This is a genomic window from Paenibacillus thalictri (assembly GCF_004307995.1).
In the GTDB taxonomy this organism is placed as follows: domain Bacteria; phylum Bacillota; class Bacilli; order Paenibacillales; family NBRC-103111; genus Paenibacillus_AF; species Paenibacillus_AF thalictri.
In genome coordinates, this window is record NZ_SIRE01000035.1 from 1 (window position 1) to 57,671 (window position 57,671).

A 57,671-nucleotide genomic window follows, 5' to 3' on the forward strand; every position below is an offset into this window, starting at 1 on the left:
GCGAGAGCTTCCGACTCAAACAAGCGATGGAACGAATTCCGCAATAACTCATGTTAACTGGCAAGTGACCTCGGCATTTTTCGCAGCAAAACTCAGCATTTTTCATTTGCAAAAAACAATCGTCGCCAGCGGGGGCATGTGGGGGATATTTACATCCAGAGAACAGCGGAAGACCAGAGCATTTCGATTATCCAGATACCTCGTATAATAACTTCATATCACTCAGCGGACGAGCGAAGCGAAGTCCTCCGAGCGATAGCGAGGAGCAGACACATCTATTCCTTGGATTTCCATAGTCCAGAAAGCAGTCCAGGCTTCTATGGGCATGGGCTGCCCACGGATATTCAGGCGGGCTTTCACGTTCAGGCTCGTTCCTGCCTGTGACCTCCTCGCTTCGCTCGGAAGACTCCGCTTCGCTCCGTCCCTTCTCTTCCCTTCTCTTCAGGGTAGAGCCAGATGTTCAGGTGTGACTTCAGCTTCACTTCTGAATATCGTACCCCCTTTTATTTAAAGCGTTAACGTAATAAAGAATACAATGAACGTTCGGGGACTTTCGCACGGTAAAGTGTCCGACAGCATAACGATTCTCACACGATCACATGGAAAATCCCTGTATTCCCCACATAGGAGCGCATGTCACGTTTTTCTTAAAATCCATCCATAGCTCTCAAGCATTCGACCGTATATCGTTCATCCCGTACCTATCGCTTGTCGAATCCGGTTGAGGCGCGTGGTTACAGATGATTTAAACCGGGCAAATTCCCAATTCGACCCTCGAACAGGCGAACGATCACGGCAGGACAGCAGCGCCCACCTACGGCGATTTCTGGGCGTTTTACGCCCAACTCTTCGCCATGTGGTGGATTACGAAGAGGGCTATTACGAATCCGTCCCCCCATCACGCTTCATTTTGGTTCACGTGAAAGCGTATAACAGCCCTCGGGAAGCGGGATGACAGCCACCCGTCCGCCGAGAGAACTGGCTATGTATTATTAAATTCAGAAAGTAGTGAAGCGCTGTTGCGCCGCGGCGCATGCATTGAGCTAATTTCATTTTGTGGATGCAGCTCGGCAGGCAAAAGAAAACCACAACGCGGTTAGTCGCATTGTGGGTCCTTGTAACGTTATATGAAAGTCCTAATCCCCTGAATCGTTATGAAAATTGCTTTAAAAAATCATTTACCCAGTCAATGTTGGAATTATACTCTCTTTGATTATGCTCCCAGTACTCAATAAATCTTTGTTTGCAGGTAATACATTGGGGATATAAATTCTTAACCTGCTCTATCAAATCTGTACTACCGCCCAAAACTGCATGCCCTTCGTGAGAAATAATTACTCCCCAATTGCCATAAGTCGAATAAATTGCGTTTTCAATTACAATTGGGATATCTGTATAATCCTCGAATGTTGATGAAGTCACACCCACCCAGTGACTATGTTCGTAAGACCCACTGGATAATGACTTGGAAAAGCAGTCACCTTCAATTTCGGAAATAAAGAAATCATCTTCCCCAAAGTGACTGATTGCTTGACGAAGAACATTAAACGGCTCTTCTTGAAGGTAATACCCATCAGTAGGAAACAAAAGTAACTTAGCTTGGATATTATCAGTAAAGCAATTATCAAAGGGGTCTTTATTCTTGAATACCTTAACAAAATTAAGTTCAAGATTTTTTATGGCTTCAATTTCAGTAATCTTTTTCATATCAATCCTCCAAAAACTTGATTTTCCGAACTCCACTTATTCCGTTCACGTCGATTGTCGAAGGGCCGGATTTAGAAGATGCGCGATAGGTAAAAGTAACCCCATTTGCATCCTTCCCGACAAAAACTCCCGGTGAAACTTCTTTATAGCCACTGACCTGCTCTTTAAAGAAACCAAAAGCATCATTAGCATTTCCAGTAATTCTCTTAATATCTTTTTGGTCGGCCTGTCCTAATTTCTTTAAGTCATCCGCACTAAACTTGCCCCAACAATTAGTATTGTGAACCCAAATACCAAGGTCACTCACGAAATAAGTATGGAAGCCGTCAACCCTCAAGTTATAAACTGCTGCTTGCCTATGCTCCAATTTAATGCTGTCAACCTTGAGTGTATTCCCATCACTCTGAGCAAGCAAGTCACCAACTTTCAAGTCCTTGACGAACGTCCACCCTTTGCCTTGCACATAGAACGGATGGTTAAAGGTTGACTCAATGGTTTGGCCGCCCACGTGGATGTTGTAAATCTCATCCGACTCATGGTTGAACGTAGCCGTGACCTCTTTGTATCCTACCTCACCAGTCGCTTCATCCTTAGAGAGAACCTTATCGCCGACTTGAACGTCTTCGATATTTTTCTCCCCTTCCTCTGTAAGGATTTTCGTCCCAGCAACAAAGCAATTACAATCACTAGTTGATACTGTTTCTTTGCCGCTGCTACCTTTCTTTGTTTTTACACTATTACCTAAATATGATGAAATTAATTCTTGAGGCAAATTTCTTGCTAAATACATAAATACTACTGTACTACCTACTTCTTTGAGACTTTCATTTTCTTTTGCCGCTTTATGAAAACCAATTGTATCAATTGTAAACCAAGATAAATACCATTCATAATCAATTTCGTTGGTATCATTCAATCTCAATATGCCATTCTCATCAGCGTGATTGCTTGAAGAATAACTAAAATCACAACTTTCGTCTCCAGAGACACAGTGACCCGTAGGGTCAACATTTGTCAACGGATTATTATGCACATACGTATACAAATTCAAACTCAGCGGATTCGTAATATCCCCTTCATACGTATCCTTGTTGATAAACCTCCCTATACTCGGATCGTAGTACCGAGCTCGTAAGTAATAAAGCCCTGTCTCCGTATCGAACTGCTCACCTGCATACTTGAACGAATTCCTTATATTCTCTTGTGGTGTCCCGACGATATTACCCCATTCGTTATATTGATATGAATTCTGGACATTTCCATTAGTATCGACTATTTGTACTACATCACCATGACCATTATACAAATAATAATAATTTGTATTACTTACCTTGTCATTTTTTACAAGAAGTTGATCAGGACCCCATATATATTCAGCCTTCACTACATTATTTGCATCAGACTCAGCAATGACTTTTCCCGAAGAATTATAAGAATAATAAAAGGTTTCTGTCGGTGAAAACTTCCTTGATCTTAGATCATCAGGGGTGTACTCGAAATTTACCATCTTTCCATTTTCCGTAGATGAAGCTAATTGGTTCCATGTATTATACGTATAGCTTGCATCGTTGAAGTTTAACTGAACTGAACTTACCTGCAATGAAGTACGATTACCGCGCATATCATAAGTATAATAATCCTTTGAACCATCGGGACGGTGTACTTCAACTAATCTGTCTAATTTATCATATGCATAACTAGTGGTACCGGACGCATCCGTCACAGTCTGAATGTTTCCATTATTATCGTATGTGTAACTATACTGTGAAATCTGCTGCGTATCCTTTGTATTGGTTATCTTTTTTAAGCGGTTAATTTTGTCATATTCATAAGTCGTCTTAAGATAACTATAGTCATTTAATCTTGGATAAGTAACGGATCTCAGCATACCATTTCCGTAATAGTCATATTCTGCATATTGCGAATCATCAGTTACGTTACTGTTTGAGTTACCATTTGTTTGTACCTTGGTTATGCGCATCTTGTCATAATAATACTTGGTATAAAAATTATCTGGATGTTTTACTTGAGTTAACATATTGGTTAAATTATATTCATAATTAACCGTATTAAATACACCTACAACATGATTTTGTGTTGTGACAGATGCTACCTGACCATTTGAGTCATACGTATACCCAATGGAATTATCCAATACGTTATCAACATATTCTTCTACTTTTGTCGGACCAAATGTCTCGATTCCATAGTAGATTTTTTTCATTCGTTCAGCCGCAGTTTGTGTTTTCATCCGATTGAGTTGATCAAACTCATTTGTAAACCAGACCTGTTTTAAGTCCCTCGAACGGCTAACTTGTCCCAGCTCATTGGGAACGAATTGCTCAACTTGCCCTGCTGGATCTATTTTTGCAATTAGGCGGCCGAGCTCGTCATATTGCTTACTTGTTATCCATGTCTGCACTCCATCCTTCTGTTGAGTATTTTTCAAATTACCTAATCGGGTGTAATCATACGACGTTACTTGGGAAAGTGCGTCGATAACCCGAACAAGCCGATCGAGTTTGTCATAATTATAGGTTGTAACGTCGTTGTTGGGATTCGTATACGTTAATAAATTACCGGCAATATCATAATCGTAGGCCTCTGTAATTATTTCCGCTTGAGATGGCCAACTTGGATAAGCCGTACGGCTTATTGCCCGTCCCCATTGATCTTTTAACACAACGAGTACATTTTCACGATAAGAAAGATTGTTTGGATCTGTTCGATAGGTTGCCACGCTCGCCTGTGGAATCATATAACTGGTAACCTTACGTTGAACAAAATCCATATCCGTTACGTATAAATTACCAAAAGCATCCGTTATTTGTGGTACACCCCAAGCATTATACGTAACCTTCTTTTCAACACTTATTACGTCATTATTACTAGACGGTTGCCCCATATAACTAGGGCGCCCTACTCCATCATAGTGATATTGCGCTTCATTTTTCCATATATTGTTCTGATAGTCATACAGTTGTTGCAACAATAGATTTCCGAAACCATCATAAAATCCGATCCGATAGTTATATGTACCTTGCGCACCCGTTGTTAAATTAGTAATGGTTGTAGAACTTGAGACTTTCGTTGTTAGTTTGTTTTGATTTGTTAAATCAAAAGTGGTAGATGTTTGATACTGAGCATACTCCGTTGTTTGCACTGTTGAGTATGTGTTCCCATCAGAACCTATGAAACTCGGAAGAGTAGCCGTTCGCTCTCTCCCCAAATTATCATAAGTATAAGTGGTTGTTTGTCCCTTTGCATCCGTGACACTTAATACTTGTCCAGTGAGGTAATCATACGTTTTAGTCGTCGTGGCTTCCGTAACAATCCCATTTTCATTCGTGTAATAATTCTTCACTTTTGTTGGATACGCACGGTGGTATAGCGGACCATAAACAGTTTGTGTTCGCGCTGTTTTTCCTGTTTCAAGCGATATAATTGTCTCGGTAATGTCGCCCTCATCGCTACTGGTATAGTTATAGGTTGTGACTTCCCCATTTGAATTAGTAGATGATTGGATTCTTCCGTATCCATCGTAACTTACACTTTCGGTCAATGTCACTGTTGGTGATTGTTTCCATTGTTTCTGCCTAATCAATTTGAACGTCGGATCATACTCAAATGTCGTCGTATAATTTTGTCTTGTCGTTGAATTATTGAGTTGTGAGCTAGTCAATGGTTTAGTACTACTTAAAAGAAACAATCTATAATCATACGTTTTATCGACGTAAAGCGTTTCCGCGGCCGTACCATCCGCCGCTGTCTTTGTAATTTCAGTATGCGTAGGCAACCATATGCCCTCTTTAGAAGCAAAGGTTAAGTTCCGTTCTAGCGTAACTTCGCCATTTTTTGCTATAGTTTTAACCTCTGTCGGCTGAGTCTGTTGATTGTAAGTATGAGTAGTCTTCAGCCCCCTTGTCATATCAGTGACTTCCGAAGAGTAAGTATATGCCGATGGTGCATCATAAAGACTGTTATACTTTGGGCTAGCTGTAAAATCGCCGATGTAGTTATAGTTGTAATAATCTTGCAACGATTCATCTCCAAATACTTCAAATTCACCCAATGCATACCACGACGGACTGTAACCTACATCCCATCTTTTAGAATGAATAGCAACTCCATTCATCTTAATGTACCGTGCATTTACGTCCGTAAATATAGCATCTATGTAAGAATTCACATCATTGGTTACACGTTTGATTGTCGTCCAATTTACAGCATCATTGGAATATTGCAAGTCGTATGTTGGCGCGAATGGCCCTACCCACGTTAGTCTAACTGATTTTACAGATTTTACAGCTCCTAGATCTACATAAATCGACGCTGCTGCAACACCAGGCACGCTTGCCCAATTAGTAATTGGAATTCCATCAACTGCATACCCAGGCCCCCAATAGCCTCCATCTTCATCTTGATATACTGATGATGCAAAAACCGGTTTGTTTAAAGCTAGATTATAATTATTACTATTATTTAGAGCCTCTCCTGCTTTAGCATGTTTATCGAATCTTTCTTTCACTCGGTAGGCGTCGGTTTTTCCACTGCCTCCAAGATTTCTAGTGATGAAATCATATGAATAAAATGTCCCTGAATGAGGATAGATAATGGATGTAATTAATTTAGCTGGAATCACACATATGTTACCGTTTTTTGTAAAACTAAAAGTATTCATACTCGTACTATAATTATAAAAGACTGTAGTAGAGTCCATTGTCCCTTCAGCCTGAGTTACTGAATATAAATACGGCTCATATCTACCATCTACAGAGTCTCTCCACTTTGTGTACTTAATTGTAAACGATCTAGTATTACTCGGTTCCGTTACATTGACAAAAATATTCTCTCCATTAAAAGAACTCGAGTTAATTGTGTTATCATATGTAAACGTTATGGTCCTGCCTACGGAGTCAACAACTTGCTGGATGAAAGGGTACGTGACGCCGTTGATAGTTCTATTTGTGTATGAAAACTTGATTTCATTATTGAGCAGGTCCTTAATGCCCAATACTCGACCATCTTCCGCAAAAAACGTTTTTCGCTTACTATTCTTAATGAATACATACTTTGATGTATTTTGTCCGTTGGAATATGAGGTATCCTCTCTAAATTCAACATCATCGGGTTGATGTCCATTTACGCTATAGGAGTTTGAATTAGGGTAATAATTCATGCCATACACAGCACCCCCTTCTTCGTGCAAAAAGTAATTTTTCGCTCCTGACAATTCATCATCATACATTTCAACGGAGGGAAGAGCAAAAGACCATCCTGCACCAAGATCGTATCTAGATCTATCATACGTCGTGGGATTAATGATATTTGTGATATTCTTACAATAAAAATTACCACCAAGACCTATGGAGCTATAAGCCATTAAAGGGAACATATTCCTAAACTGCTGCGTTTGTTGAAATGCATCTGCAGCGGCAAAAGTTTGAAATGATCCGTAATTCCCCCCACTGCCATTTGTATTTGTTACAGTGATAGTGTAAGTCCATACCTTATAAGGGCAACCCCAGAGATCATCTACATACTTGATTTTCTTCTGGCCATATTCCGATGCGGAAGAACGATATGAACGCGTCAATGTAAAATCAAGACCATTTTTTCCGGGGAGTGACAGATCGGTTATTTTTAAGTTTAGTGAACCGCTCTGAGGATCAATGGACTCCGCTAAATTTTGCTGATCCTTGTATTGGGGTTTGTTTGTCTCATTAACGGCTGACGGACCGACAAGCCCGTTTAATACACCTTGTAGATCGTTAACATTGACTTCAGCATATGCTGATTGTGAAGAAATCATAAATATGAATACAAATAATAACCATGTTTTAACAATTGTCCACCATCGTACACTCATGGTTTCACCTCTTTGTTCTTAAGTCTTTTTTCATTGGTTCTGATATTTTTTATCAACTCTTTAAGCTCCACATTGTTATCCTTTGAAACTTTCTCCAACTTGTCTAGATCTTCTTCAGAGAACCCTTGAATCTCAGCTTCTGAAAGTTTATGCTTGTTCATGAATTGCTGAGGTTTAGAGTGATTTTCATATATTTTATTCTCTTGAATATACTTTCCAATAATTTGAGCTCCATCTTTTTTATACTGTTGAATTATCTGCTCTACGGGAGGAGCAATCCTTTTTTCCAATAAGCTAAGCAATGCAATTTGATCTTGTAATGGAACATCGGCTTCGTCCAATTGTTTGATCTCGTGAGCATGCTTATTTTTATATTTTTGTATAGTTTCAGATAACTTTTCTTTTTGAATGTTTTCATCAACTTGCTTCCAGTCCAATCCTTTTTCTCTCTTATCTTTTAGTATTTTCTTTGGATCAATATCCCAATCATTTGCCAATGCATCAGCTCTTATAAGATCATCAATAGAGTAGCCTTGTTTAAATAACTCTTGAATATCATTACTTTTAAAGTTATATTTATCTGCTTCCGTTTGTCCTATTCTTTGCCTAAGGAAACTTTCATTTTTTGCAGGAGGATCCGATGAAATCTGGGTTGAAATAGCCTCTTCTGTTGGTGATGCCACGGAAGAAACATGTGATACAATACTTGAATCACTTGCAGGTTTTCCACCAAATGTTTTTTGGACTTTTTGAGCCATTTCACTTGCGAATCCTGTCGTGATTGGAGAAAATGCAGATATAACTAACCCTGAACATAGTGCAATAATAATTGCCTTTTTGTACTTCTTCATTTTTAATCCTCCCTATTTAGTTAATAACCTTTCGGCATTCGCTGAGGCAGATGGAACAATAGTCACTTTAATCTGTCTTTATTGCCCATGCCAATTACCAACATGCGGCCCACAAACTACTGTGCAAGTATTACACAAACAATTAGGGTTTTATGCAATGAGAAAAACTCTTTATTTTAACATTCGAACGGGTTTCGATAGAGCTGGATACTTATAAAAAGTTAGAAAGCGCATTGTAGATCATTGTGGCGATGATCGTGTTCATCCATGTCAATTCACAATACCGTTACAGACCCTGCCGACTCTAATTTTGCTGTTTGCCACTCACTGTTTGAATAGTTATTACCGAATGTAGTTCTCTAGGATGTGGAATTTGATAGGCATCAATCTTGTAACATCTTTAATTCTATTCTTTCTAATAGGGCTAGGAATCAGCAGAACCTGAAATTAATTAGGGTTTAATCTGAATATTCACTGGTAAACTTGATGAAGAAAGATTTCCAGAAGCATCTTTAGCGCGAACATTAAAGGAATAGTTTCCATTAGGGAGACCTGTTAAAGAAATAGAATTTGCAGTTGTCGACCTTAAAAAGATATTATCGTTGTTATAAATATCGTAACCTACTACCTCAACATTATCCGTGGACCTAGTCCAAGAAAGATTTACAGTTGAAGTATCTTGAATTAATGTAACTTGTAAGTTCCATGGTTCACTAGGTCTAACTGGATCAATATTAGACTTCATAATACGTTTTACTAGATTACCATTCTCATCGTATTGGAATTCAGTCATTATTTTATTTAAGCTAAGCTTTATGTAAACTAGTTTCCCTGAGAGATCATACATATATGTGAAATTCGTCGGAAAGTCTGTCAGTGTCAGCACTTCACTAGTTGCCGATATGTTTCCTGATGTATCACGAGCTCTTACAGTAAAATGATAGGCGGTACCAGGAAATAATGTAAATGAAAACGTAGTGACATTACCTGAAACACTTGTTATTAATTCAGTTCCATTGTATATATCGTAACTCTCCACCCACATATTATCCGATGAAGCTGACCAACTTAAACTAATTACGGAAGATGTCAAAGATAATCTTAAATTCGTAGGTGTAGTTGGAGCTTGAATATCTTTAGTCATTACAGATAAAGTGCTAAAAGCTGACTTATGAATTGCATAGTCGACAGCTCGAATAGCAAAATTGTAAATTCTTGTTTCTTTATTATGATAGGTAAAGCTCGTGCTTGTCGTTTCACCAACTTTTAGATCATCAACAAAGATTTCATAGCAACTTACTCCGACATCATCACTAGACTCTGTCCACGTTAGGGTCATTTGCGTCCCCGTATTCTCAGCTATCGATAAATTAGTTGGAATACTAGGAGGTGCAGAATCATTATCGATTCGATTAAGAGACACTTTCAACTTATTGAATTCCCCTATCGTTTCGTCTTTAAATGGTGAGTTTGCATACACGGCAAAGTAGTAAGTGACATCCTGTTGTAAGTAATGTAAAAGTTTATTGCCCATAGATACTGATAAACTATTTAAAAGCAACTTGTTATTTAACTCGAACGGTCTAAATAATTCAGTTATAGCCCTTGGATAATTATAATCATCAGAGCTGTAAATTGGATCAAAGCTGTATAGACCAGTTGCTATTGGCGTGAAGGAAAGTAATGTTGTTGGATTAGAATATAAATTATTGAACAAAATATTAAACTCATTACTTCCCTCTTCTATAGTATTTATTAAAACTTCATTTGGATCCATTGACTCTACAATAGAAAATCTTATTTTTGAGTCAGCTGTCGGATAGACTCCTACAAAAACAGGTGTATCTTTCCCGATAAAAAGTGTTTTATTCTTTATTTCCCCACTAGATATATATGATCCTTCCGGACAAACAGCAGCATAGGCATCATTACAAAATGATACATATGACGCATAGGAATAACTCATATCATCGGTACGATCAAATATAAATTTATACTCTCCGCTTCTAGGAGCAGTGAATTTATAATATTTACTCCATCCATTAGGTGCGTAATCAATTATCCAACTGTAATTTATGGGCGAATTAATAAATGCCTCTTGAGCCACCCCAAGTCTTAAGTGTACATTCGAACCATTACGCGGGATAACCTTTAGATAATATGTATGATTACTTATTGCTTCAAAATCTGCTATAAATATATTAACTTTGTTACTTTCATCACTTTTAATATCACTAAAATAATTTGCTGGTTCAATCTTTTTTGTAAGCTCCGCATCTTCAAATAAATACATTTCTACATCTGTTAATGGACCATAACCGCCATATCTATCTGTATAAAATGTGACAGGAGTGGAAGTATCAAAACTATATGTAACCACTACAGGCCCCGCACTATCAATGTCTAGTGGTTGATTAGTCTTCAGATTGAGTGAAGAGTTATGAATCAAGTCTAGTTGTCTAACGTAAAATGAATATTTAACAGGATTATCACTGTATATTTCAAGGTAGTACTTCTGTCCAGCGTTTACTCTTATTTGAGATCTGGAATCATTTGTAATCTCATAATCTTCAATATACCCAACTATTTCCCTATTGGAGTTGTACATTGCAGCGAAAGGTGAAACTCCATCTGCATATAGTTTTATCTCCATAACTCCATCCATTGGAGCAATAAACTCATAAAAATCTTCATCATATTTGTCCCATATCCAAGCAGGGTAACTAGCTCCTACTTCAATGGACTTAGCCTGATCAAATGTTTCATTAGGTTCAAAAATAGTATCCAGATCAGCTTTAATTTCAAGTGACAACACATAGTCAGTTGAGTTGTAGCCATTAACTTGGACATAAAAGAAATCATTTGCCGTATTAATAGATAAGTCTCTTCCCGCCCTTAAATCGTTGCAACGCATTGATTTATTGTCTTGTGGATTAATTACTTTACATGACAATGATCCTCCCGGAGAAGGTGTAACTGTAACATTAATTCCTATATTTCTCCATCCATTATCATTTGTAATTTTAAAATACTTTGCTTCTCCTGCTATAATTGACGTTGAGAATGAGTTTGAATTTAATGCAATTTGGAATGCAGTTTGAATACTATTATTATTCAAACTCCCAGGTATAGTATAACCTGCAGCTTGTATTAGTGATTTTTGCACGGATGACATTGTTGAATACACCGCGGAATAAACTGAATCACTTACACTCGTTTTGCCTTTTACATGGGGCTTGTATCTACTTGCTACTTCCAATGCTCTAGCAGCATTAACAAGGCCTTTCCCATATTTTTGAGGTTCCCCTAACCTAGTGGCTGTTTTTTTTATTATGGATGTTAAATCCTCATTTGAAAATTGTGTGTGTTCTTTTTTTATTAATGCTGCAACTCCCGCTACATGAGGAACAGCCATAGAAGTACCACTTAGGGAAGTGAACTCATTATTTAAATACAGGCTTTTCACGTTTACTCCAGGTGCAACTAAATCAATTTCTCTTCCTGTATTGGAGAAATAAGCTAATTTATTGTTTTGATCCACCGCTCCTACTGCTAAAACTGTTGGGAAAGCAGCTGGGTACAACACCTCTCCCCTGCCCTCATTTCCGCTTGGCGCTATCAAAAGAATCCCCTTTTCACTAGCCCTTTCCATCACTTCTTTTAAAGCAGGAGAATATTCATCCCCTGTAAAACTCATGGATATAATATCCATTTTTTGATCGATCGCCCAGTCAACTGCCTGAATTACCCCGCTATAAGTCCCTTTCCCATTCCTATCCATTACTTTTTCTGAGAAAAGTTCAACCCAAGATTGTCCCCCTCCAGTAATACCGCTTATGGTTGAGAATATTCCAGCGACATGTGTTCCGTGCCCATTATAATCTGAATAAGATGGTTCAGTCGGTATAAAAGAAATACCGCCTGCGATTTGAAGTTGGCTGTTGTTCACATCAATTCCCGTATCAAGTATTGCAACTCTTACACCCGGGCCGTAGGGTTCTTCTTTTTTGAATGTTCCTAATGTTTCTAGTGCATTAAATTCTTTAAGATTTTGAGGTATATTTGATGTTTTTGTTATGTAATGATCCTCCTCTATAAATGCCACATTATTATCAAGTTTAATTTCTTCCTTATCTTTTTGACTAAGTTTAGCAGTCACCATAGGAATATTTTTGTACGAGTGACTGAACACTCTTTTCTTTTCTCTGAATGAAGTTATCCCTTTTTCATAATCAAAAAACTTAATTATGAACAATTTTTCTTGAGATGGTATATCGTAAGTTGCCTGAGAGACTCTCGTGCTATATACATCTCCAGTTACAGCTTCATTCTTCAGTACAGATGTTACCGCTTTCATATTTGGTTGCACATCGGCTGCATTTGTTAATGACAAGTAGCTAAAATTAGTTATTTGAAGTAATAGTATTGCTAAAATAAGCTTTATTATTTTTATTTTCAAAATTAATCTCTCCCTATACATAAATTGAATATATTTAAGTCTGTTAAAATAGATTGTGTATACTCCCAAATCTATTGAAATGAAAGAATACGAGAGGATTGGGGAGAACTCGCAGGACTCTGGAGTAAACAGCTACTACTTGCATTCATTGCTAAAAACAAACTGGTTACTGCTCAAGATGCATAAAGTACCTTAAAAGAGCTGATCGCTGAAACACTGTTGAAGATGCTGGAATCTGAAAGGACTCTAATTAGGGCTATGGATAAGATAATGTGAAGTCGAAAAGCATGCCGAGTAGGGAATTGCAGTTCTCGTGATCGTTTAGGTGAATTTGAACCGCTCATGGTGAAAAAGCACCAGTCTAATAAATCGGGATGGCCTTAAACGCCAAGGACATGAGCATGTGGGGAATCTAGGGACATCTGCAAAATGTGTATGGCATTGAGTTTTCCCCAACGTTCATCTCCAATGTAACTAACAAAATCGTTCACTGATCAAAGAGTGGCAGAATCGGCGGCTGCAAGGGGTACATTTTCATTGGTATCGACTTAGACGGCAACAAAGACATACTCGGTATGTGAATCAGCGAAAACGAATCGACTAAATTTTGGATCAGTGTTTTAAATGAGCTGTAAACCGTTGCGTTAAGGACACTCGCGGATAATTTGGCTGGCTTCACCCAGGATATCACCTCTTGCTATTCCCAGACCGAAGTTTAAAAATGTATCATTCACCAGATTCGCACTTCCACGCGCTATGTAACCTACAAAGGATTTAAAGCCGATCACAATGCAGTGACTGAAGAAGCTGCTTTGGTGGAGTTGGATCGATTTGAATAAATCTGGGAGCGAAGCAGCCACTTGTTTTACAATCATGGTGCAGAAACCGGGATGAGCTTTCCACATTCTTTTAATGCCCACCACAAATTGAATAATTGGTTTAGACCACGAACATTATTGATAGCTACCGTTGGCAGCTTCATAAAGTAACAAGGGGCAAAGAGCCTCTTTCAAGTGACGAAGCACTGCTTTAGATGCTTTATCTAACTAAGGAGGATACCACCCTCAAATGGACAAACCATGTCCAATACTGGAGGGATGTTGCTACAACTCTCCGTCTTTTGGTAGGTCGCTTTTACGCTGAATTTTTGAAATTCCTCCGAGAGGGAATTCTCTTTAAATAAGTTTACGCAAAAACAGACCTTATAAATTCGTGAATAATTAATATTTTGAAAATAAGTAATTCTTTGTATAAATAATCAGAAGTGATTGTGAAATTTAATAATCATTATTAGCTGGATGTTAGGATAATTTAATCGCTAAAGATTTATCAATAGGAGAATACCATACCCATTCAACCTAGAAATACTCGAATTCCATCTACTTTACATAATGTCTTGAAATTAATTAATTAAAAATCCAAAAGAATTTAAAATTTGCATAAACTAAACAATCATATTTGTAACAATTTATAGACAGTAATGTAGAGCTCCGGCACCAAGAAAGCGGCACTGAGAATAAATTTGAAACTTAAAGATATCTACATTGCATAACCAAAACTTCAAGGAGCCTATTTATCCATATTAGACGGCAGTAAGAAATAAGGAAATAAATATAAATAAAGGAAAAATATTTATTGAAACCAGATTTCTATTATCTCACGCGGGTCTTGTTCTCTACCTACTCACCCCCATCGAATAATATGCACGTGGATAGTATTTTCGTTCATGCCTTAATTCACATTTCTATTTTTCTTAAACACTATGAGGAAATAAGTTTATTTTTACTCATCCAATTCACAAAGGGCCTAACCCATTTTGAATTTACATTTTCTTATATTTTACCTCAATACAAAGGGATTATTTGGGATATACAGCCTCATATTACCATACAACATGATTCTGTACAAGAATTTGACTTCTTTTGTCAGTATGTGTCGTTTCCCAATTATGTTTCTACCTACAAGCATAATCGTCTCTCTTACGTGATCTCCACATAAATCAGACATGTACCACCTACCATCTAGATTGATATCTACTTCAAATAAGAAAGTCGCTTGATTAATTTCAATTTCGGGATCGATGAGCATCTCCTCAACCGAACAAGCAGACTATCGCGCAGCGATCCGGTTTTGTGCGGATATCACATCTTTTTCATATTGCAAATGGGAAGCCTCCTTTTTGTTTACTATTTATTGATCAATTAGAAGGCGTTTCGGTTCTTCACAGTAAGCGTCTAACAAGATGGTGTATTCCAATGCAGTCGAGATTTTGAGACAATTCCATGAGAGTAAGTCGTTGGAGTTTTTCGACTTTACTCGAAAAACTCTAATGGGAGTGTGTCCAATTGCAAACTGTAGAGATGAGGAATCGCTATCGACTCCAGCAGTGGACCGAGATCATTCGTGAATGCCGTTCCAGTGGCCAGACCGTGGTTCGTTGGTGTGCCGGTCACGAAGTCAATGTGAAAAGCTATTACTACTGGCTTCGAAAGGTCCGTGAAGCTGCGTGTGAATCTCTCCCTGCCTTCTCATCCCCGAATGAACCAATTTTAGTACCGTTCCCTCCATCTTTGCGGACGAACGCCCCACGTTCCGAAGCGAGTCATGAACAAGCGGCGATCATCCTTCGTACGGATGCCGTTACGATCGAAATTCATCAGTATGCGTCTACCGCACTTCTCGAACAGACGCTCCGCATCCTGCAGTATGTTCGGTGACACCTCTAAGGCCGATCAACTGTATATCGCTTTGATTTAAGACATCCATCCAATTTTCTTTTGTTTGCGGAACCCGGCCCATTCTGGTTTGAGTCACTCATCGTCAATTCCACCGCTCTTCCTCCTTGGTATTCCGAGTATTTCCATGTACGCAAAAATATAGACGTTGGAATCAGTAAGTTGGGGTGTTCTTAAAACGATGAATGGACTCACGCTGCAGGGGTAATCTATGAAATTTTTACTTGTGGAGTTAAAAAATTCCAAGTTTACGTTATGTAATACTTCGTTACCTCACTGTGGCTACAATCATGTTGACCATTGTGGATGGAGCAAAGCCCTCTCTTTCTTTTGCCGACTTGCCTTTTCCGATTATTGCAGGCCAAAGCATACGATAGACATATACCCTGAGCTTCATCAAATGATTGTACGCGTTCAAGGGCAAAAGTATAAAACGTATCCAATTGCCGTTGGAAATCCGTCAACGCCTACCTCTGTTGGGGAATACCAGATCGTGTATAAACAAGGTTTCTGTGTACGGATGTGAAAGGTAACCTTTTTCCAATAAAGTAGTGTAGTTATTTGTTAATCTATACTAGCTAGGCTTCCCCTGGCCGATTTCCAATCCACAAATCCCTCCCCGCCATCCGTCGGGAATGAGATAAGGTTCTTGTCAATTTCGGGAATGGGATAAAGTTCTTGTCATTGAATTTTGACAAGAACTTTATCCCATAAAACACAAGAGCCGCGATTTACGCGGCTCTTAATAAGATAAGGTTCTTGTCACCCGACAAATTTACATGGTTTGTGTCACAATCCAATTGGTTTTATTATCCTTATTTATTTTCACTTTTGACAAGAATGTATATCGTTAAAATGAAAAAGCCGCAACTAAGCGGCTTCTTATGCATAGATGTTCTTATTTTAAAATGAGACTCTTAATTTATACCCTAGAATGCCCTGAACATTTCCCTGCATCTTTTCATTCCAATGACGTTAGAAATCATCGTAGGCAAAACTTCAACGCCGTACAGCTGCTCGAGGTGATCTTTCTCTCGTGCTGACTCCCTTGGCGTACACAACCGGCTCGAACTCGCCTTGACGATCACGCGGAACCTCGATTTTCATGTTCCCCGTATTCGCTGATAATGGTTTTCTTACTTTTGCCGTTTCGGCTATTGGAGGTTTGTTTGTTCTGAACGTCATGCTTCTCATACCCTAAATGCGGGTTTGAGAGTTTACACAAACAATTTTACAGCCTCCTCGAAGGGGTGATTCATGTCTGGAGCATGGCCTACGCTCCTGCTCACGGCCAGTCTGGACGAATTACAAATGGGCATCATCAGTGACGGCCAGTCCTCCATCCGGCTGGTATTTGCCGGATGTGCCTTATTATTTCTGTCATCTCCACTATCTGAAGGATGTAGGGCTATAAGGCTGCCCGTTCTTAACTATAGAAGACTTTGATAAGCTTTCTAAAGAAGGGTAGACTATTTGTTTAAGAGCCAGCCCCTTCATTACTACCGCATATTATGACAATAAATTCGGTAAAAATAACACGATTTTAGGAGCGTAAGACAGCAGAAACAATATCCCTATAAACAGAACGATAAAAGGCCAAGATTCTTTAACGTATTCCTCCATCCTTACCTTAGCGATCGAAGTCGTAATAAACATCATCGTGCCAAACGGCGGCGTGAATCCGGCAATCGTAAGGTTAATGCACATCAGTATGCCGAAATGAATGAGATCGATTCCCATACTGCTGACCACCGGTATAAGAAGTGGTGCGAGTAGGATCATGGCCGCCCCGCCTTCAAAGAAGCAGCCTACGATAAGCAGCAATACGTTGATGACGAAAAGCATCAAATATGGATCGCTGATGTTGCCGACCAGCGCTTCGGATACGGTAATCGGGATACGCTCCCAAGTGAGATAACTGCCGAAGGCGTTGGCCGCAGCGATAATAAACATAACGCCTGCGGTCGATTCCACCGATTCGAGTAAAATCGCCGGCACATCCTTCCATTGAAGCTTCCGATAAATAAATGCGCCAATGAGCACCGCGTATAAAACGGAGATTGCGCCAGCCTCGGTAGGCGTGAACATGCCGTAACGAAGCCCGAGCAGTATACCGAAAGGCAAAATCAACGCCCAGATGGAATCCAGCAGTTGGCGCGATATTTCCTTGAAGGTGGCTCGTTTGTCCCTTGATGGCGCATAGCCGCGTTTCCTGGATATAAACGATACCAACACCATCAGCGCGACCATTATCACAAGCCCCGGAATGTAGCCGGCAAAAAACATTTTCGAAATCGATACATTAGCAGCTACCGCATAAAGAATGAGTATAATTCCGGGCGGTATAATGGGAGTTATTACGGAGGAAGCCGCTGTCACTACGGTCGAAAAACCTTTGCCGTACCCGAGCTTTTCCATTTCCGGCACGATGATTTTGGTCTGCATGGCGGCATCGGCGTTGGACGAACCGGAAAGTCCGCCCATCATGGCGGCCAACAGTACGTTCACCTGCCCCATTCCACCTCTTAAATGGCCGAGCAGTAATACGGCAAGTTTGATTAATTTTTCGGATATACCGGAATAATTAAACACAACGCCCGCACAGGCAAAAAACGGGATGGCCAAATACGGAAACGACTCAGTCGAAGCGACCATGGTTTGCATAATTTGTGCGACCGGCATTGTGTCGTTGATGAACACAAAATATACAAATGTTGCTATAAGCAGCCCGTACGCAATCGGAACTCTCAGAAAGAAAAGCACAAATAAAATAATGATCGGGATAAACGGTACAAGCCCCATATTGACCCTCCTGCAATTATTCAGGTGTCGTTGATGCCGCTTCTTTTCCCCTGACCGCATCGATCAGGAATCTCGCGGAATATAACGTTAGAAGTACAAAAGCCGCCGCTGCCGACATATCGATAAAAGTGTAGGGAATCCGCAAAGCAGCTGTAGGCCGCACCCATGCGCCAATGGACAGCTTCGTGCTCAAATAAATGAAATACATGTTGGCGATGGTCAAAAGGGCAAAATTAAATATTTTAGCCGCATGCCTCGCATGAGGCGGCAGGCGGTCTACGATGACGTCAATTGCGATCAGCGCATGATTTTTGTAAAGGATACACACCCCGAAAAACACACAATACGTAAATCCCATAAACGCGATTTCTTCCGTGTAACTGAAGGAATGCCCGAAGAAATACCTCGAAATGACGTTGATAATAACCATGATCAGCATAACGGCGAATGCAAACGAACTGATGAGTTTTTCAAAATGCTGGATGAACCACTTCATAAATACACCCCGTTTCATCAGAAAAAAAGGTTTGGCAGAGGCGGATACAGCGCAAATACGGATCACCCTTGTCATTCGCAATTCGCGCTGTATATTCGTATACCCGAACTAACCGCGGTTACTGAATGGCTTTCAGCATGCTGTCATAAAGTCCTGGCGTCCATTCCGGAAAGCTCTTGCTGACACTTTTGGAAGCCTCGATAAACCCTTCTTTTTTAACTTCATTGAATTTAACGCCTTCCGTTTCCAGCTTCTGACGGAACTCTTTTTCGATGTCGGTGATCAGCTTAGCCCGCTTGGCAGGATACGCTTGCCCTACCTCGTCAATTGCTTTTTTGGCTTCCGCAGGCAGTGAATCGTAAACTTGCTTAGACATGACGATAGAGGTTGTCGCCACCAAATGCCCGGTCAGAGATATATGTTTTTTGGCCTCGTACAACTTGGACGAATAAAGCAGTGAAAGCGGAGATTCGGCCGCATCGGCGACGCCTTGGGACAAAGCGGTGTATACTTCGCTCCAGGCCGTATTAGTCGGATTTCCTCCCAATACCTTCGTCACTTCGTTCCACATCTTGGTCGGCGCGTTTCTGATCTTCATGTTTTTCGTATCGTCGCGGGTGACAACCTCTTTGCCGGAAATAAGATGTCTTGTGCCGAAGTAGACAAGGGTGACGATTTTCAGCCCTTTCTCCTCAAGCTTCCGGGATAAATTTTGCCCTATATCGGATTTCCAGGCTTTTTCAATATCCTCGGGTTTTTTGAATAAATACGGATGCATAAAGATGGAAAAGTCCGGAACGTAATCGGCAAGATGGCTCGGATCGCTGTCCTGCAATATAGGCGCCCCGTAGGAGATCGCTTGGATCGTATCGGTCGTTTTGCCCAGCGTTTCGGTCGGGTAAATCTGAACTTCAAGAGTACCCTTGGACGCTTCGGTCAGCTCTTTGGCGAAATCCTGCCAATAAGTGTACGTTTTATCCGAGCTGGATGCAACCATATTCATTTTCAACACGGTTTTTTTCTTGGCAGCGTCACCTGCTTGCTCTCCTTTACCGGCAGAGCTTCCTGTCCCTGACGGCGCAGTCCCGGAATTGGAGCATGCCGCTATAAAAATCAAACTAATTGCAAGTGTCAGGCTGATCAGCTTTTTCATTGGTCTGTCCCCTCTCTATGTCCATGCGGGTATACAATCACTTTCAAGCTGCCGCTTTTGTTCGTTCTCGCCCGCTCCATTGCCGTCCCCGTTTCCTCTAAGAAGTAGCGGTCGGTTATGAGCGGTGCAATATCAAATTCACCGGACGCCAATATTTGAATGGCAAGTGGGTACGTATTTGCGTATCTGTATACAGTGCAAAGATCGATTTCCTTAAGCAGCATCTGCGTTAAATTGAGCGGTACCGTCTCTGTCCCCGGGAACCCGACCGAAACCAGCTTGCCGCCGCGTTTGACGACTTCAATCGCTGTGTTAAGCACATCCGGATGCCCCGATGTATCGATCGCGATATCTGCCCCTTTTCCTTGCGTTGCCTTCAAAACCTGTTCGCCGACTGACTGCTCCGCTGCATGAACGACTGCACTCGCTCCAAGCCGTTCCGCGAGCTTTAAGCGAAACGGCTCGACGTCGGAAACGATAATCTGCTTAGCGCCAAGCGCTTTGGCAGCTATGACCGCCGTAAGCCCGACAGGACCCAGCCCCGTGACCAGCACCGTCGCTCCAGTTGCTAGGCCCGCTCTTTGACAAGCGTGTATGCCTACCGACAACGGCTCTGCAAGGGTGGCAGCCTCGAATGAGAGGCGGTCCGGAATCGGAAACAGAAGATGCTCTGGGTGAATGAGGTATTGAGTAAACGCACCGTTTGTCGGCGGAGAAGACAAAAATTGAACGGAAGGGCACAAGTTGTATTGGCCGGATTTGCAATATTCGCAACGAAGGCAAGCCGCCCCGGGCTCTATCGCCACCCGGTCACCGATGTTAACCCGCGTGACTTGATTTCCGGCACCAACCACAACGCCGGAGCATTCATGACCTTGGATGAACGGATATTCAACCTGTTTGTTCCCGATTCGTCCATGCTCATAATAATGAACATCCGAGCCGCATACGCCAACCGCCATCATTTTTACAAGTACATCCAAGGGCCCCGGTTCACCGAGCTTTCTCTCCTCCATTTCGACCCGCAGAGGACCTTGAAGCACGGCGGATCTCGTAGTGACCGGTCTATCAGCAACCGCTTTCAAATGCATTGCCCCCTTCTTTATTGTCGTCGTAATAAAGCAGCACCTTGCCGCCCCGCTTTTTTTCGCAAAGCTCAAACGCTTCTTGCCACTGGCTTAGCGGAAATTGATGAGTAATGACGTCCTGCAGACGGATCTTGTTTTGCTCAAAAATGCGGATGACTCTGTCCCAGGTCGACAAAGAATGCCCTACCGATCCGTACAGCTGTATTTGCTTGAATAAAATCAAATCGTAATCAAGTGTCACCTGCTTGCCTGCTATGCCGACCTGAATGAATTTGCCCATTTTTTTCAGCGCATGAAGGCAATTGGAAATCGACGGCCCGGCCCCGGCGCATTCAATCGCCACATCCATCCCTAGACCGCCCGTTTCCGCCTGCACGATGGAATGCAAATCCTCTTTCAACACATCCACTGTCAAATCCGCACCCAATTTCCGCGCCAGCTGCAGGCGCTCCGCATCCTCCGTCGTTCCGGCCACGACAACCCGGATGCCGCGTCCGACGAGCAAAGCGAGGCACAGCAAGCCTATAGGCCCCGGCCCAGAGATCAGCACGCGGTCGCCGGCCTGAATCGAAGTCAGCTCTTCCAGCGCATTCACCGCGCATGCCAGCGGCTCTGCCAATGCGGCGACTTCCAGTGGGATATGGTCCGGCAGTCGGTACACCATATCCTCGCGAACGACCACATATTTCGTAAAGCTGCCGTGCACGCCGTAACCCATTCCTCTTCGTTGCGGGCAAAACATGTATTTGCCCTGCCTGCAATAAGAGCATGTTCCGCAGGTCACCGCAGTGGAAGGAAGCACGGTGACCCTGCTTCCTACCCGGTGATGCTTAACCGCCGCACCCACTTCAGCTATCACTCCAGAAAATTCGTGCCCCAGCACGACAGGCGGATAATTCATGAAGGTGTCGTGCAAAATGTGCAGGTCCGTTCCGCATATTCCCGTATACCGAACCTCAATTTTTACGGAATTGTCCGCACAAACAGGTTCTTCCACGTCGCGGAGCTCGACGTTTCCGTAACCTCTGCCTGTTTTCATTAACGCTTTCATTCTCTGAACCCCTTCCTATACCGTGATAACCCACTAACCTGTCTGTGTTGCATCCGCAGCAGAATTACATCTTGATGTTAACGATGCGCTCGTCCGTCATTTCCTCTATCGCGTAACGCGGGCCTTCTTTCCCTAGACCGCTGTTTTTGATTCCTCCATACGGCATAATGTCCGAACGGAAGGAAGAGACATCGTTAATGTTGACTCCGCCCGCCTCAAGCTCGTGCGCCGCTCTCATAGCAAGCTGCAGGTCGTTTGTGAAAATTCCGACCTGGAGACCGTACTCCGACCGGTTTGTTTGCTCGAACACCCAGTCGATATCGTCATACGGGACGATGTTGATGACCGGCCCGAACAGCTCCTGGCACATGATCTTCATATCCGGCTTCACATTCGTAACGATCGTTGGCTGATAGAACGAACCGTCCCTTTTGCCTCCGCAAAGGATTTGCGCTCCTTCCGCAACCGCCTCGTTCACCCACGCTTCGATCCTTGCCGCTTCTTTCCCGGAAATTAACGGGCCGATATCCGTATCTGACTCCTCCGGATTTCCGACCTTGAGGGTGGAAGCGAACTGTACCATTTTGGCGGTAATTTCATCGTGGATATCTTTATGCACGTACAGCCTTTGCACCGATGTGCACGCCTGCCCGTTGGCTGTCGTGAACCCGCGCAGCGCCGATAATTGGGCAATTTCGTCCAGCGGCCCCGCATCGCGGTGTATGATATTCGGAGAGTTGCTTCCAAGCTCCAGGGTGACTTTTCTAATTCCGGTCGATTGTTTGATATGTTTACCGACGCGCAGGCTTCCTGTAAACGTGTACATGTTGATGCGATCGTCTTCAAGCAAATACTGTCCCGTTTCGTGGCCGAAGCCGTTCACTACATTGAGAAATCCGGGCGGCAGCCCGGCCTCCTGCAAAACCTCGACCAACAGCATGACGGATATGGGTGTCAATTCGGCCGGCTTCAAGACCGTCGCATTGCCTGCCGCAATAGCCGGCGCGATTTTATGGGCCGTCAAATTGATCGGATTGTTAAAAGGAGTAATCGCGCAAACGACGCCAACAGGAACACGAATCGTAAACGATAGACGATTTTCGTTGCCCGGCTGACCCGCGATCGGTACGCAATGCCCCGTTATTCGTTTCGCTTCTTCCGCAGCGATTGTAAACGTCGTAACGGCGCGGTCTATTTCCACCCGGCAATCCTTGATCGTCCTGCCAACCTCCTTGACAAGCGACGCCGCAAACTGCTCTTTGCGTTCCTGAAGCATTCGCGCTGCCTTCGATAAGATGCCGCTTCTCTCCGCAGGGGACAATGTATTCGTTTTGAACGTGTGCAGCGCATTCCCGACCGCCCTCTCGACAACTTCGCGGCTCGCTTTATGCACGTGGGCCAGAAGCTCGCCGTTGTATTTGTTGTAAACAGGAAACGTTTCTCCGGAAAAATCCGCGCAGCCGCCGATGATGCTGCCGATCGTGATAACATCCCGCTCGTTTGTCATGCCGCATCCCCTTTCATTTTTTCCTTAAGATTTCCTTTACTTTTCGAACTACGTGCCGGGACGATAATCCGTACCTATCCAGCAGCGCCTCGTTAGAGCCCGATTGAATATTGATGTCTTCCACTCCGACCCGCAGTACCGGCACCGGATAATGTTCGGCCAGCGTCTCCGCTACCGCTCCGCCGAGTCCCCCGATAATGCTGTGCTCTTCCGCTGTTACGACGGCTCCGGTTTGTTTCGCGACCGCGATTATCGCATCGACGTCCAGCGGTTTAATAGTCGGCACATGCAGCACAATCGCCGAAATCCCCTCTTTTTCAAGCTCGGCGGCTGCGCACAACGATCGGCCTGTTTGCGTTCCGGATGTAATAATGGCGACATCGCTGCCTTCCCTCAGCTTTACTGCCTTTCCGAACATAAACGTATACTCTTCAGGCAAAGCGCGAGCAACCGGGTCCCGGGCAACGCGAATATATACCGGCCCTTTATAGCGGTTTGCAAACTGCATAGCCTGTTTTAACTCCCCCGTATCTCCCGGCGCGATCACAGCCATATTCGGCAAGCTTCTCATGATCGCCACATCTTCTACGGCCTGATGGGTTTTTCCGGCGCAACCATTAAGCAGCCCGCTGTACGCCCCGATCATTTTAACGTCCATTTTCGGCTGTGCGACGACGACGGAAATTTGATCCAGACTGCGTTTGGTCAAAAATGCCGCAAACGTGGCGATCCAAGGCTGCAGACCAGCGCTGGCCATCCCTGCTGCCACGCCCATCATATTTTGCTCGGCAATTCCCATCTGCAGAAATTTCTCCGGAAACTGCTCGGCGACCGTGTTGATTTTGGTGGAATTGGCCAAATCCCCGTCCAGCGCGTAAACTTTGGGATCGGACTTGGCCAGCTCCAAAATCACTTCGCCAAACACATCCCGCATCGATGTTTTCTCCAGCGTTAATTTCGCCATTAACTCAGCCCCCCCGCGGAAATTTCATTTACGGCCCGCTCCAACTCTTGGTCCGTAGGTACTTTGGAGTGCCATAAATAGGCGTTTTCCATAAAGCTGACTCCTTTTCCTTTCACCGTTTCGGCGACCACAACCGTCGGCGTGCCGGTATGCGCTTGAGCCAAGCGGCAAGCCCGTATAATGTCCTCAAAGTTATGCCCGTCGATCGTGATGACATTCCAGCCGAAAGCTTCCCACTTGCGCTCGGGATTTTGCACCGGACGTTCCCGGCTTTTGTCCTTCGCTTCCCATCCGTATTGCTGCAGCTTGTTGTAATCCATCAGCACGATCAAATTGTCCAAGCCGTAACGGTAGGCCACATCCGCCGCTTCCCACACCTGGCCTTCCTGAATTTCTCCATCGCCGACCATGCAATAAGTCGTATAGCTTTTTCCCTGCAGCTTTGCGGCAAGCGCCATGCCCACAGCTGCGGATATGCCTTGGCCCAGCGAACCTGTCGACATATCGAGCCCGGGCAATACGTTCATATCCGGGTGAGCCTGTAGCCTGGAATCGATTGTATCGAATGTTTTTAATTCCTCTTCGGGTAAATAACCTCTTAACGCCATCACGGAATACAAAGCCAGCGCCGAATGCCCTTTGGACAAAACAAAGCGGTCGCGGTCTTCCCAATTCGGCTGCTCCGGTTTAATGTTCATCAGCTCGAAATATAACGCAACCAGCATATCCGCAGCGGAAAGTGGTCCTCCTACATGCCCTGCATTGGCGTAATGAACAGTCTCAATAATCAATTTTCTAACGGACGCGGCAGTCAAATGTAATTGTTTTAATTTTTCCACGGTCAGTGCCATCAGTATCCCCCCATTACTTATCCAAACGGTACTTGTTGATGCAATCCCAGTTCAGCTTAATGCCGAAGCCAGGGGCATTCGGGATTTCATAATATCCGTTTATAAAAGGATTGCGGTCCTCGATCATGGCATAAAACATTGGGTCGCGGTCGGGATGGAACACCTCCAGAAAAGTTCCCGTCGGCGCTGCTCCAAGCAGATGGGACGATATTTGCGGCTCTTCGTGATGGGCCATTTCAAGCCCCAGCGCCGCTGCCGCGCCAGCAACCTGCCTCCATACCGTAGGCCCGCCGCTCCAGCTGGCATCATAGTTGCAAACGTCAATCGATCCCCTGGTCATCATTTCGATGCACACAGCCGGGGAAACTTCACTTTGTCCGGCCGCTACAGGAATTCCGGACATCATGCGGATATCCTTAATCGCGGCTTTATCGTAGCTCCAGCGGCAGGGCTCCTCGAACCAGCGAATATTAAACTTCTGTACGGCCAGCGCGAACTTCAGAGCATCGCTTCGTTCAAACCCCTGGTTTGCGTCGACGGCTAGGATGAAGTCGTCACCAGCAGCTTTTCTGGCAATTTCCACACGTTTGGCGTCAACCTCCGGACTTCTTCCGCCGACCTTGAATTTACAGGCAGCCACTCCCATCTCCATATAGCTTTCGATATCCGCGACAATCGTTTTTTCGTCCACATCCATTCCTTCGGTGTAATAACCGCCGATCAGCATAACGGGCAAAGACGTTTTTGTGCCCCCCCACAGCTTGACCAAAGGCTGATTTAACGTTTTGCCGATCGAATCGTAAAGCGCGCTGTCCACACAGGCAATCGCATTTAACGCCACTTTGCGGTCGGCAAGAATGTTGAACGTAAGCGGATAAATCTTATTCCAGATGCCGTTCATATCAAAAATATCCTCGCCGATAATCCGTGGTGCAATGTCGTTTTGAATCATGCTTATGATGGCGTCCAGATGATCGATTTCATCGCCGTTGTATATTTCCCCCACGACTCCGTCTTCTGTCGTAATGCGAGTCACGACTGTCACGCGATGAGACATAAAATAATTGCTGCCCTTGTAAATTTTGTTTAGGGGCATCTTAACCGGAATGGCTTCCACACTGCGAATCCGCGATTGCATAGTTCCCGTCTCCTTTGACATCGGTTAGTATCCATCGTTTGCGAGCGCTGTCATTTCGACCGAAACCCGCTTTTAATTTTATTTAATATTCTGTTAAATGGAATCGTTTCCTGTTTTGCTGAAAAAAAATTATTTACATAAGCTGCACGAATCTCTAACAATAAATTCCGTCGGAACGACAGCGGAAGGCATCTTGCCGTACAGCTCAGGCTCTTCCATGTACTTGATCAGAATGCGAGATATGCTCTGTCCTATCGTTACTAGCGGACGCCGAATCACCGTGATTGCAGGGCTCAGCAACTTGGTCAATTCGTTGTCCTCAACCGTTATAATCGAGATATCCCGCGGATATTCCAATTGGTTTTCTCTGATCGATTCGAGAATTCCGTGAAACATCTGGTTATTAAGTGATAAAATCGCCGACACCTTGCCGCTTTTTATTTTGGGCAACAGGTTCAGCATAAGCATTTTTCCCGATTCATTCGTGAACTGCCCCTCCAGAATCAATCCTTCGTCAAATGCCAGACCCTGCTCGCGAAACGCTTCTTTATATGCCTCGATACTTACTTTCGTAGGGCGTATTTTGCCGGTGCCGCCCACCAATGCAATGCCGCGATGCCCTAATGTGAGCAAATACTCCGTCGCTTTCTTCACCGAGCTGAAGTAGTCCGTAACGACTCCGGCAACAAGACCCGGCACATCCCGGTCCAGCGTAACAATCGGAACGTTTAATTTGGAAAAAAGCTTTTGCAAATCATCGTCATTTTCCGTCGGTGTCGAAAGAATGATGCCATCAAATTTGCGGCTTTCCAAAAAAGACGTTATTTTTCCCGCCACATCGCTTGTTCCAATATCGCACAGCGACAGCGTGTAGGACGAATTGTCCAATTCGCTTTGTATTCCTTTGGCGATAAGAGCAAACGCCACATTGGAGATATCGACAAAGAAACCGATGCTTTTGTATTTGTTGGACCGCATGCTGCGGGCAATTTGATTAGGCGAATAGCCGAGCTGCTCGATGCTTTCAAATATTTTCCGTTTCGTTTTGGCGCTGATTCCGGCTGATCCGTTGATCGCTCTGGAAACAGTTCCTATTCCGACCCCTGCATGATTCGCCACTTCTTTTATCGTTATTTTGTCTGTTTGTATTATTTATCAGCACCTTTCCCGATATTAATTCGGAAACGTTTCCTATTCGCATTATAGGATTTAATTGGAGTTGTTGTCAATACATGATCTCAAAAAAATGGAAATCTCTTGCCTTCAGAAAGTCGGTTCTCACGGAGCTCAATTCATTGTTCAGGAGATCGTGCCTACAAATTGACTCAATATGTGATATTCCAGTTAGAAAACGGAGACCGCAAACCCGCGTGGTTCCGTTATTGTTGTTTCAGAATTCATTAGAATTTGATGACCGCGGCGAAAAAGTCCTATTTTGGGGCCTTTTTGCATAGATATACATGAAATTCAATCCATTGCTTCTTCTCAAGGATAGAGATTGAGTACCCGAGTAATGTTTTTCGTGAACATGACAAATTTAAGAGTTATATGTCGATTTTGCTTGTCGTTGATCGGGTCAATCAATATTTTTATGTAAACTCATTTAAAGAGAAAACCCCCGAAGTTCCACCAGATTTCTTAGCGTTTTAGCTAACGAAAGGATGACGAGTAAAATCGAGTAAGAGGGGCTGCTAGCCCCCATCTTCTCATATCACCGTACATCAGACTGTCTAACAACTGATTTCTGAACACCCTTAAAAACATGAATTTATGCAATTTTACTCAAATTAACGTAGTGCACCATAAAAATTGAACAAGCTCGGTCTCAGAAAAGACGTATTAATCCCTCGTGCTTTCGAATCGTCTTAGTTTCTCCGTGTCCCGGGCTGGAGATGAACCGAAGAAGCGGGAGTACTCTCGATTAAACTGTGAAGGACTTTGATAGCCAACATGAAATGCGGCACTGGTTACTGAATAGCCCTCAAATGCAATGAGGTTTCTAGCCTCCAAAAGCCTTAATTGCTTTTGAAATTGGAGTTGTCAAAAAAAGTGCAGTTTGAAAACACCCTCATACAGAAATTCCGTTACTAAGCTGCTTGTGACAGCATTCTTTCGCGATAAATAGCCGAGGGCTAGCCCCCAGGATTAGAGGTGTAGATCACTTCAAACCTTCAGGTTCTCATCCCACACCATGCCACACTTGGTCGCGAGAACTACCCTGCTGCGGTCGCCCTTTAAGGCTTTGCCTATCACTTCTTCGGAATGCCCTTTTCCATATACCGGTTTATGGGGCAATTAATGAGATAATGTTCTTGTCACCCGACAATTGTATTTACATGGTTGGTTTTTACCATCGCACAAATTCACATACATTTAATGACACAAAATTCCCTACATTCGAGATATCGCCGCGGTTGCGTTTTTCCAGGGGGGGTTGAAGTGAAAGTAACGCCCTGTTCGGCTGTTGTCCGCTGCCCAACCCTTTCCGTCAAGTGAGTCCTTTATGCCTTTTTTTCCTAACAGATTCAGATATTCCGCATTGGTAAAGTGTGAACCTTGATTGCTGTTCATAAACTCCGATTTACAGCGACTGAATGCGCGCCCTTCTATCTCCTTTTTTCGGCAGTAAATTTAGATTCTTGATCCATCTTTGTAATTCAGCCCATCTTGAAAAAAACATATTTGCCGAATTGTCAATAGTTTATACAATAATCAAACATTGACTTACATCCAAGTCTATCATACTATTAAACAGTAATATTTACTATTAATGGTTATGAATGTCATCTTTTCAATATTATATTTCCAGTGGGTGTCAGCTCACATGGTCTAGACAGCACTATTTTTCATCAGAAAGAAGTATGAATACAATCGACAAATCTGAACTGCATAGCTTGGGAGGTTTATATATGGATAATTTAACCACTATTAATTGTGAGAATTGTTCTTACTTTCATTCACATAGCGATAATGCTAAATATTCATTTAAATATCTAAATTGGATTATCCGGGAACGAGAACCCCCATTGCTTAATTGAAGCAACTAGCAAAATAAAAATAGAGTAAATATGTAAGAACTCGGGTTCAGTTAAAACAAATATAATATGGAAATATCATTTCCATGGAGGGTCCAATATGAAAAGAAAATTGGTTACATTGTCATCTGTGCTGCTTGCCGCCACTCTGCTGCTGGCAGGATGCGGCGAAAACAAAGAGAAAATCACGGGAGAATCGGGCAAAAGCACGGAACTGATTTATGCGACATCCAAAGATATCAATGACATGAATCCTCATTTGTATGCAGGATCCATACCGGCGCAAGGGATGGTGTATGAATCGCTCGTTGAAAATACGAAAGACGGCATCAAACCGTCGCTCGCCGAATCGTGGGACATCTCCCCTGACGGGAAAACTTATACGTTTCACCTAAGAAAAGGCGTAATGTTTCATGACGGAACGCCGTTTAATGCGGAAGCGGTGAAACAAAACATCGATGCGGTCCAAAGCAATCCAAGCAAACATTCCTGGATCAAGCTTTCAACAAAGATCGTCAGCGTGAACGTAGTTGATGAATATACCGTTAAGATTGTGTTATCCGAAACGTATTACCCCACTTTGTTGGAATTGGCCATGACCAGACCTTACGCGTTCCTCTCGCCCAAAGATTTTGTCAACGGAGGCACAAAAGATGGCGTAAAAGGATACCACGGCACCGGCCCTTATAAACTCGCAGAGCATAAGACGGAGCAGTATGCCGCATTCGAGTCGAATGAAAGTTATTGGGGCGGCGCTCCCAAGGTAAAGAAAATTACAGCGAAAGTACTTCCCGCCGGAGAAACCACTTTTTTGGCGCTGCAAAAAGGAGAAGTCAATTTCATTTTTACGAATGATCGCGGCGCCGATAGTATCGATGTGCAAGCCATGAATCAACTGGCTGCTAAAGGCGATTATCAAATCGTCCGAAGCGAACCGATGAATACGAAAATGCTTGTGGCCAATAGCAGCAAAGTGAACAGCCCTATTAAAGAAACGGCAGTCCGTGAAGCGCTCTGGTATTCAATCGACCGGGAAACGATCAGCAAGCAAATTTATAGTGGCACGGAAACGGCTGCAAACACCTTATTTTCCCCAAACGTCAGCTATGCCGATGTGGAATTAAAGAAACGGGGCTACGACTTGGAGAAGGCGAAAGCTCTTCTGGAGAATGCAGGGTGGAATTCAGAAAGCGGCAGCGATATCAGAACAAAAGCTGGAAATAAATTAGCCATGAAACTATTCTACGATGCGAACTCTCCTTCGCAAAAAACGCAGGCCGAATTCATTCAAAATACGACGAAGAAGATTGGAATCGGGCTGGAATTAGTCGGTGAAGAATCGACATCTATTGCCAAAAGAAGAACGACGGGAGATTATGATCTGCTTTTCAACCAAACCTGGGGGCTCGCCTACGATCCGCAAAGCACGATTGCTGCCTTCACATCTGAATCTTCTTATTTGCACACGACCAAAGGGATCGCGAATTCAGCGGATTTATATAAAAAAATTGAAGCTGTCACAGTATCAACCGATGAAAAAACACGAAAATCGTTATATGCAGATATTTTAAGAATCGTTCACGATGAAGCCTTATTTATCCCTCTTACGAACGGCAGCGTCACCGTTGTCGCGCCAAAGACACTACAGGGCATATCATTTAAGCAAACACAATATGAGCTGCCGTTTGAGCAAATGCACTTCAGATGAAAAAAAGGTGTCTTCTCCCCTTTTCTTTGTTTGGAAAGGAAGGCTGCGATGGGCCGTTACATTATTAACCGATTATTGATCTCAATACCGCTGCTTGTGACAATTTCGTTTATGACGTTTATCTTAAACCGCCTGTCTCCCCTGGATCCAGCCGAAGCCGTGCTGCATGCGCAAGGCGTACCGAATATCACGAATGATTTGATCGCCGAGACGAGAGCAGCGCTCGGAATGGATCAGCCCTTATTGCCGAGATATGTGAAATGGCTTATTTCCTGCTTGCAGCTCGATTTCGGGAACTCTTACGTGACGGGAAAACCGGTATGGACTTTGCTTGGCCCGGCATTTGTCAATACGCTAACATTGACGCTTGTTTCCGTTACAGCCATAGTTGTGTTATCTATTGCGCTCGGCATCTTATGTGCTATAAATGAAGGGAAAATACTGGACAAATCCGTTCGCGGGCTCGCCTTTTTTCTGACCTCCATGCCTGCCTACTGGCTTGCAGCACTTATGGTCTGGTATTTTTCCGTAAAATTGGACTTGCTGCCGACTAGCGGGATGGACAACTACCGAAGCTACATTTTATCGGTTGCCGTCATCACCGTCAGCTTTGCCGGCGTCTACTTCAGAATGATCAGAAGCTCGATGCTTAGCAATTTAAATGAAGATTACGTGCTGTACGGCAGAGCATGCGGTTTGCCGGAACGTACAATTATACTCCATATGCTGCGAAACTCCTTGCAGGTAGCTGTTTCCGTATTTGGTATGGCGATTCCGATTATTTTAGGAAGCACGGTTGTCGTGGAGAACTTGTTTGCTTGGCCAGGCTTAGGGACGCTCAGCGTAAGAGCCATTTTAAGCCGGGATTTCCCGATCATTCAAGCGTATGTTCTGGTGCTCGCGGTTGCTTTTGTTTTGTTTAATTCCGTTGCCGATATTGTAAATGCCGCTTTGAATCCCAAGTTAAGGAGAGATCTCTAGAATGAAGCTGCTTGGTCAAATATGCAAAGACAAGCTGGCTGCCCTGTGCCTGATCTTCATCACAGCCATCCTTATTGCAGGCATTCTGGCTCCTCTACTCGCTCCGCACGACCCGGATGAAGTCCACATGAATCTTCGCTATGCGGCTTCCTCATGGGAATATTGGCTGGGCAACGATCATCTCGGTAGATGCGTTTTATCCCGAATCATATACGGCATTCGTCCCAGCGTGCTTTGGGTTTTGGCCGCGTTATCGATTTCGGTGGGATTGGGCGCTGTTATCGGTTTTATTGCGGGTTACTTCAAAGGGAAAACGGATGCCGTCTTGATGCGCATTTGCGATGTCATGCTTTCTTTTCCGGGCTACGTGATGACCTTGGCCGTGATCGGGATTCTGGGCGTAGGCCTCGACAATATTTTAATCGCGTTTGTATTAATGAAGTGGGCTTGGTTTGCCCGCATTATCCGGACGTCTGTCATGCAATTTGCGGATGCGGATTACGTAAGGTTCTCCAAAACACTCGGTATAGGCAACATCCGCATTATGGCGAATCATATCATACCCGTCTCGCTTCCTGACATCGCTGTCATTTCAAGCAGCTCATTTGGCTCCATGATCTTGCAAATATCAGGTTTTTCTTTCCTTGGCTTGGGTATTCAAGCTCCGAATGCGGAATGGGGCATGATGCTAAACGAGGCAAGGAGCGTTATGTTCTCAAAGCCGGAGTTGATGCTGGCGCCCGGACTAGCGATCATACTGGTCGTATCGGCCGTCAACTTTTTATCCGATGCGCTTCAGATTGCTTTGGACCCGAAACTGATGAGCTCAAGGTATAAGCAAAAACAAAGCTTTGTCGAAGCTGTAAAGCTTCATGGGAAAGAGGTGGCCTGATTTCCGTGAATACCCTTACCGTTTCCAATTTGAAAGTATGGGACAGTCGTACCGGCAATGTGATGATTTCGAATAGCTCGTTTGAGGTCAAGCAAGGAAGTTGTCTGGCCATTGTGGGTGAAAGCGGGAGCGGAAAATCGCTGACTTGCAGATCCATCATGCGATTAAATAAAGCCGGGGTCCGCCAGTCCGGCGATATCCTGCTTGGCGAAGTCAACCTGTCAACGCTTTCCGCAAATGAAATGCGGAAAAAAAGAGGGAAGAAGCTCTGCATGATTGTGCAGAACGGCATGCGCGCCTTTGATCCTTCTTGTGCAGTCGGGGTTCACTTACAAGAAACGCTTGCCTGGCATTTCGGCTGGAGCCGGGATGAGATTACAGCCCGGATGAGAAAGGCCATGGAAAGCGTGTTGCTGAAGGAACCGGCCGCCATTATGAACAGTTATCCGCACCAATTGTCCGGCGGCATGCTGCAGCGGGTGATGATCGCGCTGGCCCTCGTGCTGGAACCCGATATCGTGATTGCGGACGAGCCGACAACGGCACTTGACACGATTTCGCAATTTGAGGTTGTGGAGCAATTTAATCAATTAAGGGGAAAAATCAGCTGCTCCATGATCTTTGTGTCTCATGATCTGGGCATTGTCAAACGAATCGCGGACGAGGTTCTGGTCATGAAAGACGGAAATGTCGTGGAACACGGGACAACCCAAGACATCTTCTCCGCAGCCCGGCATGCCTATACCCGTTACTTGGTTTCTTCCAAGCGGGCACTGACGGAACATTTCATGAAGATCATGGGAGGCGAGCGCGATGTTTACCATTGATCATATCAGCAAGTCTTATCCAAAGGGCGGCTTGTTTTCCAAAGAACGAAAGCGAGTGCTTACCGATATTAGTTTCGATTGGGGCCCGGGCGAGTGTCTGGGCATTATCGGAGAAAGCGGAAGCGGAAAGTCAACATTGGGACGATTGCTGCTCGGCATTGAGAAACCGGATCACGGCAGCATTATTTGGGAAGGAAAGCGAATTGACCATCGCAGAACGCGATTCGGCAATATAAGCGCCGTATTTCAGGATTATACCTCCTCTATCAATCCATTTTATACGGTGGAAAAAGCATTACTTGAGCCTTTAAAGCTGCAAAATAACAATCGAGACTCATATGGAAAGTTAGATCGGTTGTTGACTCAGGTCGGATTGGACGCCTCCTACCGCCAAAAATTCCCTCATGAGTTATCCGGTGGTGAAGCCCAGCGGGTGTGTATTGCCAGAGCCATTTCAACGGAACCGAGATGCCTTTTGTTGGATGAAGCGGTCAGTTCCCTGGACGGATCGGTTCAAATGCAGATTCTTGACCTGCTGAAACAATTAAGAACGATATACAACATGGGTTATATTTTCATCACCCACGATATTCAGGCAGCAGCTTATCTATGTGACAGAGTGATGATGATGAGAAACGGCCAAATCGAGGAAATCGTTCAAATCGAACAGTTGAAGGATGTACAGTCGCCATATGCGAGAAAATTGCTGCAAATGATCATTACATAAAAAAAACAGCGGAAGGAGCAGGCTTGTTGAAAGGTGCGTTGTCTTTGCCTTTTTTGAGGTTATATGGTTTGACGCTTTTATATTTTAGCGCCAATGCGATCTTGAACGTTTTCATTCCTTTGAAGGGTGAGTCACTGGGCGCCGCCAATACGACCATCGGCATCATTATGGGAGCGTATTTGTTTACGACGATGCTTTTCCGGCCGTGGGCTGGCCTTCTTATTCAGAAATACGGCCCCATTCCCGTTCTGCGGGCCATTCTTGTCATGAATGGACTGGCGCTTTCGACTTATACGTTTACCGGCCTGGAAGGCTATTTTGTTGCCCGTATGATGCAAGGCGTGTGTACCGCTTTTTTCTCCATGGCTTTACAACTCGGCCTTATTGACGCGTTACCCGATAAAGAACGTTCGCAGGGCATATCGATGTATTCCCTTTGCGCTGCCATACCGGGCATTATCGGTCCCCTGCTCGCTCTTGGCATGTGGCAGACCGGTGAGACATACGTATTTACAGCCGCGATGATCACGATTGCTCTCCTTACGTGCGGCGTGGGCTTTAGCGCCAAAATGGACCGGAATGCAAGTAAACCGACCGGCGGCTCAATAAAACAAGGCGCTGCGATGCTGCAATCTTTCGGACAACTCGTGAAAAATCCGTATTTATTCAAATGCAGCATGCTGATGCTGATTGCATCCCTTGTATTTGGCTCTGTAACCACCTTTATCCCGTTATATGCGGCACAGATTCAAAACGGCAATGCGGCGATTTACCTCATGCTTCAGGCTGGAATCGTAGTTGCTGCACGTTTTGTCTTAAGAAAGAAAATTCCTTCTGACGGAAAGTGGCATTCGGCTTTTGTTACGACAATAATGCTTCTTCTTGCTATAGCAGCGCAATCTGTAAGTTTTTCGATCACGGGCGGAGTCGTGTTTTTCTATGCTGGCGCTGTTCTGATGGGTGTTGCGCAAGCACTTCTCTACCCTACGTTGACAACCTATTTAACTTTTGTGCTGCCCCAGGAAAGCCGAAACGTGCTGGTCGGCTTGTTCATTGCCATGGCAGACCTTGGTGTCTCGCTTGGCGGTGTCATTATGGGCCCGGTTGCGGACCTGTATTCTTATTCTTTTATGTACACGCTGTGTGCGATCTTAAGTGCGCTGATGCTCTTTTTTGCTTATGAACGGCGCCAATAGTTTTTCTATCCAATAAATCATCCCTTACAACGCAGCGGAGATCAGCAGCCTCGTATACGGATGCCTCTTCTCGCTCCAAAGCTCTGTTGCGGCAAATTCGTCGACGATTTTTCCCTCCTTCATCACTAATAGACGGTCGCACAATTGCCCAACCGCTGCAAGATCGTGCGAAATGAACAGCAAGGACATCCCCAATTCGCGCTGCAGCCGCTTGAGAAGGTTCAAAATTTGCCGCTGGGTCGGCATATCCAGACTGGACGTCGGCTCGTCGCAAATCAGCAGCTGCGGACATAAGCTAATTCCGCGGGAAATGCAGGCGCGCTGCCGTTGTCCGCCGCTGAGCTCGTGAGGGTAACGGTCCATATGCTCTTCATCCAAACCCGTTATCCGCAGCAGCCGGAGCGCCTTCTCCCTGCGAGACAGCTGCAGTCCTTCGAAGAACACCGGCTGTGCGTCCTTGTAGTTGTCCAGCGGCTCCAGCACGGAGCGCCATATCGGCAGACGATCGTTGAGAGATGATGCCGAGTCTTGAAAGACCACTTGAACGTGCCTGCGGAATTGGCGCAACGCTTGCTTGCTTGCACCGGCCAATGCTTGCTCCCGGAACAGAACGGCTCCATGCTCGGGCTGTTCCAGGGCTAGCAGCAGCCGCGCCAACGTGCTTTTCCCGCAGCCGCTTTCTCCGACCAGCCCGATGCATTCTCCCTCGCTAATGCGCAGCGAAACCCGATCGACCGCCCTCTCCGTCGCTGCGGCGCCTCCATATTGCTTGCTAAGGCCGACGGCCTTCAAGTATTCGGTCGCAGGCTCCGAAAGCGAAGCCGCTTCGGGGAGATAAGTTGGCTTGCCGGTCAATCTGTAACTGGCGTCAAGCAACTCCCGCGTGTACGGATGCACCGGGCTGTCGCGCAGCTCAAGCGCAGTACCCGAATCGACAATTACACCTTCCTTCATCACCGCAAGCCGATCCGCTCTTCTCCAAACATGACGCAAATCATGCGTGATAAAAAGTACGCCGCAGCCCGTCTCCGTCCGCAAATCGGCGATCAAATCCATAATATGCTCGCCTGTCACAACATCCAGTGCGGTCGTCGGCTCATCCGCTATGAGCAATGACGGTTCGGGGATTAACGCCGCAGCCAATGCAATCCGCTGCAGCTGTCCCCCGCTTAACTCGAACGAATAGCTTTCATATGTTTGCTGCGGAGATAGTCCGACCCGCTCCAGCCAACGAAAAATACGCTTTTTCGCTTCTTTCTTTGGGATCCGCGCGTGTGTATGAACAACCTCAAGCAGCTGATCGCCGATTCGATGGAACGGGGTAAAGCTGCCGCGGTAGTTCTGATACCCAGCCGATTTCTTTGCCGCGCAAATGCTTGCGCCGCACTCCGTCCAAATTGTCGAAAACCCTGTCCTTAAACCTCAATTGCCAGACAGCTCGCAGAGGGCTCTGCAGCATGCCTCCGATCGCGGCGGCGGTCAAGCTTTTACCGCTGCCGCTTTGCCCGATTAGCGCCAGCATCTCGCCTTGGCGAATGCTTAGACTTACGTTGCGAACGAGCTGGCGGCTTGCGCTTCGGTCGGTGAACCCAATCGTCAAGCGGTTTATGGATAAGAGTTCCGGCGCTTCTTCGCCTGAAGCGGGCTGCTGTTCGATGGTGTCTCCATCCCGAAGCAGCCTGACGCCCGGCTCGTTGTAAGAGGAAACCATTCCTGCCACTCCTTTCGTTACGATATTACAGCTGCCTGCGGGCGGCTCCCCCTCGCACATCCAGATATTCGCGCAAGCCGTCGCTTAATTGATTACATGCAAGTACGACAAGCAGAATACATAAGCCGGGATAAATCATCAATTGCGGTTCCGCCATAAAAAACGGCCGGCCGTCGTTAAGCATCGCCCCCCACTCCGGAGCCGGAGGCTGCGCGCCGAGGCCCAAATAGGAAAGGGCCGAAATAAGCAATATGGTACGTCCGATATCTCCCGCTGCGACAATCGCGAGGGGCGAGGCGACATGTCTGAGCAAATGGCGTGTAATGACCGTAAGGTCCGAGCTGCTGGCTGCAATGGAAGCCATGATGTATTCTTTGTTTCGTTCGGACATGACGATTCCGCGGACAATTCTGGCATAGCCAATCCATTTCACGCAGGCGATGGCAATCATCACGTTTATGAGTCCGGGGCCTAAGAAACCGGCAACCGCAACTGCAATCAAAAATTCGGGCAGCGCGCCCAGTCCGTCGGCTATCCGCATCAGGACGGCGTCAAGACGTCCTCCCCGGTATCCCGACAGCAAGCCGACCGGCACGCCGATTGCTGTGACCACGGCAATGACGGCAAGTGACAAACCAAGCGTCGTATGGGCTCCAGCCATTAATCTGGACAATATGCAGCGCCCAAGATGATCCGTTCCGAGAGGGTAAACAAGGCTGGGAGGCTGAAGCCGGTCCGACATATTAACGATAACCGGATTGTTGGGTACCAGCCACTCGCCGGTCAAAGCGAGCAAGGTAAAAAAAAGTAAAATAACTACGCCTGAAACCAGCAAGAAGTAATCTCCGCCATATCGGGTCCATAACGTGCCGGCTCCGCTCCATCGGCTAGTCGACTTCTTTCTCATCGCGGTTCACGCCGCCCCCTCACAATTCGAATGCGCGGATCAAGCGTCGTCAGTCCGACGTCGGCCAGCCAGTTCGCCGTTAGAAAAAAAGCGCCGCTCAACAAAACATAACCCTGCACGACCGGATAATCGCGCAGCTTGATTGCTTCCATCGCCAAGCATCCAAGACCGGGCCAGCCGAACAGCGACTCGGTTACGACGGATCCGGCCAGCAGTGAACCCAGACTGATGCCGGACACAGCGACGATCGGTAGCAGTGCAGCACGCAGCGCATGCCGCAGAGTGATGCGCCATTCTGCAATTCCCCTTGCTCTCGCCGCCCGTATGTACTCCTGCGTCAGCGTATCCAGCAGTCCTGCGCGCAGGAGACGAATATATTCGGGCGCCATGACGAAGCCAAGCGTAAAGGAAGGAAGTATGAGATGGCGGAGGCTGCCGCTTCCCATCATAGGCAGCCAGTTCAATCGGTAAGCGAATAAATAGATAAGCAGCAAGCCAAGCCAGAAGCTCGGAACGGATGAACCGAGCAGCGCCAGCGTCCGGCTTGCCAGGTCGGGAAACTTGCCTTTATATTTGGCGGACAGCACCCCCAGCGGGAAGGAAAACAGCATCAGCACGACGCCTGCGCCAACTGCCAGACTGACAGTGGCGGGCAGCCGCTCCTTCAACATATCCCACACATCCCGGTTGCTTGTCATTGAGCGGCCCCAATCAAGCAGAACAATGTTCGTGAGCCAGTTCGCGTATTGGATGTACACAGGCAAATTCAACCCAAGTTCTTCGCGTACGGCCTCTCTGCCGGCTTGCGTCAGCGCTCCGTCGCTTGCCCGTAAAATAGCAAGCACCGGATCGCCCGGCGCCAGCTTCATCAATATGAATGTGACCATACTTAAGAAAAACAATACGACGGCAAGCTGGAACACCCGGTTTGCCAATTGCAATACCTCCTATTTCAGATCCATTTTGTTTGTCAAGATGTAGAATTCCTCGGCGCCCGGCTTCCAGCCCGTTACACGCTGATTCACTCCCACCAGGATGTTCGGATAAATGATATAGGAATGCGGAAACGCCTCCTTGATAACATCTACCGCTTTGCGGGTCAGCTCATTTCTCTTAGTCACATCTCCCGTGCCGTTTAGTTCCTTCAGGATAGGATCTAACTTATCGATGCGGATGTTGGCAGGGTTATAGGAACCGCCCGGCACGTAAGTTGAATTGAGGAACGATCCGCCGTCCCCTCTCGGAGAGGTCAAATAACTTGAAGTCGACATATCCCAGTCGGTGTGGTCGGCTATATACACTTCCGGATATTCGACGGAAACGATGTTAACCGTGATGCCGAGCTTAGCAGCTTCCGATTGAACCAGCTGCGGAATTAGGGGCAGCTCGGGATTAATGCCGGTAAAGGCGATCAGCCTGAGTGTCAACGGTTTGCCGTCCTTCTCCAGCTTTCCGCTTTTGCCTTTGGAGTACCCGGCGCTTTCCAGCAGTTTAAGCGCCCCTGCTTGATCTAACTTTTGTGCGGCGTTTTTGCTCCCGAACGGAAGGTTCGAGTTGAACGGCCCATTGGCTGGCAGCGCATGGCCGAGCATGATATCCTTGACAATTGCATCGCGGTCGATCAGCTTGTCGAGCACCTGACGGACCCGGATATCGTTTACACTCGCGCTGGACGGATTGTATGTAAAGTAATGGGTGCGGAGGCTCGTGACCGACTGTACGGACAGCTCCTGATCTTTCTTGATCGTCGCCAGCGACTCAGGAGCCAGATGGTACACGATATCTGCCTGCTTCGATTGGAAAGCCAGCGTTCTTACATTGGCATCTGCATTAAATTGAAATTTGACCGTCGCGAGCTTCGCCTTGTCGCCCCAATATTTGTCGTTACGAACGACTGTCAGCTCCTTGCCTGCAACAAAACCCGCAACCTTGAAAGGGCCGGTGCCGATCGGCGCTTTATTGAATGCATCTTTCCCCATCGCCTTCTCCGCAGCGACGCTCATAATACTTGCCGTCGGGTGTACAAGCTCCGTCGGGAAAGCGGGATGCGGCTCTTTGGTCTGGAAAGTCAGCTCCAGGCCTTTCGCTTCGATGGAAGCGATTTTTAAAGAAGCAGCCAACGCTTTGCTGTCGGCGATGCCACGCTCGAAAGAGGCTTTGGCTGCTATGGCGTCGAGCTTGGTGCCATCCTGAAACTCGACATTGTCGCGCAAGGTGAATACCCACGTGGACGGCCCCTTCGCCTCCCACTTGCTAGCAAGCCAAGGCGAAACCTGCATATTGTCGTCCAGACGAACCAGTGTTTCCGTAACTCCTGCTCTAAGCGCTGTCCAGCCGTTGTGCGGGTCAAGCGTATCTACCGGTAGGCTGTGTATAAGGGTCAGCTGCTTATTATCGGCTGTCTTGCTTGTCTCCGTCGCCGGATTCGGCTGCGCTGCTTGACCCGACTGCTTGTCGGCGGAGGTGCAGCCTGTCAAACATATGACGGCCGCCAACATGACGCACCAGCCTATTTTCATACTTCGGCTTATCTTTCTCTGATGCAGCTTCATCGGCAAATTCCTCTTTTCCTTGATTGACCTCTCTGTCAGACAAAGGCAATATCAATTTGATTGTATAACGCTTCCAGTCGGTTTCCATGACTCTATAGGGCTATGCACCTGAATTTTTTGTGAAATGTCCTTAAATATACCATATATCTCCAAATGCACGGTCATTAAATCCCGCCACATTTTTTCCACAAATATCGCATGGCATGACACTATAGAGCTATATACAAGCAGTGAACGTGGATGCTAGGATAATCGTGTCGAAATCGGAGGTGGATTACTATGTATAAATGGTCTATGGCAGCGCTGTGCGGAGTGGCGTGCATTGTAGGAATCGTTACTTTGTTCACGCAGGCGGGCAACCATGGCAACGAGGCAAAACAGGAAGCCGCTGCTCCTGCCCTTCCCGACACGCCGCTTAACGCGCAAGCGGCCGAAGCGATCTACAAGCAGTCCTGCATCGCCTGCCACGGCAACGATTTGGAAGGCAAGATCGGGCCGAATCTGCAGAAGGTCGGCGGAAAGCTGAGCAATCAGCAAATTTATAAGGTGCTTCAAAACGGCAAAGGCGGCATGCCTTCTTTCAAAAGCACACTGAAGGATGAAGAACTTGTCAATCTGGCCAAGTGGCTGGCGGAGAAAAAGTAATTTCTCTTCTATGTAAAAACGGACAACCCCCTTTTGTAGCAAGTGGAATTGAACCGGCAGGATAAATTTACCAACGGATGCTTTCAATAGCTCCCATCCCGCTGGCACAGTTTCAACGACGACAAACGGGGGTTTCTCGTTGCATTTATTCCGCTATATGGGAGTACCGCTACTCGCCGACACTCCCCAGCTTGTAGCATCAATGCGATCGTGGATTTCCCGGAGTCGGATTGTCCGATCAAGGCGGCAGCTTCTCCGAAGCGAATAGAGATCGAGAAGCCTCGGCAAGCCGGGCGATTGGCGAATGATAGGGCTACCCGCCTGCAAAGTGTGTCTAATAGTTGAATTATGCTGCCGTTCTCTTTAGAGTAAGCGCCAACTAGCACCTAGGAGTCATTTCATCGCTGAAGCATTTCGATATGATTAGAAGGCCGGTCATACGGGATGATGTAAATGAATATGGAGGAGTTATAAATGATTATTGAAAACACGCAAATTCACGGGATTGAAACGGATTTGGCTTATTTGGACGGTACCTCGTCCAAGCTTGGCTTTGTCAGGTGGCAATGGGAGTATACAAGAGCCACCTATGATTACAAAATACAAGAGCATTCGGACGAAGACGTGTACTATTTACGTATTAACACTCGTGCGGTGAAGGGAAAGCTGGAATCCCCGGATGCTATATTGCGCATAGAAGCGGTGTATATGGGGAAAGCTACGTTCCCGCATGGTCTTGATTACGAGTGCCCCATCCCGGAGGCAGTCCGACAGATCGCCGATGATAAGATTATGGGAATGTATCAGGTATTAAAGAATGAGCAGATCATCGAACAAGTTATGTTGAAGGAAGTGCCGAGCATCGCTCTTCAAGCTTCCTTATTCGAGGCCGCGCAGGTTATGAAGCACAGTCAAGCCGGGGTTCTTGCCGTCGTGAAGGATGAACAGTTGGTCGGAGTTGTGACGGAGAGAGATTTAGCGATCCGCGGCTATGCGGAGAAGCAAGCGGATTCCATGCCTGTAGAGAACTTAATGAGTACCTCCGTTTACAAGGTTGATGCAGGCAGCTCCGTTAGCGAAGCGATTCGTCTCATGACACAGCAGAAAATAAGCGGCTTACCCGTCGTTAAAAACGGCTCGCTGGTCGGAATGGTAACACTCAATCAGTTGGCGGCAAAGGATTTTTTTGGTTAATCAGCCGGTTTGACACGCACAAGGCCCCCTTCGCACTTTCAGCAAAATGCGGGGGGGCGTTTTCTTTGCCCGGTAAGAGCATTTTTATACAATCTGAAGGATCCTAGCAATAGCCACTGCCCCGTTTTCGTGCGGAATGACTACGGACAAATCCGGGCTAATCCGCTTCAGCCGCTGCTGCATTCCGAGCCGTTTATCCGTTATCTCCAATGACTTGCTGCTCGATTAACTTCATCTCATAAAAATATCCCTTATTCTCCATCAACTGCGGGAAGCTGCCCGATTCGACCACCCTCCCTTGATCGATGACCACGATTTGATCCATCGCTTCCAGACCGCTTAGCCGGTGGCAGATCAAAATCAGCGTATCGTTGGCCGCCCGCGAGAACAAATTCCGGAATATGCGCTGCTCCGTTACAGCGTCCAGTGAAGCCGTCGGCTCATCGAGCAGCCAGAAACGGCCGTTTTTGGCCAGCATTCGGGCCAAGGCGAGACGCTGTTTTTCGCCTGCGGACAAGTTCTCTCCTCTTTCGTAGACCGGATCTTCTAGCGAGCGGTTCGGCAACTGCATGTCGTGCAAAATTCCCAGCAGCTCCTCGTCGTTCCGGCGTTCCTCGTCCAGCAGCAGATTGTCACGGATCGTACCACGAAAAAAATGGCTGTTTTGCAGCATCACATGGGCCGATCGCCATATGGATGTTTCGTCCAGCTGCGCCGTTGGAATACCGTTCAACCTGACCTCGCCTTCACTTGGCGTATGAAGTTTGAGTATCAGCTCGAATAACGTTGTTTTACCTGCGCCGCTTGGCCCGACAATCGCCGTCTTTGATCCCGCCGCGATTCGGAGCGTAATATCGCGCAGCGCAGGACGCCATTGCTCCGCATAACGGAAAGATATGCCGCGAAACTCAACCGCAACAGCATGCTGAACGGGAAGCGCTTCAAACGTTGGGGACGGCGCCGCTTCAGCTTCGCCAAACGTTTCGGCCAGCCGCCCGGCAGCGTGCTCGCTGTCCTGCTTATACAGCGGGAGCGTCGCCAAGGCTGCCGCTTCTTCAAACAAGGTGAGGGTCGCCATAACCAGCATAGCCAGAAAGACGGCAGCCAACGATCCGTCCGTCACCAACACGGCGCCTGTCGCAAGCACACACCAGGCCGCCAGCATAGTGACCAGGCCATGCAGCGACTGGCCGCGCAGCAAATGGCGGGCTGCTGCCTGCTGCCCGTCGGTCAGCTCAGCCGCGGCTTGCTGCAACCGCTGCTCCCTTTTGCCCATCAGCCCGTATACCTTCAAGTCGCGGTATCCGTAAAGCGCTTCGGTTACCTCGGTTGCCAGCGAGGCTCTCTGCATCCGAACGCGGCTGCGTAGCCTGCGCTGACCGAGCAGCACCAGCGCAGGGATGACAAAAGCCGATGTCAGCAGGCCAATCACCAGCACACAAGCGACCCACAGCGAAAAAAAGGAAGCAAACAAAACTGTGGACAGAAACACCATCGACAAAACAAGCGGAGGATAAGCGACGCGCAAAAAAAAGTGCTGCAAGGTCTCTATGTCGCCAACGATACGCGCCAGTAAATCTCCGCTTCTCATTGCGCCCAGCTTCCCGGGGACAAGCGGAACCAGCTTGGCAAAAAACGAGCTGCGCAACCGGCTCAATATCGAAAATGTTGCGCGATGGGAATAAAGCCGTTCCGCATACCGGCCAAACGCCCGGAGCAACCCGAGCAGCTTCACTACCGAAATCAGTACTATCAAGGTATAGAGCGGCGGGACAAACACTGTCTGTGCGATCAAATAGCTGCTGCCGGCAAACAAGCTCACTCCGCCGGCGCCGGCCACAAAGCCGACGACGATGGCAATGGCAATATCTTTGCGTTCCCGGATCAGCGCGTAGCTCAGCAAGCTCAGCTCCTTCACTGCAATCCCCCCTTCCGTTGAACCTCCACCATCTCGGCATACTGCGGCAAACGCCGCATCAGTTCCTCATGGCGGCCGCTGTCCAGCAGCACGCCGTTCTCCATATACAAAATAAGGTCGGCATGACGGATCGTATACAACCGATGCGCCACCGTGATCATTGTTGCTTGTTTGGCCAATTCGTCCATCGACCGCTGCAAAATGCGCTCGGTACTCAAGTCAAGACCGACGGTCGGCTCGTCAAACAAAATAACGGACGGGCGCTTCAGGAATGCCCGGGCCAACGCCAACCGCTGTTTTTCACCCCCGGATAAGCCCCGTCCTCCTTCGCCGACCATCGTGTCATAGCCGTACTCCCATTCGGCCGCAAGCCCCGTCAATTCCGCCTGCCCAACGGCATCGGCAATTTCGGCGCGGGAAACCTCGCGGTCAGCCCCGATCGCCACATTTTCTGCAAAAGTTCCGGCAAAAATATAAGGATGCTGAGTAATATAGCCAATATGCCGATACCATGTTTCCTCCGCATAGTCGGCGAGCGGACGGCCGTTCACCAGCACAGCTCCCGAAAGCGGCCGCAGCAACCCGGCGATCAGATGCAGCAAGGTGGTTTTACCGGATCCGCTGCTGCCGACGATTGCGACCCGCGAGCGCGGCGCGATGCTAGCCGTATCGGCGGCTAGCGCAAATCCGCCGGGCTTATACCGAAAACACAGCTGCCTTAACTCGATCAGGGGTGGCTCACGGTTCCACGCCATTTCGTCAGCGGGGAAACCCGCTTGCCCGCTGCGCTCCGGCCGGCTTGTGCCGCCGTAACGCACCTCAGCGTCACGCGGACTTGCTCCGCTGTCCACTGCTTCATTTTCTTGCCCCATTGCCGATTCCTCCAGCAGCTCCTCCACCTTGCGCACTGCCCCCATCGCCGTGCGCCCGCTGTGAAAAGCCGTACCCATGTTTTTTAGCAGACTGTAGAACTCCGGAGCCAGAAGCAAAATAAAAAACGCCGGCCCGAAAGCGAGGGAACGGTAAACAAGCAAACGCAGCGCCAGCTCCAGCGCAAGCAATCCGATGCTCAGCATCACGATTAATTCCAGCATAAGCGAGTTGGTAAACGCAACCCGCAAAATGCCCATCGTCGCATCGCGAAAGCCAAGGCTGCTGCGCTCGATTTCCCGCTGCCGCTCCTCCGTCCGCCCGAACAGCTTCAGCGTTGCCAGTCCCTGGAGTGAATCAAGAAAGGTACCTGAGAACACCGCCAGCTGCTCCACTTTATCCTCCGATTTTTTTCTTGTTTGCATGCCGATCAGCACCATAAAAATCGGGATAAAAGGCGCGGTCAGCAGCATGATCAGCCCTGAAAAGGCATGCTGAGTAAAAACGGCGACCAAAAGAATCGGAGGAATGAGCACAGTCTCCATCATACGCGGCACATACTGGCTGAAATAACTGTCCGCCTCGTCAACTGCATCCAGCGTAAGACTCACCTTCCCGCCTGCACGTCCGTCCAAGGCAGCCTGCAGCGTACCGCCGGTCAGCTTGCGCAGCACCTTGGCACGCAGTGACGTCTTCGCCTCGGCTGCCATATGCAAACCAAGGCGTCCGTTGCCGTGCGACAGCAATACACGCAGCGTCATCACCGCCGCCAAAGCGGCAAGCGGAGCGAAAATCCCCTGGAAGACGGCACCCTCCGCCAATATCCGCTCGACTATCTCCGCAAACAGCGCTGCCTGGCCGACGATCGCCGCTCCCAGCGCCAGCGATAACACTCCCAGCCACGCAAGGCATATTCGCAGCTCTGAGATCTGGGACCGCAGCAGGCCGGATTTACGCTTCATGACAACTCTCCTCCCCGTTCCTGTTGCTTGATTCCGTTGTGTAAACTGTGGTTCCCGACTGTTGCGTTATTTTTTTCCTTTGACGTAATCCGCGTCGAAGAGAAAGAGCTTGAACACCAGGATCAGCGACGGCACCAGCAAACACAAACCGCCTATAAACGCGATCACCAGCGCGAAGCCCATCGATTCGTGGGTCGCCCCCTCCTGAATGGTGATATAGGGATCAAGGATATATGGATAGTGCCCGATACCGTAAGCAAAGAAAGCGCAAAAAAATTGAAGCATGATGCTGATGAAGGCGAGTCCGTAACGCCGTCCGTCATACAGCAGCCAAATGCCGAGCATAAAGAAGCCAACGGAAAGCGCCAGCAGCCACCATAAGCCCATCATGTTTTGAAAATGCCGCTCATTATGCTGACTGAGATAAATAAACGCCGTAAAAGCGGCAATAATCGTCGGCGTACTCCAGAATAAGGCGTATGTCCGCATCAGGTTCAAGGCCGGCTGATCGTCGGCCCGCGAAGCGTAAAAGCATAGAAAAGCGGAGCTGATAAACAGCACCGATACGATTGCCAGCGCGACAATGCTCCAAGACAGCGGGCTGGTGAACAGCGTCATATACTGCAGCCTGACCAAGGTTCCGAATTCTGCGATGAACCCGCCTTCCGAAAGCGTCAGAGCCACCGACAGCGAAGCGGGAATCAGAAGCCCCGTCGCTCCGTACAGAAACAGGTACACGATGTTTTCCTTCGAACCGTAATTTTCAAACGCGTAGAAGGAGCCGCGAATCGCCAGCAAAATGACGGCAATGCTTCCGGGAATAAGCAGCGCGGAGCCGTAATAATAAGCCGTTTTCGGAAAAAAGCCGACGATGCCGACAAAGAAAAACACAAAAAACACATTGGTAATTTCCCATACCGGCGACAAATAACGCGAAATCAGCCGATTGATCATGTGATCCCGTTTGGTCAGCCGGGCGTAATAAGCGAAAAATCCGGCGCCGAAATCCACGGAAGCCACGATCAAATAACCGTACAAAAACAGCCACAGCACAGCAATACCGAGCAATTCATAACTGATCATGTCGGTTCAACCTTTCCAGCCTGGTCTGACAGCTTGCCAAGATGTCTCTCCAGCTCCGCTTCCGCCGGATTATGGCGGAATAATCGCCGCAGCACGATGGCGCAGAGAGTGCCAAGCACGATATACAGCAGCAGAAAGACAAAAAAGAGGGGCCGTACGTTCGGCGAAGCAGTGGCCGCTTCCTCTACCCGCAAATAACCGCGGATCATCCAGGGCTGGCGGCCGATTTCTGCATAAAACCAGCCCAGCTCGATAGCCAGGAACGACAGCGGCGTACAAAAAACGATTAGCCAAAGCAGCCGCTTGCTGTGCGCGTTGCCCTTACTCCGCCAAACCGAAAGTGCGTAAAGCAAAGCAACCGCGATCACGAAAAATCCGATACCCACCATCAAATCGAACAAATAATGAACGGCCAGCGGCGGACGTTCATCCATCGGAAATTCCTCAAGCCCCTTTACTTCGGCATTCCAATCACCGAAGCCCAGAAAACTGAGCGCTTTCGGAATGCGAATGGCTCCTACGACTTTTCTCTCCGCATTGAGCCAGCCTAACAACAGCAGATCGGCTCCGCTTTCCGTCTCAAAATGCCATTCCGCCGCAGCCAGCTTTTCCGGCTGATGTTTTGCCAGAAACTTGGCCGATACGTCTCCGGCAAGTGCGGAGAACACGCCAAAAACGAGAACCACCGACATCATCAGATTAAGAGCCTTCTTATAATAGGGCGACTCCCCATTTTTCAAAATCGTATAAGCGGCGATTCCCGCCAACAGCGCCGCCCCTGTCAAGTAAGCCGAGGACAATACGTGAAGCACCTTTGACGGCGTCGCCGTATTCAACATGGCTTCCACCGGATTAACCGCCGCAAACTGCCCGTTTTCCATTACGAAGCCGCCCGGTTGGTTCATAAATCCGTTAACCGTTGTAATAAAAAACGCAGACATGCCCGCTCCTATGACAACGGGAAACGTGAGCACCCAATGCGTGTACGGGTTGCGAAACCGTTCCCACGTATACAAATAAATCCCGAGGAAAATCGCTTCAAAAAAGAAAGCAAACACTTCCATAAACAAAGGCAGCGCGATGACGTTGCCCGCCAATTGCATGAAGTTGGGCCAGACCAACGCCAACTGCAAAGCAATAGCCGTGCCGGTTACCACGCCAACCGCCACGGAAATGACAAATCCGCGCGTCCACCTTTTGGCCATTAAGATGTAATGAGGATCTTTTTTGCGGATGCCTGCAAACTCGGCGATTGCAATCATCATTGGAACTCCAACGCCAACAGTTGCAAATATTACATGGAAAGTCAAAGTCAAGCCTGTCAACAGTCTGCTCCACAACACCGTATCCGTATCCAAATCGCAAGTCTCCTTTCGTTCCATGCTGTTATTCTCGATGCGACGCGAAGCATGCTCTTCTCTTCATCTGATCAGCACTCAATAACTAGTATAGGCATTCAGTTAGCCGCTAGCCGTTGTATTTTGTTGATTTCAAAGAAAATTTAAATATTTCCGACGACCCGTCTGGTTCCCGGAATGCAGGCCAACTGCTGTGTCAAAATGCTGACACAATGGCTCGCCTTATTCCAATATGCCGGAATCTGCAGCCTGCATTCGCTTGAAGCAGTTCCTTTTTCCCTGTAGCGCAGCACCATCGCCAGACGCCAGGGCAAAAACAAGCGGCAAAACCTGAGGAATCGACCATGCTATCATTCGGGGACACTTCCACATAACCGGAACAGAGTCGGCTCAATGTGCCTTGATTCTGATCGCAAAATGGTGTTCAGCAAGCCAGAGAAAGCCAAAAACTCCTTGGTACGGAATTTTCGGCTTTCTGCTGTATGGATTTCTTGTCGTACAAACTGCTGCTTGCAGGCGCCCCGTATTGGAGCGGTTGCTTACGGCTGTACGTTTCGTGGCGACTGCTCCATATAAGGCTCCAATTGGATTTCCCTGACCTCGTGGCGAATCCAGCTCATGAGCGAGAGCACGACAAGCAGCACGATAACGGAATTGCGGAACAGCTGGCGGTTGTCCGTCTTAACCAGCCGGACAAGCATTACGCACAGTACGATTGCAAGTAGAATCGCTATTGCTAGCAGAGCGGTGTGCAACAGCGATCCGCCCATGAAGGCGCGGCGAACGACAGGGCTCATGCTAAGCAGCAGATAAGGTCCCGCCGCAAGCTGAGCAATCGTAAAGCCAGCAGCAATCGCTTTGCCGAACGTTTTGCCGTGTGCAGCAATTTGTGCAGCAATTTCCTCGCCGTGCCTCTTCCCTGCCCTGCTTGACCACCAGACGAGGTATATGCCCAGCATCGAGAAGCTTGCGGCCGTAAAGTGCATATACCGCTGCCAAATCGTCGGATAAGCGAACAACGAGCGCCAGAAGCCTCTACTCGTTTCCCACAGTTCAGGATAAAGCATGGAAACAACATTTGTTATAAACAGAAGCGGAACGAACAGCAAAATCAGCGTGCCGGCGATACCGAAGGATAGGTGAAGCTTCTTGCGTTCCTTTAGCCTCTCCCAGCTGAATTTGTAGGCATACAAGGCCAGGAGCGCCACAATCAGCAACGGAATAAGCATCAGCCACATTTTGCCGATCAGAATCGTGGATGGATAAAAAAACTGTGTGTAGATTGTGCTAATAATAAGCAGCGGCGCGATGCCAAGCACGACGGCAATGCTTTTTACGATGGAAACCTGGGTGGCCAGCAGATAGGCAAACTTATCGGCAATCGCGTCTTTCCTGACGATGCCAATCACCTCGTTATAGACGGCCGAAACCGAGCCCGCCACCAAAATATTGACGAATAAGATGTGCAGGACAAACGCCACCACTAGCAGAACCTCGAAGAAAGGCAGATTTCCAGGTATGGCAAGTCCCAACTCGTTAGGTACTGGGGAATTCGTCACTAAATACCGGTTCATGGATTATCGCTCCTCTCCGAGACCATCTTGTGAATATAAGCTGCGAGCGCCTTGACTTCCTCGTCCGTTCCGGCGAACGGAGGCATGACAGGTCTGACCGTGTGCATTTGCGGAATGAAGTCGGCGAGCGCTTCTTCGCTCCATCCTTTAGCCCGCTCCGTCATGACGCGGCTTTTCCTCGGTCCGTCTATGCTATGGCAAGCGATGCATTGCATGCGGAACAACTCCTCGCCCGCTTCCAACTTATTCTCTGCCGTTACGTTTTTCACTTTGGAGAAGGTCGCTTGAGATAAAGCGCCTTCCTTCTTAAACTTCTCGACTTCCGATTTCAGAACGCCATTGGCGTACATGTAATTGTAAATGACGTATGGCTTGCGGATGTTTTCCCGTACAATTTCAAACTCCGTGATAAGCAGCAGTGAGAAGACCGCGGTGAAGAGCGACAGGATGACCGGATGCTTTGTACGTCCGTCCAGCTGCATAATGCCAAGCACAAGTATGAGCAGCAGCCCGACCGCATTGATGACGCCGAAAGTAAAGTCGCTCATCCCCGTTGCCCAAACTACAAGCTTCTGAGCCTGGTCTGGCAGTGTTCGCAAGTACCACCAGCCGGACAAAAGCATACACGGTACGGAAACGATAAGCCATTTTCCGTAGATGCGCAGCACGGCCGCATGATCGAGCGGATGCTTGACAAACCAGCGGTTAAGCGGCGTCAAGACGGCGACGCCCAGTGTAATCGCCGCGAAGGTGCGAAACAGTGTTGACGGAACCCAGGTCGGATTTAGGAAGGCGCTCCAGAAGGACAGCGTCTGAACCCAGTTGCCGGGATTCAGCTGCGCCGCGAGAACCCCTGTGATAATGACAAGCGTAAACCAAGACATGACGCACAGAGCCACGCCCGTTCTTAAATGCAGCTTCTTTTTGTCACCTTTCCAGCTGTCCCAAGTGTAGTAGTACGTCAACAGCAGCACCACCTCAGATACGAACACGAGCCATTCCGTGAACCAGGCCCAATGGAAAATGCGCAGCAGCGATCCGATCGCGTTAGGGAGTATGACTGTGGTCGTAAACCAGATGCCTACTCCGGTCATTGCTCCTGCTGTCGTCGTAATGATTAGAATCCATTTGCTCAGCCGCTTTGCGTACGCTTCAAGCCTGACGTTTTCTTTTCGCACTGCAGCGAACTCAATCGATACCATCAGGATCGAACCGCCTATGGCAACCGCATGGTTGATCATGACGTGAATGACGGCCATCATGCCGATCAGGTTGCCGTTGCCAAGCCATCCGAAGTCGATTGTTGGAAATTGCAATACATTCACTCTCCTTTTGTCTACAAAAAAATAATCCTTGCTCGGAAACAAGGATTATTATACCGAAGCCATTTCAAATCAAAATGACCCGAAAAAGCTAATATTATGTCATATAGTTGAACAAGCACATTGTTTACTTTAAATATTTACGCATTTCTCAATTTTGTAATCATTCTCTCCAGTTTACTAATCTGACTTCGCAGCCTCTCGTTCTCCAGCTCCAAATATCGGCTTTTAACGTCGGCAGATTGCCCCCAGCGTTCAGTTCTGATCCGCAGTTCCTCGATTCGGATGCGGAGCGCAGACTGCGTATACAAGAACGGCTTGGAAACGCCTGCTTCCAGCGATACCGAATTAAAATTGACCTTCATATTGTTTTTGAGCAGCCGGTCGATCGCTTCTTCCGCTTTCGCGATAGCCGTTCTTGTTTTCAGCTTGCTGAACTGTTTGATCCCATCCACATTCCGTTTTTGCATGATGTTAACCTCCTGCCATTCGTCTTTGCTCATTATTATATCCGTTTCCGAACAAAGACCAATGACCCTCAAGAGTCAAATACACGGACATTTATGAACAGGCTGTGAACCATGATCCTTTAGCAAGCGGAAAAAGCCTCGTTATAGCTCTCCTGAGTCATACGGACCTGCAGAGACCCGTGTTATAATGTTCGCAAATATGAATATTGTTGGCGAAAAGGAGTTTAGAATGATTTTGATTAAACGTTACGGATTTCGAATAACGGTTGTTATTCTGCTCGCTATGATCGGCATCAGCGTGTACAGCTGGTCGACTCGGCAAGGCCCCCCACTTCCCACCATTAAGCAAGCGCCGGATTTTTCGTTGCTTGATTTGAAAGGAACACCTGTCCGTTTGTCACATACTGATGGGAAAGTGCGACTGGTCGAATTTTTGTTTACCAGTTGTCCTGACATATGCCCGATGACAACTTACAATATGGTCAAGCTGCAGGACAAGCTGAAAGCTCAGGGGCTTTGGGGAAACAAGGTTCAGTTTTTTTCGATTACGTTTGATCCGCTCAAGGATACACCCGAGGTATTCAAAAGCTACGGAGACCGTATGGGCATCGACTATAGCGGCTGGAACCTTCTGACGGGCACGGAGAAAGAGACGGGCGATACGGCGCGCGACTTTGGAGTTTTAGTGCAAAAAATGCAGGACGGCTCGTTTGTTCATACGGTTACTTCGCTATTCCTGGTTGATCAAACCGGGAAAATCCGCAAAGTGTTCCCAATGGGTGAAGATATGGACAACGAGACGATATTAAAAATGATCTGGCAATTAACCGGATCATAAATTAAATGGCTGCTTCTGGCAGACGATCGTCTTGATCATCTGCATTTTCTTTTCTAAACCACTGAAAAAATACATAACCCAACATGATGCCATATGAAATTTCCTGAACGATCTTCATGACGACGCCGCCAAGTTGCTGATCTGCTAGTTGCGTAAGCCAAGGAAGCTCGAAAGGTTTCTGGTTGACCGTCAGAGAGTAGAACGGTAAGCATAGCAAATGCGTATCGCCGGTATAAATCGCATATAGCGGTTCATTCGCAAAAATGATTAGACCGCAAGCAGGAGTTAGCATGAGACCGTTCAGAAAAATGTATCCAATTTTCTTCAGCGGACTGAGCATCTGCCGACCGGCTAGGCAGTAAACAGGCCACCACAATCCAAACGCCGTAACAAGCAGCAGTATGTGCAGCATGTTGTGCAGCGCATAATTCGACATGGCGGCTTCGAAAATAACAGGCACATGGTAGAAGGAAAACAGTCCGTTAAACAGAAGCAATGCGACAATCGGATTCCCCCCTACCGCTATGACGCTGCGCACGACCGGTATCTGCAACGTACGTGAATAAAACTTTGCTGGCAGCCCTGCAAGAATGAGCGGGGGGACGACCAGATATAGGATCGATTGCTGCAGCATATGTATACTGAACCAAAAATGTCCAAGCAAGTTTAACGGTCCCCCGAGCGCAAAATAAAACAAAAAAATGCCTAGTGCAAAGCCTGCCGAACCTAGTCCGGATACGTCCTCACGTCCGTATTTCCAATAGAACAAGGCCAGCAGCAATGTCATCACGGCAAGCTCAGGACTGAATACGGTTCTGAACCCATAAGCTTCTATGAGCAATCCGAGATCCATCCATATTTCCGCTCCTTCCTTAATGAAATCGATCACCCGTGCAGGATTCTCCACCTGTTACGGATAAGACAGGGGGGCTGCACCCAGGCTTACGGAATTTCAATCGTCTTCTCATATTGATGAAGAAATCCTTGCGAATCCGAAAACGCGATATTCAACTGCCACTCTCCGCTCTGATTAAATAATCGTCCGCCGGTGGAGTCATATGTGTATTTGTCAAAGCCTTCAAACCCGTAAGGGTCGGGGCCGCTTGCCGTCAAAGTCAGCGGTACTTGAAGCGGCGCCTCCTCGGGAGTAGCCTTCCTATAATATGTAAACGTCGGTTGAACCGGCGATCCTCCCCCGGTTGGAAGCCACACATCCAGTTTAGCGGATTGTTTATCCGATCCATCTTGTTTGATGCGCAGTGACATATGAGCGCGATCCCCCATGACATGCCAGTAGACCGGCTCTCCGAGCGTTCCGCTAACTGCAGAAGGTGGAGATGTCGTAGATAGTGCGCCCGCAATGACAAAAGCCGCAAGCGCAAGCATAAGTTCGATTCTCAGGCCATTTATACTGCGGCCAAGCGCACGTTCAGGATCTCCTTCATTCATTGAGCGCTCGATGCCGGGCATCCACACCTTACGATGAAGCGCACCTATGACTGCAACGAACAGCAGAATGAACGTCTTGATCATCACGAGCCGCCCGTATCGGCTATCGACGAGCTCGGATAACAGGTGAAGCCGCATAATGGCAAGTACCGCACCGGTTACGCCTATAATAATTATCGATGGCAACGCGAATCGCGAAAACCGTTTCATCATGTCATACCAGTTGGCGACATCCTGCTTTGTTGGTTTGCGCACGAAGGTGGAAGCGAATATTCCTGAAAGTCCGCCGAACCATAACCCGGAAAATCCTATGTGAGTCAGGTGCGAAATGACGGCCGCCATCGCGCCTTCTGTAGCGCCGAGCGCATGACCTGTCAACGGGAATAATGCCACCCAAACCGCCGCCATTGTTGTCTTGATCCATTTTCCGTAAGAACGATCCTGCTCTGCGCTCCAAGTTAACGTGAACATAAGCAGTGCCAGGACGGGCCGTAGCCATGCCGCAGTACCGATCCATGTGGACGACAGCAGCGTTGCGATTCGCTCCGATGTTGTATACATTCCGATACCATTGAGCTGCTCGGCAAGCATCCATACCGTAAGGAAGCCGGTCGCCGAACTGACGACGGCGGCAGTTCCTATGAGACGCCTCTCGACATTGATGGAGAAACCGAGCGGCGCCTCACGACGCGTGGCTGGCCATATCCAATACCGGTAAGCGAGAAAACCGCATACGGCGACGGCCGTCAGCACTTCGATTATTCTCAGCCATTGGCGGGCTGTCGTGCGCCAATCCGTCTCATGCTGATGCATATGCTCCGCGTGAGCGTCAGATGCTGAAGCGGTTTGCGCTGGCGGCACTGCATTCTCCGACTTATCCGCTGACGTATTTTCAGCGCGCGTCGCACTTGTCCTGGCAGTTGCGGCAGGAGCAGATTTAGTGCCTGCGAGCGCATCGGCTCCTGAGGCCTGCTTTTGTTGCGCTTGCCCGGGCTCCACAGCCCTCGTCCCCTCCGCTTCAGCGGCAAGCTTATCCGAGACGGAGCCAGCTTCGGCAGCCGCTTCAGCACGGTTTTCTTTCGCTAGCTTCTCCGGCTTGTTCGACTGTTCCAAGCTTGGTGCCGAATCTGTCCGCACTGACTTTTCCAGCATTACTATCGATTCGGGCTTATCCTGAAGTTCCGACTTTGCCGCAGGTAACGTATTCGTCTCAGCCATATCCGCTGTCGATGGCGCAGCCGAGACTTGCCGACTTTCCTCTTGCCCCGGCTGCGCGTTTGTTTCAGTGGACTGAGGCAAGCTCTGAGCAGATTGGGAATCGTTCGCCGCTCTCTCGGCAGCGCTTACGGACGATGTTTTTCTTGGCGGATCGAGTGATATCGCGCCGACGGAAACTTCTTTGGCTATTGGCTCGCCTATAGAGAAGCGGAAGGAGCCGTCCGTCACATGCGTATCCACGGAAAGCACTTGCCATTTAACTGTATAGACGCCTTTATTCAGCTTAGGGATTTTGTAAATTAGCCATATGTTTTGCTCTGAGCGAATCTCCCCCTTTACGGCCGTACCTGCTGCGTTTTCCACTTTTAGATCAGCAAACTTGGGATCAATTGGTTCGGTAAATTTAATTCTGATCTCGTTAGGCGATTCATTTAACTCCGCATCGGCCAATGGAGACGAACGTTCCATATTGGCATGCGCACTTGCTCCCGATGCGAAACTCAGCAGAAGCCCTGTCGCAAGCAGGAGGCTCACTAACCATCGATACATCCGGCTCGCTCCTCCTTTCTTGTGCTGTGAAGCGAACAGGCAAGCGGAACCTGAACATAATGTCCCACGGCTCATCTTGCCTGGCAATGTTATTTCGTATAGACGAGTACGGCAGCGCGGGTGCTCGCTACGGCCGGGAGAAATTCAACAGAAGCTCCTGCTTGCTCGGCAGCTGTGCGAAGCGCTACAGAAGCCGCTCCTTTATAGGCCGGATCGATGTTGGCGCGGACGAAGTCTGCCGTAACAACCGTTGTTCCGTCGGAGAATGAAGCGTTTCCCTCTTCTGTCAGCTTGCCGTTCACATAAATGTAAGGCATAGGGTTCACATTCCCGGTTGGTAAAGAAGCCGCTTCGTTCTGAACGGAGAATGTCATCGTAGCCGAGTAGCTCGTTTGTGCGTATTCGCCTTCCTTCTTCTCCTTCTCATCCGTGATGCTTGCTCTCAACAAATAATAGTCGGCTTCCCCTAAAGTGAAAGTAACTTTACCTTCGTCATCCGTCTTCCACTCTTGAGCTTCCGAATTGCTGCGTCGAATGAGTGAAGCGGTCACACCGGCTTGCGGAACTCCTTTGACCAAGAGCTGGACGCTTACTTGCTTGCCGGGTGTGGCAGCCGCAGGATTAAACGCCGGCACCCATTCGGCCCGATCTGTGCTTACCGCCTTGGAAAAGCCTTTCAGCGCTTCTATGCGGCCGGGTGTCGCAATATCGCTGACCGCTACGAATGATTTGGCGCTGCGCAGCGAACGGCTTGGCGCGGCACCGCTTTTGGATACGGAATCCGACTCGGCGCTTATAATATAGGCGCCTGGCGATTGCGAGGAAAACGAAGCGATAAATCCGTTATTGACAGCCGGCTCCGTTTGGGTAGCCGCCTCGCCGGAATAGAATAGCGACTTGGAAATGTCCGCTTTCTGCCCGGACGGAGTCACTACGTATACCTTAGCGGAGTCTTTGTTCCACTGTCCGGTGATCCGGTAGCTCTTATGCTCGTTCGAATGGTTGCCGAGCAGC

Annotated in this window: 41 protein-coding genes and 3 pseudogenes (1 of these 44 running past the window's edge); 10 read left to right on the forward strand and 34 right to left on the reverse strand. The window is 47.2% G+C overall.

From position 1 onward, the window contains the following. Window positions 1-1,152: 1,152 nt before the first annotated feature. From EYB31_RS34540 to EYB31_RS40490, 5 genes are all read right to left on the reverse strand, one after another. On the reverse strand, window positions 1,153-1,707 hold the full coding sequence (locus EYB31_RS34540; protein ID WP_131018150.1) for a hypothetical protein: 555 nt from the start codon (window positions 1,705-1,707) through the stop codon (window positions 1,153-1,155). 1 nt (window position 1,708) lies between these two features. Next, a complete protein-coding gene (locus tag EYB31_RS34545) occupies window positions 1,709-7,576 on the reverse strand; it encodes a polymorphic toxin-type HINT domain-containing protein (protein WP_131018151.1) in 5,868 nt (1,955 codons plus the stop codon). Beyond that, window positions 7,573-8,427, reverse strand: coding sequence for a hypothetical protein (locus EYB31_RS34550; RefSeq protein ID WP_131018152.1), 855 nt, complete (start codon window positions 8,425-8,427; stop codon window positions 7,573-7,575). Before EYB31_RS34550 ends, EYB31_RS34545 begins: the two co-directional genes overlap by 4 nt. A gap of 451 nt (window positions 8,428-8,878) precedes the next feature. After that, window positions 8,879-12,886 carry a S8 family serine peptidase gene (locus EYB31_RS34555; RefSeq protein ID WP_165452771.1) on the reverse strand — a complete coding sequence of 1,336 codons (4,008 nt, stop codon included), beginning with the start codon at window positions 12,884-12,886 and terminating at the stop codon, window positions 8,879-8,881. Window positions 12,887-13,530: 644 nt separating this feature from the next. Then, window positions 13,531-13,791, reverse strand: a complete 261-nt coding sequence (locus tag EYB31_RS40490; protein WP_165452772.1) for a hypothetical protein — start codon at window positions 13,789-13,791, stop codon at window positions 13,531-13,533. Between the two features lie 1,455 nt (window positions 13,792-15,246). Between EYB31_RS40490 and tnpA the strand changes: the two genes are divergently transcribed. Further along, entirely contained in the window at window positions 15,247-15,603 is a 357-nt protein-coding gene (tnpA, locus tag EYB31_RS41605; protein ID WP_131018213.1) for an IS66 family insertion sequence element accessory protein TnpA, read from the forward strand. A gap of 989 nt (window positions 15,604-16,592) precedes the next feature. On the opposite strand, the pseudogene EYB31_RS41610 reads toward tnpA, so the two are convergent. From EYB31_RS41610 to EYB31_RS34630, 13 genes and pseudogenes are all read right to left on the reverse strand, one after another. Next, window positions 16,593-16,822 (reverse strand): annotated as a pseudogene (locus EYB31_RS41610) (transposase); the annotation flags it as partial. A gap of 308 nt (window positions 16,823-17,130) precedes the next feature. Further along, complete coding sequence (locus EYB31_RS34575; RefSeq protein WP_131018154.1) at window positions 17,131-18,423, reverse strand: TRAP transporter large permease; 1,293 nt, start codon at window positions 18,421-18,423, stop codon at window positions 17,131-17,133. 16 nt (window positions 18,424-18,439) lie between these two features. Then, window positions 18,440-18,919, reverse strand: a complete 480-nt coding sequence (locus EYB31_RS34580; protein ID WP_165452773.1) for a TRAP transporter small permease — start codon at window positions 18,917-18,919, stop codon at window positions 18,440-18,442. 118 nt (window positions 18,920-19,037) lie between these two features. Next, window positions 19,038-20,072: a DctP family TRAP transporter solute-binding subunit gene (locus tag EYB31_RS34585; protein ID WP_131018156.1), complete on the reverse strand. Its 1,035-nt coding sequence runs from the start codon at window positions 20,070-20,072 to the stop codon at window positions 19,038-19,040. Further along, the gene (locus EYB31_RS34590; protein ID WP_131018157.1) at window positions 20,069-21,163 is read right to left on the reverse strand and encodes an NAD(P)-dependent alcohol dehydrogenase; all 1,095 of its coding nucleotides are present in this window, start codon (window positions 21,161-21,163) and stop codon (window positions 20,069-20,071) included. The genes EYB31_RS34585 and EYB31_RS34590 overlap by 4 nt, the downstream gene beginning before the upstream one ends. After that, window positions 21,141-22,211 carry a zinc-dependent alcohol dehydrogenase gene (locus EYB31_RS34595; RefSeq protein ID WP_131018158.1) on the reverse strand — a complete coding sequence of 357 codons (1,071 nt, stop codon included), beginning with the start codon at window positions 22,209-22,211 and terminating at the stop codon, window positions 21,141-21,143. The genes EYB31_RS34590 and EYB31_RS34595 overlap by 23 nt, the downstream gene beginning before the upstream one ends. A gap of 64 nt (window positions 22,212-22,275) precedes the next feature. After that, entirely contained in the window at window positions 22,276-23,718 is a 1,443-nt protein-coding gene (locus tag EYB31_RS34600; protein ID WP_131018159.1) for an aldehyde dehydrogenase family protein, read from the reverse strand. A gap of 13 nt (window positions 23,719-23,731) precedes the next feature. Beyond that, a complete protein-coding gene (locus tag EYB31_RS34605) occupies window positions 23,732-24,682 on the reverse strand; it encodes a transketolase family protein (RefSeq protein WP_131018160.1) in 951 nt (316 codons plus the stop codon). Beyond that, window positions 24,682-25,533: a transketolase gene (locus tag EYB31_RS34610; protein ID WP_170318296.1), complete on the reverse strand. Its 852-nt coding sequence runs from the start codon at window positions 25,531-25,533 to the stop codon at window positions 24,682-24,684. The genes EYB31_RS34605 and EYB31_RS34610 overlap by 1 nt, the downstream gene beginning before the upstream one ends. 13 nt (window positions 25,534-25,546) lie before the next feature. Next, the gene (locus EYB31_RS34615; RefSeq protein WP_131018161.1) at window positions 25,547-26,671 is read right to left on the reverse strand and encodes a mandelate racemase/muconate lactonizing enzyme family protein; all 1,125 of its coding nucleotides are present in this window, start codon (window positions 26,669-26,671) and stop codon (window positions 25,547-25,549) included. A 129-nt stretch (window positions 26,672-26,800) separates the two neighbouring features. After that, window positions 26,801-27,790: a LacI family DNA-binding transcriptional regulator gene (locus EYB31_RS34620; protein ID WP_131018162.1), complete on the reverse strand. Its 990-nt coding sequence runs from the start codon at window positions 27,788-27,790 to the stop codon at window positions 26,801-26,803. Between the two features lie 720 nt (window positions 27,791-28,510). Beyond that, window positions 28,511-28,693: pseudogene (locus tag EYB31_RS34625) on the reverse strand (helix-turn-helix domain-containing protein); the annotation flags it as partial. Between the two features lie 141 nt (window positions 28,694-28,834). Beyond that, window positions 28,835-28,966, reverse strand: coding sequence for an aldo/keto reductase (locus EYB31_RS34630; RefSeq protein ID WP_131018163.1), 132 nt, complete (start codon window positions 28,964-28,966; stop codon window positions 28,835-28,837). 840 nt (window positions 28,967-29,806) lie between these two features. Here EYB31_RS34630 and cntA point away from each other — a divergent pair. From cntA to cntE, 6 genes are read left to right on the forward strand one after another with little or no spacing between them, the layout of a single operon-like run. Then, on the forward strand, window positions 29,807-31,414 hold the full coding sequence (cntA, locus tag EYB31_RS34635; protein WP_131018164.1) for a staphylopine-dependent metal ABC transporter substrate-binding lipoprotein: 1,608 nt from the start codon (window positions 29,807-29,809) through the stop codon (window positions 31,412-31,414). 48 nt (window positions 31,415-31,462) lie between these two features. Beyond that, entirely contained in the window at window positions 31,463-32,395 is a 933-nt protein-coding gene (gene opp1B, locus EYB31_RS34640; RefSeq protein WP_131018215.1) for a nickel/cobalt ABC transporter permease, read from the forward strand. A 1-nt stretch (window position 32,396) separates the two neighbouring features. Then, on the forward strand, window positions 32,397-33,287 hold the full coding sequence (gene cntC, locus EYB31_RS34645; protein WP_131018165.1) for a staphylopine uptake ABC transporter permease subunit CntC: 891 nt from the start codon (window positions 32,397-32,399) through the stop codon (window positions 33,285-33,287). Between the two features lie 5 nt (window positions 33,288-33,292). Next, window positions 33,293-34,114: a staphylopine uptake ABC transporter ATP-binding protein CntD gene (gene cntD, locus EYB31_RS34650; RefSeq protein WP_131018166.1), complete on the forward strand. Its 822-nt coding sequence runs from the start codon at window positions 33,293-33,295 to the stop codon at window positions 34,112-34,114. Continuing rightward, on the forward strand, window positions 34,101-34,841 hold the full coding sequence (locus EYB31_RS34655; RefSeq protein ID WP_131018167.1) for an ABC transporter ATP-binding protein: 741 nt from the start codon (window positions 34,101-34,103) through the stop codon (window positions 34,839-34,841). Before cntD ends, EYB31_RS34655 begins: the two co-directional genes overlap by 14 nt. Window positions 34,842-34,867: 26 nt before the next feature. Then, on the forward strand, window positions 34,868-36,037 hold the full coding sequence (cntE, locus tag EYB31_RS34660) for a staphylopine family metallophore export MFS transporter CntE (RefSeq protein WP_131018168.1): 1,170 nt from the start codon (window positions 34,868-34,870) through the stop codon (window positions 36,035-36,037). A 24-nt stretch (window positions 36,038-36,061) separates the two neighbouring features. On the opposite strand, the gene EYB31_RS34665 is transcribed toward cntE, so the two are convergent. The 6 genes and pseudogenes from EYB31_RS34665 to nikA all read right to left on the reverse strand — a co-directional run bounded on the left by EYB31_RS34665 (window position 36,062) and on the right by nikA (window position 41,174). After that, window positions 36,062-37,180 carry an ABC transporter ATP-binding protein gene (locus tag EYB31_RS34665; RefSeq protein WP_131018169.1) on the reverse strand — a complete coding sequence of 373 codons (1,119 nt, stop codon included), beginning with the start codon at window positions 37,178-37,180 and terminating at the stop codon, window positions 36,062-36,064. A gap of 3 nt (window positions 37,181-37,183) precedes the next feature. Then, a pseudogene (locus EYB31_RS41615) lies at window positions 37,184-37,435 on the reverse strand (ABC transporter ATP-binding protein); the annotation flags it as partial. Next, window positions 37,326-37,748, reverse strand: coding sequence for an ATP-binding cassette domain-containing protein (locus EYB31_RS34670; protein ID WP_165452774.1), 423 nt, complete (start codon window positions 37,746-37,748; stop codon window positions 37,326-37,328). The pseudogene EYB31_RS41615 and the gene EYB31_RS34670, both read right to left, overlap by 110 nt. 25 nt (window positions 37,749-37,773) lie before the next feature. Then, window positions 37,774-38,655 (reverse strand): nickel transporter permease, encoded by an 882-nt coding sequence (nikC, locus tag EYB31_RS34675; protein ID WP_131018171.1) that lies wholly within the window; start codon window positions 38,653-38,655, stop codon window positions 37,774-37,776. Beyond that, window positions 38,652-39,590: a nickel ABC transporter permease gene (gene nikB, locus EYB31_RS34680; protein ID WP_240763161.1), complete on the reverse strand. Its 939-nt coding sequence runs from the start codon at window positions 39,588-39,590 to the stop codon at window positions 38,652-38,654. The genes nikC and nikB overlap by 4 nt, the downstream gene beginning before the upstream one ends. A 12-nt stretch (window positions 39,591-39,602) precedes the next feature. Further along, complete coding sequence (gene nikA / locus EYB31_RS34685; protein WP_240763162.1) at window positions 39,603-41,174, reverse strand: nickel ABC transporter substrate-binding protein; 1,572 nt, start codon at window positions 41,172-41,174, stop codon at window positions 39,603-39,605. Between the two features lie 312 nt (window positions 41,175-41,486). On the opposite strand from nikA, the gene EYB31_RS34690 reads away from it, so the two are divergent. Then, window positions 41,487-41,852 carry a c-type cytochrome gene (locus EYB31_RS34690; RefSeq protein WP_131018173.1) on the forward strand — a complete coding sequence of 122 codons (366 nt, stop codon included), beginning with the start codon at window positions 41,487-41,489 and terminating at the stop codon, window positions 41,850-41,852. Between the two features lie 474 nt (window positions 41,853-42,326). Then, a complete protein-coding gene (locus EYB31_RS41620) occupies window positions 42,327-43,046 on the forward strand; it encodes a YugN family protein (RefSeq protein WP_131018174.1) in 720 nt (239 codons plus the stop codon). 193 nt (window positions 43,047-43,239) lie between these two features. Here the strand turns inward: EYB31_RS41620 and cydC are convergent, their stop codons facing one another. From cydC to EYB31_RS34730, 7 genes are all read right to left on the reverse strand, one after another. Further along, complete coding sequence (gene cydC, locus EYB31_RS34700; protein ID WP_131018175.1) at window positions 43,240-44,964, reverse strand: thiol reductant ABC exporter subunit CydC; 1,725 nt, start codon at window positions 44,962-44,964, stop codon at window positions 43,240-43,242. Beyond that, window positions 44,961-46,796: a thiol reductant ABC exporter subunit CydD gene (gene cydD, locus EYB31_RS34705; protein ID WP_131018176.1), complete on the reverse strand. Its 1,836-nt coding sequence runs from the start codon at window positions 46,794-46,796 to the stop codon at window positions 44,961-44,963. Before cydD ends, cydC begins: the two co-directional genes overlap by 4 nt. A 66-nt stretch (window positions 46,797-46,862) precedes the next feature. Then, complete coding sequence (locus EYB31_RS34710) at window positions 46,863-47,879, reverse strand: cytochrome d ubiquinol oxidase subunit II (RefSeq protein ID WP_131018177.1); 1,017 nt, start codon at window positions 47,877-47,879, stop codon at window positions 46,863-46,865. Next, window positions 47,876-49,237, reverse strand: coding sequence for a cytochrome ubiquinol oxidase subunit I (locus EYB31_RS34715; RefSeq protein ID WP_131018217.1), 1,362 nt, complete (start codon window positions 49,235-49,237; stop codon window positions 47,876-47,878). Before EYB31_RS34715 ends, EYB31_RS34710 begins: the two co-directional genes overlap by 4 nt. A gap of 539 nt (window positions 49,238-49,776) precedes the next feature. Further along, entirely contained in the window at window positions 49,777-50,811 is a 1,035-nt protein-coding gene (locus EYB31_RS34720) for a cytochrome c class I (protein WP_131018178.1), read from the reverse strand. Beyond that, window positions 50,808-52,127, reverse strand: coding sequence for a c-type cytochrome (locus tag EYB31_RS34725; protein WP_131018179.1), 1,320 nt, complete (start codon window positions 52,125-52,127; stop codon window positions 50,808-50,810). Before EYB31_RS34725 ends, EYB31_RS34720 begins: the two co-directional genes overlap by 4 nt. A 146-nt stretch (window positions 52,128-52,273) precedes the next feature. Then, window positions 52,274-52,603 (reverse strand): DUF6262 family protein, encoded by a 330-nt coding sequence (locus tag EYB31_RS34730; protein ID WP_131018180.1) that lies wholly within the window; start codon window positions 52,601-52,603, stop codon window positions 52,274-52,276. 229 nt (window positions 52,604-52,832) lie between these two features. Between EYB31_RS34730 and EYB31_RS34735 the strand changes: the two genes are divergently transcribed. Further along, window positions 52,833-53,441, forward strand: a complete 609-nt coding sequence (locus EYB31_RS34735; RefSeq protein ID WP_131018181.1) for an SCO family protein — start codon at window positions 52,833-52,835, stop codon at window positions 53,439-53,441. A 1-nt stretch (window position 53,442) separates the two neighbouring features. Here the strand turns inward: EYB31_RS34735 and EYB31_RS34740 are convergent, their stop codons facing one another. The 3 genes from EYB31_RS34740 to EYB31_RS34750 form a co-directional block, all read right to left on the reverse strand. After that, complete coding sequence (locus EYB31_RS34740; protein WP_240763163.1) at window positions 53,443-54,348, reverse strand: cytochrome c oxidase assembly protein; 906 nt, start codon at window positions 54,346-54,348, stop codon at window positions 53,443-53,445. A gap of 35 nt (window positions 54,349-54,383) precedes the next feature. Beyond that, window positions 54,384-56,657, reverse strand: a complete 2,274-nt coding sequence (locus EYB31_RS34745) for a CopD family protein (protein WP_165452775.1) — start codon at window positions 56,655-56,657, stop codon at window positions 54,384-54,386. An 89-nt stretch (window positions 56,658-56,746) separates the two neighbouring features. Then, on the reverse strand, window positions 56,747-57,671 hold the 3' portion of the coding sequence (locus EYB31_RS34750; protein ID WP_131018183.1) for a DUF4198 domain-containing protein. The gene runs 152 nt beyond the window's last position; 925 of the gene's 1,077 nt are visible here — the last part of the coding sequence; its start codon lies beyond the right edge, outside the window — the gene reads right to left on this strand; the stop codon is at window positions 56,747-56,749.

Coding starts and splice junctions, on each gene's coding strand:
- EYB31_RS34540 (WP_131018150.1), bottom strand. CDS start 1,707: ATGAAAAAGATTACTGAAATTGAAGCCATAAAAAATCTTGAACTTAAT.
- EYB31_RS34545 (WP_131018151.1), bottom strand. CDS start 7,576: ATGAGTGTACGATGGTGGACAATTGTTAAAACATGGTTATTATTTGTA.
- EYB31_RS34550 (WP_131018152.1), bottom strand. CDS start 8,427: ATGAAGAAGTACAAAAAGGCAATTATTATTGCACTATGTTCAGGGTTA.
- EYB31_RS40490 (WP_165452772.1), bottom strand. CDS start 13,791: ATGTGGAAAGCTCATCCCGGTTTCTGCACCATGATTGTAAAACAAGTG.
- tnpA (WP_131018213.1), top strand. CDS start 15,247: ATGAGGAATCGCTATCGACTCCAGCAGTGGACCGAGATCATTCGTGAA.
- EYB31_RS34575 (WP_131018154.1), bottom strand. CDS start 18,423: ATGGGGCTTGTACCGTTTATCCCGATCATTATTTTATTTGTGCTTTTC.
- EYB31_RS34580 (WP_165452773.1), bottom strand. CDS start 18,919: ATGAAGTGGTTCATCCAGCATTTTGAAAAACTCATCAGTTCGTTTGCA.
- EYB31_RS34585 (WP_131018156.1), bottom strand. CDS start 20,072: ATGAAAAAGCTGATCAGCCTGACACTTGCAATTAGTTTGATTTTTATA.
- EYB31_RS34590 (WP_131018157.1), bottom strand. CDS start 21,163: ATGCATTTGAAAGCGGTTGCTGATAGACCGGTCACTACGAGATCCGCC.
- EYB31_RS34595 (WP_131018158.1), bottom strand. CDS start 22,211: ATGAAAGCGTTAATGAAAACAGGCAGAGGTTACGGAAACGTCGAGCTC.
- EYB31_RS34600 (WP_131018159.1), bottom strand. CDS start 23,718: ATGACAAACGAGCGGGATGTTATCACGATCGGCAGCATCATCGGCGGC.
- EYB31_RS34605 (WP_131018160.1), bottom strand. CDS start 24,682: ATGGCGAAATTAACGCTGGAGAAAACATCGATGCGGGATGTGTTTGGC.
- EYB31_RS34610 (WP_170318296.1), bottom strand. CDS start 25,533: ATGGCACTGACCGTGGAAAAATTAAAACAATTACATTTGACTGCCGCG.
- EYB31_RS34615 (WP_131018161.1), bottom strand. CDS start 26,671: ATGCAATCGCGGATTCGCAGTGTGGAAGCCATTCCGGTTAAGATGCCC.
- cntA (WP_131018164.1), top strand. CDS start 29,807: ATGAAAAGAAAATTGGTTACATTGTCATCTGTGCTGCTTGCCGCCACT.
- opp1B (WP_131018215.1), top strand. CDS start 31,463: ATGGGCCGTTACATTATTAACCGATTATTGATCTCAATACCGCTGCTT.
- cntC (WP_131018165.1), top strand. CDS start 32,397: ATGAAGCTGCTTGGTCAAATATGCAAAGACAAGCTGGCTGCCCTGTGC.
- EYB31_RS34655 (WP_131018167.1), top strand. CDS start 34,101: ATGTTTACCATTGATCATATCAGCAAGTCTTATCCAAAGGGCGGCTTG.
- EYB31_RS34670 (WP_165452774.1), bottom strand. CDS start 37,748: ATGGTTTCCTCTTACAACGAGCCGGGCGTCAGGCTGCTTCGGGATGGA.
- nikC (WP_131018171.1), bottom strand. CDS start 38,655: ATGAGAAAGAAGTCGACTAGCCGATGGAGCGGAGCCGGCACGTTATGG.
- nikA (WP_240763162.1), bottom strand. CDS start 41,174: ATGAAAATAGGCTGGTGCGTCATGTTGGCGGCCGTCATATGTTTGACA.
- EYB31_RS34690 (WP_131018173.1), top strand. CDS start 41,487: ATGTATAAATGGTCTATGGCAGCGCTGTGCGGAGTGGCGTGCATTGTA.
- EYB31_RS41620 (WP_131018174.1), top strand. CDS start 42,327: ATGATTATTGAAAACACGCAAATTCACGGGATTGAAACGGATTTGGCT.
- cydD (WP_131018176.1), bottom strand. CDS start 46,796: ATGAAGCGTAAATCCGGCCTGCTGCGGTCCCAGATCTCAGAGCTGCGA.
- EYB31_RS34710 (WP_131018177.1), bottom strand. CDS start 47,879: ATGATCAGTTATGAATTGCTCGGTATTGCTGTGCTGTGGCTGTTTTTG.
- EYB31_RS34720 (WP_131018178.1), bottom strand. CDS start 50,811: ATGAACCGGTATTTAGTGACGAATTCCCCAGTACCTAACGAGTTGGGA.
- EYB31_RS34730 (WP_131018180.1), bottom strand. CDS start 52,603: ATGCAAAAACGGAATGTGGATGGGATCAAACAGTTCAGCAAGCTGAAA.
- EYB31_RS34735 (WP_131018181.1), top strand. CDS start 52,833: ATGATTTTGATTAAACGTTACGGATTTCGAATAACGGTTGTTATTCTG.
- EYB31_RS34745 (WP_165452775.1), bottom strand. CDS start 56,657: ATGTATCGATGGTTAGTGAGCCTCCTGCTTGCGACAGGGCTTCTGCTG.